The following is a 57,671-nucleotide window of genomic DNA, read 5'->3' on the forward strand; positions in this document are numbered from 1 at the left end:
TAATCGCTTAAACGAAATAAAATGAATAAATTAGAGATCAGTTGCAATCCGAAAAGTTAGTGAGTAAAACCCGCTACTTTTCATATACAAAACCGTTGTGGTGCATACGAGAAATGACAAATCCAATTAAAATATCGTTTTTGATTTTACTGATTTTGACTTGTTTTAACTGTCATAATTCAGAAAGGAAAACAATTGAAAAAATTGAAAAGAATTTTGGACTTTTTGAAAATGAAAACGACAGTATCGCAGTTGAATTAAAATTGACCGAATTTAAAAACTGGAATGACATACTCAAACGGACTGAACAAATCGTATGTAACGATAGTCTTCCAAAAATTACAATCGAAAATGACAGCACAATAAAAAGGGTTTATTTCAGAAATCCTTGTTGGGAGAATTTTGCTTGTATTTTAATCAAACAAAAGAATGTAATAGAAATACATAATGACACAATTAATAAACTAGACGAAAATTTTTATCCATTAGATAGTCTAATCAAGATATTAAAAAGAGACTTGGAAAATAATGGCAAAAACCCAAGATTAAGTGACAATCCTGAAAAACTTCTGATTTATCTATCATATGACCAAAACGGAATTAAAAAATTACCAAAAACTCTGGATAAATTAATAAAGTCATTTGAACTAGTAACAGACAGAAAAGATTTGAAAATATGGCTGAATGAAAAAATTAATATTCCGCCACCACCACCGCCACCGAAAGAACCAGATGAAATCGAATTAATTGAAGATGAAAAATAAGTACGACACCACAACAATGTATAACCGCAATTACGGCGGATTCGACTACGTCCGAATCCACTCGGAATTGCTAACGCCAGTTCTAAACCGAAAATTAACGCATATTAACCCGTAACTGACGGTTATACGAGACCGTTGTACAACATTTGCCAAGAAAACTGAAAAAGGGATGAAAATAAAATTAAACGAATCAGAAAACTCAATCGAAATCAAAGATGGACTAAAAAACCAATATCTGATTTTAAAAATTTTAATGATATTAAATTTAGCAAACGCAGTAATCCGAATATTTGGAAAACAAACAACTGAATATGGTTTTATTGAATATATCTGGATTGGATTGGGAATTATTTCGTTAGTTGTTCTTTTTATGTTTTTGTTTAAAATGTCAACCGCGGAAAACATTCCCGTTGAACAAATAAGTCGACTAGAAGAAAAAACTGTGTTTGGAAAGAAAAGGTTTGCACTGGAATTGAAAAACGGAAAGAAAAGGAATTTGGGAAATTTCAAAACTCAATCTGACTTGATTAAAGTTCGCGAACTTTTTAAAATAATTGGAATCGCAAACTGAATAAAAAAACGTTGTACAACAATGTATAACTGCAATTACGGCGGATTCGACTACGTCCGAATCCACTCGGAATTGCTAAAGTCTATGCTAAACCGAAAATTAACGCATATTAACCCGTAACTGACGGTTATACCGAACCGTTGTAACCAATTTGAGAAAAACCGAGTTCACATATAATCCAGAAGTAATTTTTGAATCTGATTTCAGCTCTGATTTGTTGAAATTTAACGGAATTGAAATCGGACAAAATTTGACTGAATTACCAACCGAACTAATTTCTGAATTTTATGACAAAGAAGATAAAAGTCAAAATGCGGATATTAAGAATGGTTGGATTTTGACAAGTAACGGAATTCAATACGTACTGAAAAATGGGATTGTGAAAATGATACGCGTTAAGGAAAACGGAATTACTAAACTGAACGGATTTGACAAAGTTTATGTGGAAAAACTGATTGGAAAACCGAATAAAATAAGTAATGATTCAATAACTTGGGTTTGGGACAATGTCGTTTATGCAAAAGTTCATCATTATAAAAAAAGAAAAACTAAAATTCACTTCTCAACCGAAAACGGAAAAGTATGTGAATTAGAAATTGAATAAAAAAACTGGTTACAACACCGTATATAAAAAATTGCTGGTGTTGTGCTAAAACAAAGGTCGTTGCATGTTTGCTACGTCTGAATTTCCTTCGGAAATTCCTCGCACGCAAACCCGCAACTTTCCATATACAAACACGTTGTGCGTCATTTGAGAAAACCGAAATGCTAAAGATATTTAAGCGAAATATTAAATCTGAATATCAGGAAAGATTAAAAAAATCGTTTCCGAAAGAATTGCATTCGGACTTGAATGAAGTTTTGAAAATTTTACCGTTCGAAAATAATCAAGTCAAATTATGTAATGGACAAACTCACAAAGTTGACAATCTGATTCACGAATCGGAATTGAATATTGATTTTGACAACGAAACTCTAATAATTCCCTACAGACTTTACTTTAACGAACCAAATCCAGAATTGGAAAAGTCTTTGACTAACAAACAAAAAGACATTTTAAATTGTATTTATTTGCGTCATCACAATGGTTATTTAAGAGAAAAACGACTGAATTTAATATCTGATAGTTCAGAAAAATGGACTGTTCCATTTATAATCCAATTAATTGGTGAATACGTTTATGAATTACTTCCAATAATTGACAAAAAAATAAACGAAAACACTTTGGATTATTACGCTAAATTTAGAGATGAAAACCCTAAATATTGGCAACAGACCGAAAGTAGAATGATAAGCTATTGGAATGAATATTATAGATACAAATTTCCGAAACTGAAAGAATATTTGGGATTTGAAATTGTTAACCGAATAAAAAAACGAACGCACAACAATGGCTATAAGTAATTGCTTGTTCTCGCCTACTTAAAAAAATCCTCGCAGATTTTCTATTCGGTTTTTTTTTGCTAAATTAATTGTTGAAACACGCAACGAAATCATACACAAACACGTTAACTTTAATGCTAGAGCAAGTTTGCAGAAATGGATAAAGTTAGTTTATTTTCGGTTTTTTTTGTATTTTAAAAAAGTAAAAACCGAAAAACTATATTGCCAAAATTCGAAAACACGCTGAATTGAATTATGCCTGACTTTTTAGCTGGTTTACGGAATCGATATCTGAATTGAAAACTCGGATTTTTACTCAATCGGAACTTAGCAAATTGCGAAATTAAAAATTTTTAAAACTATTATTATGGACAAAACAATTACAGAATTTTCTTTAGGCTTATTTACTTGGCAAGCTTTAATAATAATTTCCATTGGACTTTGGATTTTTTGCCTAATAGATATTTTAAGAAACCAATTTCAGAAAAACGACAAAGTAATTTGGGCTTTAGTTGTTATATTACTTCCATTTATAGGTTCACTTTTATATTTATTTATTGGAAAAAGTAAAAAATTAAAACTGAATTAATACCTTAAAAAAAACAAAAAAACACATAGCTAGCTCTAGCCTACTTGCAAAAATCCTCTCGGATATTCTATGCGGTTTGTATTTACTAAATTAGTTGCTAAACCAACGCAAAAAAGCATATAAAAAACCTTAGCGATAATTAACCTAAATATGAAAACAGTAAAACGAATTCTTAAATTCATCCTTATAATTATTGGAGCTTTGCTGGTATTTATCGCGGTGATGCTTCTAGTAGATAAACAAAGCACCAATTACTTAAATAGTAAAAATATTAAATCTGCTAATAATAATTCTTTCCTTATTACCAATGTTAATATAATTCCAATGAACCAAGACACTGTTTTAGTAAACAAAATGGTGTACATAAAAGATGGAATAATTCAAAAAATTGCAGATAGGATTGAAACAAATGGAGTTGAAACTCTTGATGCAAAAAACAAATATCTAACACCAGGTCTTATAGATATGCATGTTCATGTATGGGATAGATATGAACTTGGACTATATCTATCTAATGGAGTTACGGCAGTTCGAAATTTATGGGGTATGCCAATGCATCTAAGAATTAAAGAAGAAGTAAACAATAACGAAATTATTTCACCTATATTTTTTACAACAGGACCTAAACTTACAGGTCCAGAATTTATAGGAGATGATAACTTAAATCTAAACAGTCCACATGAAGCTAAAGAAAAAGTAATCTCGTTTAAAAAAAGAGGTTACGATTTTATCAAAACTTACTATGGATTGGATAAAGAAATCTTTGATGCCGTGATTGAACAGGCAAGAGTTTCTAACATTGATATTGTTGCTCATCCATCTCAAAAAGTACCATATTCGTATCATTTTAATTCACAAATAAAATCTATAGAACATGCAGAGGAAATAATTCAACAACCGCTAAACTACAACTTATTAGATACACTAAAATTAAAAGAAGTAGTTAACGATTTCTCAAAATCAAAACATAGTACTTTTAGTCCAACTTTAACAGTTTACAACAACATCTATCAAATGCTTATTGATGATAATATTTTAGAATTAGAACAACTTCAATTCATGAATCCGCTTATTAAAAGAATTGATAGTAAAGCACAATTTGACAGATGGCACAGCACTAAACTAAGAGATTCTTCAATTATTAAGGCTATAAAGAACCAGCATGATTTGCATATAAAAATCATTAAAAAATTACATAAAGAAGGTGTTACTTTTATTTGCGGAACAGATGCTGGAATAGGAGTAACAATTCCTGGGTTTTCAATTCATAAAGAACTAGCATTCTATAAAGAAGCTGGACTTTCTAATTATGAAGTACTTAAAACAGCTACAATAAATGCTTCAAAAACTCATTCTATTATGAACAATATGGGAACCATTGAAGTTGGCAAAATTGCGAACTTATTACTAACAGATAGCAATCCTTTGTTAGAATTATCTACATTAAAAAACCCATCAACCATTTTTATAAAGGGTAGAAAATTAAACAAAGATTCTCTTGAAAATTTTGAAGAAAAAGCTAGGAACCGGAAAAACTTAATAGCATCCGCTGTAAGATATTTAGAGCACTTGATATTTGAAAAATAAACCACCACTAACAACGTGAATATTAATTGAATTAGCATGTTCTTAATTGGAAAATTACTAGTAAATTTTCTATTAAGTTTTTACTTGCTAAATATATACAAGAAAAGAAAATACAATATTCATAGAGACAACACTAAAAAACCCGATTCATTTGAATCGGGTTTTTGTTTTTACTTTTTCATATATATTATTATCTAATCCTGCTCTAAAAGGCTTAACTCTTTAATTTTATTTGCATTTTTATTAATTTGAAAAATAGGTTTTAAAAAACCTGCTAATTGATTAAACTCTATTAAAAAAGCATCATGACCGTGAATAGACTTTATTTCATGAATGTTTACATTTTCTTTTATTAATTTTAAGTCTACAAATGTATCCCAGTTTTCTTCAGCTTTAAAAAACATATCTGAATTAATTGTTACTATGTGTATTGTAGCTTTAATTTTTGAAACCACTTCCTGTAATGTTCCTCGGTTTTTAGTAATATCAATAGTTCTTAAAACTTGATTCATAAACTTATATGCTTTAAGCTTAAAACGTTTATTTAAGGCATTACCATGATAGCTTAACCAATTCTCTACATTAAACTCATGAATGTTATATTTACTTCTGTTAAACTTTTTTGTTAACGATTCTGGCGTTCTATACAGAGTCATAGCATGCATTCTTGCGTCTTCTAATGGTTTTTTAGAATGATTTAAAATCGCATCTTGAATGTGACAATTTGCTATTAACCAATCTGTAGATTTCCAGTCTGTTGCCACAGGTATTAAATGCTCTATTAAATTTGGTTTTAAAGCTGCTAATTCCCATGCAATTCCTCCACCAACCGATCCTCCAATAACCGCGTATAGTTTATTTATATTTAACTTTTTTAAAGCTAAAGCAAAAAGTTTTGCAACATCTCTAGCTATAAAATCTCTATAATTTTCAATTATGTTTTCATGTTTACCATCAAACCCATTTCCAGGAATATTAAATGCTAGTACCGTAAATTGCGTTGTATCTATACATTTAAAATCACCAATTAAATCATTCCACCAGCCATTTTCTCCTGTTACTTTAGAGTTTCCTGTTAGCGCATGATTAACCATAACAATTGGTGCACTATGTAAAGGTTTACCAAAAACCTGGTAAGACAAGTTTACATTTACAGCCTTACCAGATTTAGTTACATAATTAAGAATTTTTATGTAGCTTAAATTTTCCATAACTAATTTTGCGATACATTATATTCTTTTTCTACAGCTATTTTTACAGGTGTTTTATTATACAAATTATCTCTTACCGGACATCTTTCTTCAACAATCTGTAACCATTTTGTTAAAGTTTCAATTGACGCATTGGTTTCTGGAATTAAATTAATTTCTATAAACTTAAAACCTGCTCTTTCATTATTAGAACTTCCTAAAAAACGATTAGGATTTAATTCTCCTGATACTTCAATTTTTAAATTATTTATTTTAAACCCTAATTCTTTTGCTACCAATTGCCCAACAACATTTATACAACCTGCAAATCCAGCTAAAATGTATTCTACAGGATTTGCATCGTCATCTGTACCACCTAAAGCTTCTGGCTCATCAACCACTAATGTAAATTGCCTGGTTTTACCAATAAATTTTGTTGCAGATGCACTTTCTCCAATAACACTAAATTTTAAATCACTCATAATTTCTTTTTTTTAAAGTGTTATTTTTTGTTTTACAACCGCAAACGCCTCTTTTAAATCGGCTTTTAAATCTTCAACATTTTCAATGCCCACAGAAAGTCTTATTAAATCTTTTGTTACACCAGTGCTTTCTTGAGCCTCATCGCTTAATTGTTGATGTGTAGTACTTGCAGGATGAATTATTAATGATTTTGTATCGCCTATGTTCGCTAAAAGAGAGAACAGTTTTGTGGTATCTGCAATTGTTTTTGCAGACTCGTAACCACCTTCTACTCCAAAAGTTACAATACCGCTTTGACCGTTTGGCAAGTATTTATCTGCTAAATTTTTATAGTCGCTTGTTTCTAAACCAGGATAATTTACCCAAGTAACTTCTTCTTGTTGCTTTAACCATTTTGCAAGTTCTAATGCATTTTGACTGTGTTTAGTTATTCGCAACTCTAATGTTTCTAATCCTTGAATAATTTGAAAGGCATTAAACGGGCTTAGCGCTCCTCCATAATCTCTTAATCCTTCAATTCTAATTTTTGCAATAAATGCCGCCTCTCCAATAGCTTCACTATATACTAAACCATGATAACCTGGTGATGGCTCTGTAAACTCTGGAAACTTACCATTAGTCCAATCAAAATTTCCAGCATCAATAACTACACCACCTAAAGATGTACCATTACCATTAATGTATTTTGTTAAAGAATGAATTACAATATTTGCACCGTATTCAATTGGGTTTAACAAATACGGCGTAGCTACAGTATTGTCTACAATTAAAGGCACTTTATGCGCTTTTGCGTGTTTAGAGATTGCTTCAATATCTAATACATCTAATTTAGGGTTTCCTAAAGATTCTACAAAAATTGCTCTTGTATTCTCTTGTGCTGCTGCTTCAAAATTTTCTGGATTTGAAGGATCTACAAACGTTGTTGTAATACCATGTCTTGGCAGCGTTACACTTAATAAATTATACGTTCCGCCATACAAACTACTAGAAGCAACAATATGATCTCCAGCTTTTAAAAGCGTTAACAAGGTTGTAGAAATAGCTGCTGTTCCAGATGCTGTTGCTACTGCAGCAATTCCTCCTTCTAAAGCTGCTAATCGCTGCTCTAACACATCATTTGTTGGGTTGTTTAATCTTGTGTAAATAAATCCTGGAACAGAAAGATTAAACCTTCCTGCCGCATCGTCTGAATCATCAAAAACATAAGCTGAAGATTGATAAATAGGAACTGCTCTTGTTCCTCCTGTTTGATTTACATCGTGTCCTGCGTGCAACGCTTTTGTTGCAAATTTTTGTGTACTCATTTTTCTAAGTTTTTTGAGTTAAATAAATTAAACCAAAAGTCAAATAAGCTTCGTTTGAAGCGTACTTAATAGAAAAATGTTAAAAAGAAAATGCTAATTGCAGATGGGCAATTAGTCTTTAGTTATCTATCCAATATTTCGATAAATGAATCGTAATATTAAGTAGAATTTAGCACCTTCTTAGTAAGTCTAAGGGTTGCTAAGGCTTCAGCGAGTCTATCTCTCCACCTTTCTTGATAACATTTCAGTAAGTGTTTTGAACTTTGTGAGTACAAATATTGCTTCACAAAAATTTAATATCCAAATTATTTCAGGTTTTTATTATTTTTTTATGAAATTCTTAAAATTAGAGATTGTTTTTTGCTAAATATTTATTTTTAATTACTTCGCCCACAGATTTGTTTTCAATTTTACTTTCTAACCAAGAAATTATATCTAAATATAAAAACGCGCGTCTTTCATATGGATGATCTTCAAAAGCCTGTAACGTTTTATGAAGTTCTCTAAAAGCATTTTTTAAATCATGAGGGTAAATATCTTGTAATCCTCTAATAAATTTTATCATTTCTTTTTGTACTTCATGTAAGTCATTCATTTTAATTAAAAACTTATAAGTACTACGTAGTAAAGTCTCTAAGTGATAATCTAAACCGGCTTCGTAATGTGCCACAAGGTTTAAAACACGAGAAAAACACAATAAGTCTTCTCGCATAGAAAGCGATTTATTAGAAATAATTTTATCTAAATAAAAAATACAATTTTTATTATTTCCTGCACCAAAATGCATACTCGCGAACTTGTAGTAGAATATCATTTTATGATGTGGATCTATTCTTTCTTCAAAAGTTATTAAACCCTTTTCAATTTCTGGAATAACCTCTAAACCAGCTTTAAAACTTCCGTCTATAAAATACTGATTGATATTGTGAAAGTTAACATAAAGAAAAATTAAACTAGACACATTTTCATCTTTCACAAATTTTTGATTTGTTACCGTAGCCTTAAAAGCATTTAGTTTTTTTAAAAATTTTGGCTTATTACTTATAAAAAAAAGCGACTCTAATAAGTAGTTATTTCCTTTTAAAAAAAATACAGGATTAAGGTTTATCATACTCGGGTTTTGATAAAACAAATCAACCCATTTAGATGCATATTTATAACAATTTAAAAAATCCTGAAGCAAAAAACTATACCACAAATGTGCCTTGTAAAACCATAATTTTTCTCTAAAACCTACTGTTGCTAAATTAATTTTTGGTAACCTATCATTAAAGTACTTAGTTACACGCAAACCTTCTTCTTGGTTTTTTACGTAACCTGTTTTTAAAATAATACTATATAATTGCAGCGAAAGATTAGAAAGTTTACTTGCAATTACATTTTGAGAACTTAAGTCTTTTGCTTGTAATGCAAGCTCATCTGCTCGAGAACTTATACTTCTGGTTATGTATTGAGATTCAATAATTTTTTCAAGCTCAACAATCTCAAAAGCCATATTTTTCTCTTCGTTAAGTATAGCTAATTCTTTGGCTTTATCTAATATTTTTAAACTCTGTTTATATAAACCCTTATGGTAAAGGATAGATGCAAAATCAAGCTGCTCTCGTATTTGAGAGCGAATGTTTTGATGCGAAGGACTTAATTTTAAACTAATTAAAATTTGCTTATATAAGTGTGCTTTTACATTAGCTAATTGCTGTTTTTTAACAATTCCGCTTTTAATTATTACAACCTCATCATAGGTTTTAGCTTTATCTAGAAGATTAAATAAATTTAAAAATTTAGAATCTGAGTTCACTCCAAGCCTTCCTACATAAAGCTTAAACTGTCTTTTTTCAGACTTTGTTAATGACTTTACCAGAGAAAATAAATTATCTTTTTGGTCTTTAGTTGTCAATTTAATTTTTTATTAAATTACTAATAATCAAGTATTTAAAACCTAAATTTTCGTTTGAACATCGTAATCTATAACAGAAACGCTAAGCCATTAAAAAATTCAAAATATAAATTCGTAAGACAATACTAAACTATATTTTGATAAATGTCAAATAACAACATTCAAATCTTTGATACAACACTTCGGGATGGAGAACAAGTTCCTGGCTGTAAATTAAACACAGAGCAAAAAGTAATTATTGCAAAACAGCTAGATTTACTTGGAGTAGATGTTATAGAAGCAGGATTTCCTGTGTCAAGTCCTGGTGATTTTAAATCTGTAGAAGAAATTTCGAAAATCGTAAAAAGTGCTACTGTTTGTGGTTTAACACGCTCTGTTGAAAATGACATAACTGTAGCTGCCCAAGCATTAAAATATGCAAAAAAACCAAGAATACATACAGGTATTGGCACATCAGACTCACATATAATTCACAAATTTAAATCTAACAAAGAAGCTATATTAAAACGTGCTTATGCTGCTGTAAAATATGCAAAATCTTTTGTTGAAGATGTAGAGTTTTATGCAGAAGACGCAGGACGAACAGATAATGATTATTTAGCAAAAGTATGTGAAGCTGCTATAAAAGCTGGAGCTACAGTTTTAAACATTCCAGACACAACTGGCTATTGTTTACCTAGCGAATATGGTGCTAAAATTAAATATTTAAAAGAAAATGTAAAAGGCATAGAAAAGGCTACTTTATCTTGCCATTGCCACAACGATTTAGGTTTAGCAACAGCAAATTCTATTGAAGGCGTAATTAATGGCGCCAGACAGATTGAATGCACAATTAACGGTATTGGAGAGCGCGCAGGCAATACTGCTTTAGAAGAAGTCGTCATGGTACTAAAACAGCACCCTTATTTAAATCTAGACACTAATATTAAAACCGAAATGCTTTATGGAATGAGCCAACTTGTTTCAGACAGCATGGGTATTTACACACAACCAAATAAAGCGATAGTTGGCGCAAATGCTTTTGCGCACAGTTCTGGAATACATCAAGATGGTGTGATTAAAAACCGTGAAACCTACGAAATTATTAACCCTAAAGACGTTGGTGTTACAGAATCTGCCATTGTTTTAACCGCAAGAAGCGGAAGAGCTGCACTTGCATACAGAGCTAAAAACGTAGGTTACGAACTTACAAAACTTCAACTGGACGATGTTTACGCCAGTTTTTTAGTTTTTGCTGATAAAAAGAAAGAAATAAACGATAATGATATTCATCAAATTATTGAAACTAGTAATGTCTACCAACAAATAATCTCTGCTTAAATGAAAAAAACACTATTCGACAAAGTCTGGGATGCACACGTTGTAGACACTATAAAAAATGGCCCACAAGTACTCTATATAGACAAACACTTAATACACGAAGTCACTAGTCCGCAAGCTTTTAATGAATTAGAAGATCGCGGAATTCCTGTTTTTAGACCAAAGCAAATTGTTGCTACTGCAGACCACAATACACCAACACAAAACCAAGACCAACCAATAAAAGACGAGCTCTCTAGAAAACAACTAGAACAACTCTCTATAAATTGCAAAAAAAATAATATTACATTATACCAATTAGGCCATAAATATAATGGCATTGTGCATGTTATGGCTCCAGAACTTGGTATAACCCAACCAGGAATGACAATGGTTTGTGGTGATAGCCATACCTCAACACACGGCGCTTTTGGTGCAATTGCCTTTGGCATTGGAACCAGCCAAGTTGCTCAAGTTTTTGCCAGCCAATGCTTACTACTTACCAAACCTAAAAGTCTACGTGTAAACGTAAACGGAAAACTTAAAAAAGGGGTTTTACCAAAAGATGTAATTCTGTATATAATTTCTAAACTAGGCACAAATTCTGGTACTGGATATTTTTGTGAGTATGCTGGTAATGTTTTTGAAGAAATGAGTATGGAAGGCAGAATGACCGTTTGCAATATGAGCATAGAAATGGGAGCGCGTGGCGGCATGATTGCTCCAGACGAGACTACTTTTAACTATGTAAAAGACAGACAATTTGCTCCTAAAGGCGAAGACTTTAATAAAAAAGTTGCCTATTGGAAAACACTACCAACAGATGAAGGTGCCACATTTGATAAAGAATACTCTTTTAATGCTGAAGACATTGAACCAATGATTACCTATGGTACTAATCCTGGAATGGGAATTAAAATTACAGAAAATATTCCTGTAGAAACCAACGCATCGTTTAAAAAATCTCTTGAATACATGAACTTTGAAGCAGGAGAAAGCCTAATAAACAAACCTATAAACTTTGTTTTTATTGGCAGTTGCACCAATTCTAGAATTGAAGATTTTAGAGTTGCCGCAAATTTTATAAAAGGAAAGCAAAAAGCTAAAAATGTTACTGCTTGGTTAGTACCTGGAAGCAAACAGGTGGAAACTCAAATTATTAACGAAGGTTTAAAAGCTGTTTTTGATGCTGCAGGATTTGAGCTTAGACAACCAGGTTGCTCTGCATGCTTAGCTATGAATGAAGATAAAATACCTCAAGGAGAATATTGTGTTTCTACATCTAACCGAAATTTTGAAGGCAGACAAGGTCAAGGTTCTAGAACCATTTTGGCGAGCCCATTAGTTGCAGCCGCAACTGCTGTAGAAGGAAAAATTATAGACATTACTAAACACCTTAATTAATATGGAAAAGTTTACAACACTACATTCTAAAGCAATTCCTTTACAGATTGAAAACGTAGATACAGATCAAATTATTCCTGCCCGTTTTTTAAAAGCGACAGATAAACAAGGTTTTGGTGATAATGTTTTTAGAGATTGGAGATACAACAAGGACAACACACTAAATATTGATTTTGCACTTAATAATCCTAATTATTCTGGCTCTATTTTAGTTGCCGGTGATAATTTTGGTTGCGGTTCGAGTAGAGAACACGCGGCTTGGGCTTTAACTGGCTATGGTTTTAAGGTGGTTGTTTCTAGCTTTTTTGCAGATATTTTTAAGGGCAACGCCCTAAATAACGGCTTACTTCCTGTTCAAGTTTCTAAAGCTTTTTTAAACACTTTATTTAAAAGTATTAAAAAAGATCCAAACATTAACATAATTGTGAATTTAGAAGCACAAACTATTGCTATTGAAAACACAGATCATGTAGCGCATTTTGAAATTAATAGTTATAAAAAAACCTGTTTAATTAATGGCTACGACGATATCGACTTTTTACTTAGTAAAAAAGCAAAAATTGAAGCTTTTGAAATTAGCCTTAATTAATAAATGCGTTAGTGATTGAACGGTTTGTTTGAGCTCCTTGAAAAGAGCGAGTAGTGAAAGCACGACCTTTAGGTAACGCCAAAAAAAAAATAAAATTTCTGCTTTGCCAGAAAAAAACAATAAGTATAAATTATAGGAAACTATTCCTGTTTAAGAAGTAATAAATATGAAATTAAATATCGCAGTTTTACCAGGAGATGGCATTGGCCCAGAGGTTACTCAAGAGGCAATAAAAGCGCTACAAGCTATTGCTCTAGAGTTTGACCACACGTTTTCGTTTGTTGAAGCTCCTGTTGGAGCAACCGCTATAGACCAAACAGGAAATCCTTTACCAGAAGAAACCTTAGATGTTTGCGAGGCTTCGCATGCCATATTATTTGGCGCTATTGGCGACCCTAAATACGATAACAATCCCGAGGCTAAAGTGAGACCAGAACAAGGGTTACTTCGTTTAAGAAAATCTTTAGGCTTATTTGCTAATATTAGACCTGTAAAGGCTTATGATGCGCTTATTGAAAAATCGCCTTTAAAAAAGGATATTATTCAAGGTACAGATATTAGTATTTATAGAGAGTTAACTGGTGGTATTTACTTTGGTGAAAAGCATTTAAGTGATGATGGTAATACTGCTTCAGATTTATGTTTATACACTAAAACCGAAATTGAACGTATTGCACATTTAGCCTTTAAAGCTGCAAAATCTAGAAAAAATAAAGTAACTTTAGTGGATAAAGCAAATGTTTTAGAAAGTTCAAGACTTTGGCGAAAAGTGGTAACAAATATCGCGAAACAATATCCTGATGTTTCTTTAGACTTTTTGTTTGTTGATAACGCAGCCATGCAAATGATTTTAAACCCTAATCAATTTGATGTTATTTTAACCGAAAATATGTTTGGAGATATTATTAGCGACGAAGCGAGTGTTATTGGTGGCTCTATTGGTTTACTTGCCTCTGCATCTGTTGGAGAAAAATATGCCATGTTTGAGCCTATTCATGGCTCTTATCCTCAAGCTACTGGAAAAAGCATAGCCAATCCAATAGCATCAATATTATCTGCCGCCATGTTACTAGAACATTTTAATTTACATGCTGAAGCCGAACTAATTAAACTTGCTGTAGAAAAATCTTTAAAATTAAATATTACTACACCAGACTTAAATAAAGACCATAACAATGTATCGACATCTAAGGTTGGCGATTTTATAGCCGATTTTATATCTAACCCTAACGACTCTAACCTTAATTTTCACAACATACATTTAGGTCAATCTACAATTATATAATATATGCCTACACAGCCTAAACTCACTCGATTTAAACAAACTGTATTGTCTAAATACCAAATATACAATAGTATATTCATGACCTTACCTTTTGATTCTATTTCTAAAACAGGCGTTTTATTACCGCTTTTTCATGAAACCTGTAAAAACGGTTTTGAGAACGGAGATAACCCAACCGCAATTGTTAATACCTTTTTTAAAAAATACCAAGCTAGAAGGTCTAAAGAGAGCCAGATTGATTTATTGTTTCGCTTTATTCAATATATAGAACGCCAAGTTGTATTATTTGATGCCATTGAAGATGCCGCTTTTCCTGTAGTTAACAACATGGATGGTATTGGTACTTTAAGAAGTTTAAAGGAAACTGCTACTTCTGAAAATAAATTAGAAAAACTACAACAATATTTAGAAGAATTTAAAGTAAGAATTGTTTTAACCGCGCATCCTACTCAATTTTATCCTGGTGCAGTTTTAGGTATTATAACAGATTTAACTGAAGCTGTAAAGGAAAACGACCTACTTACAATAAACGATTTATTAGCCCAACTTGGCAAAACACCTTTTTTTAAACACAAAAAACCAACTCCGTACGACGAAGCCGTTAGTTTAATATGGTATTTAGAAAATGTATTTTATAAATCGTTTGGTAGTATTTACGATTATATACAGCAAAACATTTTTGATGGTAAACATATTAATAACGATATTATTAATATTGGCTTTTGGCCTGGTGGAGATAGAGATGGAAATCCTTTTGTTACTCCAGAAATCACTTTAAATGTTGCAAACAGGTTACACGAAACCATTATTAAAAACTACTATAGAGATATACGTAAACTTAAAAGAAAACTAACGTTTAAAGATGTTGAAGAACGTGTTTTTAACTTAGAAACAGAGCTTTACAATATTATCTCACATGAAAAATCTACTTTAACATTAGAGCATTTTAGCTCAGAATTAGAAAACATAAAGCAAATTATAATTGATAAACATCAATCGCTTTATGCCGAAGAAATTAACAGCTTAATTAATAAAGTTCATCTCTTTGGCTTTCATTTTGCTAATTTAGATATAAGGCAAGATAGCAGAAAGCATAATCAATTTTTTAATAATATGGTTGATGCTTTACTTGAAAACAAAAGTGAAATATTTCCAAAAAATTACCATGATTTAAACGAAAAAGAACAAGTTAAAATACTCTCTAAAGTAAAAGGAAACATAGACCTTTCCTTAATAAAGGACGAAGAAACTTTAAAGGCTTTAAACACTATGAAAGCCATTAAAACCATTCAAAACACTAATGGCGAAAAAGCAGCAAACCGTTATATTATAAGTAACAACCAAACTACGTTAAACGTAATGCAATTATTTGCAATGTTAAAACTTGTTGCTTTTCAAGATGAGCTTACGGTAGATATCGGTCCGCTTTTTGAAACCATTACAGATTTAGAAAATGCTCCTGCTGTAATGGAAGCACTTTACACTAATCCAGAATATGCAGCACATTTAAAATCTAGAGGAAACAAACAAACTATAATGCTTGGGTTTAGCGATGGTACAAAAGATGGTGGATATCTTATGGCAAATTGGGCTATTTATAAAGCAAAAGAAAATCTTACTGCAATTTCTAGAAAGTATGATGTTACCGCCATTTTCTTTGACGGTCGTGGCGGTCCACCAGCTCGTGGCGGAGGAAAAACACATAATTTCTATGCGTCGTTAGGACCAACAATTGAAGATAAAGAAGTACAACTTACTATTCAAGGTCAAACTATTAGCTCTAATTTTGGAACATTGGATTCTTCTCAATACAATTTAGAACAACTAATAACTTCTGGTATTCATAATAGTTTTAGCGATAATGATTTAAGCATGCTTCCTGAAAACAGAGTCGTTATGGATGATATTGCAAACCTTAGTTACGAAGCTTATGTTGCGTTTAAAGCACATCCTAAATTCATTTCCTATTTAGAACACATGAGTACATTAAAGTATTATGCTAAAACAAATATAGGAAGTCGCCCATCTAAAAGAGGAAAAGCTAAAGGTTTAGTTTTTGAAGACTTAAGAGCTATACCGTTTGTAGGCTCATGGAGCCAATTAAAACAAAATGTTCCAGGATTTTTTGGTGTTGGTACTGCTTTAAAAAAATATGAAGATGCAGGAGAGTTTGATAAAGCTCAACGCTTATTTAAAACATCGGATTTCTTTAAAACATTAATTGAAAACAGTATGATGTCTTTATCGAAATCATTTTTCGATTTAACAAAATACATGGCCGAAGATCCAGAATATGGTGCTTTTTGGAAAGTTATTTATAATGAATACGAAACCACAAAACGACTTATATTAAAGCTTACAGGATATAAAGAATTAATGCAAGAAGAACCTGCCGGAAAAGCATCTATAGCTGTTAGAGAGTCTATTGTACTACCTTTATTAACGATACAGCAATATGCTTTAAAAAAGATTCAGGAACTTGAAACAGCAGAAGTTAAAGACGAAGAGCAAATTAAAATATTTGAAAAAATAGTAACACGCTCTTTATTTGGAAATATAAATGCAAGCCGAAATTCAGCTTAAAAATCACAAAAAGTTTATATTAAAAAACCTCGATACGTTATGTATCGAGGTTTTTTTCTAACTAACTAATTTAGCGAGCAATTACAATACTCACTAAATATTTTATATACTTTTAGTTATCTTAATGTTTTCTTTCCTTTTTCTTTGGTTCTAATTTTATAAGCTTCATCAATAGTGGAAATAAAAATTCTACCATCACCTATTGCTCCAGTAGAAGCAGACTCTAATATTGCTTTTATTGTTACAGCTTTAAAATCGTCGTTTACAATTATTGATAAGTAACATTTTTTACTGTTTTCTTTATTTGCTTCAGAAGAGATTAAATCTAACACATCTTGATTTTCATTATCAATACTAATCACATCCCAATGGGTAAAAAAGTTTACACCTACGCTTTGCAATGCTTCCTGAACAACTGAAAATTTTGATTTTCTAATAATAGCTTCTACTTTTTTCATTTCAACTTAAAATTAAAGACATTATAGTTCTTAAAACAAATGTCTTAAGAACTATAATATTTAGAGTTAATACACTACTAATCTATCCTCTATCTCTTTTTCCTGGATATGCTATTTCACCATGTTCAGACAAGTCTAAACCTACTCTTTCTTCTTCTTCAGTTACACGAAGTCCAATTGTAGATTTTAATATTTTAAAGACTATAAATGATAACACAATAGACCAAACAGCATAAGCTAAAACTCCAATAGCTTGAGAGCCTAATTGACTAGCGCCACCACCATTAAACAATCCTATTCCCGCATCACCATCTATTCCCCAAAGACCAATTACTAAGGTTCCCCAAGCACCAGCGACACCGTGTACAGAAACAGCTCCAATGGCATCATCAATTTTTAATTTTTTCTCTATAAATTCTATTGAAAAAACAACTATAATTCCTCCAATTAAACCTGCAAAGACAGCGCCAATTGCAGACATGTTTCCACATCCTGCAGTTATACTTACTAAACCAGCTAAAGCACCATTTAAGGTTTGAGGCAAATTAGGTTTACCGTACCAGATCCAGGTTGTAATTAAAGCACCCAACCCTCCAGCAGCAGCAGCTAAATTTGTAATTAAAACTACATTAGATGCTCCTATAGCATCTGCGCCACCCCAAGCAAGTTGAGATCCTCCGTTAAAACCAAACCAACCTAACCAAAGTACAAATACTCCTAAGGTCGCTAATATTTGATTGTGTCCTGGAATTGGCAACACTTTTCCATCTACATATTTTCCAATTCTTGGTCCTACCATATATGCAGCTACTAATGCTGCCCAACCACCAACTGAATGTACAATTGAAGATCCTGCAAAATCAATAAATTCTAATTCGGTTAACCAACCAGAACCTTGCCATTGCCAACCTCCAGCTATTGGATAAATTAAAGCAGTCATTACAACTGAAAATATTGCGTAAGTAGAATACTTTGTTCTTCCTGCTATGGCTCCAGAAACAATTGTTGCTGCTGTTGCCGCAAACATGGTTTGGAAAAATAAATCTGCACCTTCACCTTGCATTAATCCACTCCAGAAAAACCATCCGTTAGATGTGTCTCCATACATTAATGAGTAACCTACTAACCAATAGGTTAATGAACCTACACAAATATCTAGCAAGTTTTTCATGGCAATATTTGCTGCATTTTTAGAACGCGTCATTCCTGTTTCGACTAAAGTAAATCCTGCCTGCATAAAAAATACTAGAATCCCTGAAAGTAACATCCAGAGCATTCCTAAATCTCCATTTATTGCATTTACAGCATTTTCAACATCTTTTGTAGTAGCAGCTACAGTTTCTTGAACTGCTATAAAATTTGGTAAAATTGATAAAAAATTATCCATAATATGTAATTATTGTTAGTTTATAGTTAGTTATTATTTTATTAAAATTTATAAATGGCAGCAACAACAAAAGATCCTAAGCTTTTAGTCGCCATTAAATCGGTATCGATAAAAATATCTTCAGAGCCACTATCAAATCTAAATTCTGGTTTTATAATTAAATCTTCTACAGTATAACTTCCTGTTAATGTTACAGCAACAACACTTAAATCATCTTCTACAAATTCACTTTGCTCTTGAAAATACTCTCCTCTAAGACCTAATGAAAATGAGTCACTAAAACTATATTGCGGGTATAAGTCCGCACCATAAAATCCTTCTCCGTCATTATCTGCATAAGCAGCATTTATTCCTAAAAAGAAATTATCAGACACATCAAAACCTCCAGTATAATCTACTTCAAAACCTAAACCAGCATCGTCATACAAGAAGTTTAAATATTGACCACTATATCCTAGTTGTGCACCTACAGCGTAGCTTCCATTAGGATTAAACTCGGTAACATCTGTTTGGTTAAACACGCCAAGCATTAAGCTAAAATCTTCAGATAAAGTAAAATCTGCTTTTAAACCTGTGTGAGAAAACGGACCATTTGAAAACAGATATGATGTACTGTAATTAAAATTTCCAACTGGAGATATTACTTCGTAACCCAAATAAGTATTAAACTTTCCTAAGGTTAATTTTGTGTTTTCACTAATATTGTAAAAAGCAAAAAGCTGATTTAAAACTGTAGCACTTGCAGCTTCTCCTCGTGGCCCAAACACTAAATCTGCCACAGCTCCTACTTTTCCTTTTTCATAAGAGGCGATTATATTTCCCATTCCTAAAGAAAATCCTGCTGTATCTGCAAAAGATGTTCCTGGAGCAATATGGTTTTCATCATTGGGAGCAGTAAAATTAGTTCGATAGTAGGTATCTACGCTTCCTTCAAAAGCAAATTTTTTCTCTGATGAATTAGAATTTTCTTCTTGAGCTATTAAAGTTACAGATAGCAATAAAAGCAATAGGGTAAACAAATGTTTCATAAAAATGATATTTTGGTTAATAAACCCTTCAAATCTATGTTAAAAAATTGTTAACCCACAAATTAATAGGGTTGATATAGTCATTTTTACGATTATTTAAAATTTAACCCTATTTTTTTTAGGGTATAAAAATTAAAAATCGTTTTTTTATTAAATTCACACCTAATGAAATTAAATAAATACCAATAAATTTTAATTTTACTAAATATTTTATAATTTATTAAGAGTTTCGAAAACGTTTTCGTAAAATAAATTAAAATTTAATAAACTTTTCCTATTGCGATTTTCTTAAAAAATTAGCTAAATATTAATTTAAAAGAAATTTAAAATGAACAAAATCAGAATTCCTAAAAAGTGAACTTGCCGTTTTTTAAATTAGTTCTTAGCATGTATCTTGAGTAAAAATTAAGGCAAAAAAGCCTTTAAAATTTTACTTATTATGCTTAAAAAACAAGGACTTTATTTACCAGAATTTGAACACGATAATTGTGGTGCAGGATTTATTTGCAGTTTAACAGGAAAACGTTCTAATGACATTATACATAAAGCGCTTGAAATATTAGTAAAATTAGAGCATCGTGGTGCAGTAAGTTCTGATGGTATTACTGGTGACGGAGCAGGAATTCTTATAGACATCCCTCATAAATTTTTCAAGATTTTCTGTGAATTTGAACTACCGGAAGCTGGAGAATATGCTGTAAGCAACGTGTTTCTCCCTCAAAAGGAAAATCAACGTCGATTTTGTATCGAAGTTTTTGAGAAAGAAATAGAAAATCAAGGTCTTAAATTAATAGGCTGGAGAGACGTACCTATTAATAGTGAAGTTTTAGGTAAAGTAGCTAGAGAAACCGAACCTTTTGTTAAGCAAATATTTATAGGTAAAGCTAATAAAGAACAAACCGAAAGAGAATTTAATATAAAATTATATGCTGCGCGTAAAATTGCAGAACATACTATATACGACTCTAAACTATCAGAATCTAAGTATTTTTATCTTCCTAGTTTATCTACAAAAATCATCATTTTTAAAGGCTTATTAATGCCAGAACATATTAATGAGTATTATTTAGATTTATTCAATTCTGCTCTTGATACGCGTTTAGCACTAGTACACCAACGCTTTTCTACCAACACATTCCCTACTTGGGATTTAGCACAACCGTTTAGATACATCTGTCATAATGGTGAAATAAATACAGTAAGAGGTAATGTGTCTAGAATGTTTTCTCGCGAAGAAATCATGGAAAGCCCATTATTTGGTGACGATATTAAAAAGATTATACCAACCGTTTTAAAAGGAAAATCAGATTCTGCAACCTTAGATATGGTTGTCGAGTTATTATTAATGACTGGTCGTTCACTTCCTGAAGCTATGATGATGTTAGTTCCTGAAGCTTGGGAGAAAAACCCAAACATGTCTGACGCTAAAAAAGCATTTTACGAATACAATTCCTGCCTAATGGAACCTTGGGATGGACCAGCTTCCATACCTTTTACAGATGGTAATTTTATTGGTGCAGTTTTAGACCGAAACGGATTGCGTCCTTCACGCTACACAGTAACTAAACTCGGCAATGTTATTATGTCTTCAGAAACTGGAGTAGTAGACATTAAACCTGAAAATGTAGAATATCATGGTCGTTTAGAACCAGGAAAAATGTTTCTGGTAAACATGAATGAAGGCAGAATTGTTAACGACGAAGAAATAAAAGAAGAAATAGCCTCTAAACACCCTTACAGAAAATGGTTAAACGAAAACCTGATACATTTAAGAGACATTGAAGCCAAACAAGGACCTATTCAGTACGACGAAATAGACCTTAAAAAACGTGAGGTTATTTTCGGATATACACAAGAAGATTTCAACACTATTATTCGTCCTATGGCGCAATTAGCTAAAGAGCCAATTGGCTCCATGGGAAGTGATACGCCTATTGCAATCTTATCAGAAAAACCACAGTTAATTTACAACTATTTTAAGCAAATTTTTGCCCAAGTTACCAATCCACCTTTAGATGGTATTCGTGAAGAGTTAATTACAGACATCAGTTTAACCTTAGGAAGCGATGTTAATATTTTCGATATTAATGCTGACCATTGTAAAAAGCTAAAAATTCAGAATCCAGTAATCTCAAAACATGATTTAGACAAAATTAGAGATTACGATACCAATCCAGATTTCAAAGTCGAATCTATTTCCATGTTATACGAAGTAAACCGTGGACTAAACGAATTAGAAGTCGCTCTTGAAAACTTAGTAAACAAAGCGTCAAAAGCAATTGATAATGGAGCAAATATCATTATTCTTTCAGATAGATTTGTAAACGAAAATCATGCACCAATTCCAGCGCTTTTAGCTTGTTCTTATGTAAATCATGCGCTTCATAAATTAAAAAAACGTTCAAAAATCAGCTTAATTATTGAATCTGCAGAACCTCGTGAAGTTCATCATTTTGCCTTACTATTTGGTTATGGAGCAAGTGCTGTAAATCCTTATATAGTTAATGAGATTGTTCAGAAACAAATCGAAAACCAAGACGTCACAGATTTAGAATATTTAACTGCAATTAAAAATTATAATAAAGCGGTAGGAAAAGGCATTTTGAAGGTTATGAACAAAATCGGAATCTCAACCTTAAACTCTTACAGAGGATCTCAACTTTTTGAATGTATCGGAATAAAATCGTCTACAGTCGAAAAATATTTCCCAAATACAACCACTCGTATTCAAGGTATTGGCTTAAGAGAAATTGAACAAGAAATTGTAAAACGTCACAAAAAAGCATTCCATAAAAATATAGAGCCAACTATTGAAGTTGGAGGTGATTATAGATGGCGACGCGGACAAGAAAAACACATGTTCAACCCATTAACAGTTGCTAAACTTCAAGAATCGGTAAGAACCAATAAAGCCTCTACTTTTAAGGAGTATTCAGAGTTAGTAAACAACCAATCTAAAAGTTTAATGACCATTAGAGGTTTGTTTGAGTTTGATCAATTTGATCCTATTCCGTTAGATGAAGTAGAACCTTGGACAGAAATTGTAAAGCGTTTTAAAACAGGAGCCATGTCTTATGGTTCTATTAGTAAAGAAGCGCATGAAAATTTAGCTGTAGCCATGAATAGAATTGGAGGAAAATCTAATTCTGGTGAAGGTGGAGAAGATCAAGAACGTTTTTACAAAAGCTCTCAAGGTGATTGGAGAAACTCTGCAATAAAACAAGTGGCTTCTGGTCGTTTTGGTGTAACTTCAAATTATTTAACTAGTGCCAATGAAATTCAAATAAAAATAGCACAAGGTGCAAAACCTGGTGAAGGCGGACAATTACCTGGACCAAAAGTAAATCGTGAAATTGCAAAAACCAGAAACTCTACACCTTACGTAGGTTTAATTTCTCCACCACCACATCACGATATTTATTCTATTGAAGATTTATCGCAATTAATTTACGATGTAAAATGCGCTAATCGCGAAGCTAGAATCAATGTTAAATTAGTGTCAGAAGTTGGTGTTGGTACAGTTGCTGCAGGAGTTGCTAAAGCTAAAGCAGATGTTATTTTAGTGTCTGGTTTTGATGGTGGTACAGGAGCTTCTCCTTTAACATCTTTACGTCATGCAGGACTACCTTGGGAACTTGGTATTGCAGAAGCACAACAAACTTTAGTAATGAACGATCTTAGAAATCGTGTAGTTTTAGAATGTGACGGACAATTAAAAACGGGTCGTGATGTAGCTATTGCTTGTTTATTAGGAGCAGAAGAGTTTGGTTTTGCTACTGCGCCTTTAGTAGCATCTGGCTGTATCATGATGCGTGTTTGCCACTTAAACACCTGTCCTGTTGGAATTGCAACTCAAAATCCAGAACTACGTAAAAAGTTTAAAGGAAAACCAGAACACGTAGTAAACTACATGTATTTTGTAGCTCAAGAATTACGTGAAATCATGGCTAAATTAGGATTCAGAACCATAAATGAAATGGTTGGTCAATCTCAAAAACTAAATAGAAATAAAGCTATAGATCATTATAAATCTTCAGGAATTGACTTAACACCAATTCTTCACAAAGTAAAAGTTGGCGAAGATGTAAAACTATTCAACACCTATTGTCAAGACCACAATTTAAATGTGCATTTAGACTTCAAAATTGTTAAACAAGCACACCAAGCATTGTTCAGAAGACAAAAAACACATTTCGAATTACCCATAACAAATATTGACAGAGCAGTTGGTGCCATTGTTAGCAATGAAATCTCAAAAATTTATGGTGCAGATGGTCTACCAGAAGACACTATTGATATTGATTTTCATGGTTCTGCAGGACAAAGTTTTGGAGCATTTGCAACCAAAGGACTAAAATTTACAGTTCACGGAAACACCAATGACTACTTAGGAAAAGGTTTATCTGGAGGGAAATTAATTATTAAAGTGCCTGAAAAATGCACCATAGTTCCAGAAGATAATATCATCACTGGAAACGTAACATTATATGGAGCAACCTCTGGTGAAGTATATATTAACGGAAAAGCTGGAGAGCGTTTTTGCGTTAGAAACTCTGGTGCAAAAGCAGTTGTAGAAGGTATTGGTGATCATGGTTGCGAATATATGACTGGTGGTGTTGCTGTAATTCTTGGCGCTGTAGGTAGAAACTTTGGTGCAGGAATGAGTGGTGGAGTTGCTTATGTTTTTGATGAAAAAGAAACCTTTAAGCAACACTGTAATTCAGACGATTTAAATATTGATCCAGTTGAAAACGTTAAAGATCAATTACAACTAGAACAGCTTATTGAAAATCACTCCCTTGCAACTGGAAGTCCTTTAGCAAGACGCATTTTAGATAACTGGAAAAACTACCTTCCAAAATTCAAAAAAGTATTACCAGAAGAATATAGACAAGCATTATTAAGATTAGAACAAGAAGAATTAGAATTAGCGTAAATTATGGGAAAGACAACAGGATTTTTAGAGTTTAAGCGCCAAGACGAAAGTTATATTGAGCCTAAAAAACGAATTGAAAACTATAACGAATTTACGGTTCCTCTAAAAGAAGAAAAGTTAAAAGATCAAGGTGCACGTTGTATGGATTGCGGCATTCCGTTTTGTCATAGTGGTTGCCCACTTGGTAATTTAATTCCAGATTTTAACGACAAAGTTTACAAAGGAAAATGGAAAGAAGCTGCCGAAATTTTACATAAAACCAATAATTTCCCAGAGTTTACAGGAAGATTATGTCCGGCGCCTTGTGAAGAAGCATGTGTTTTAGGTATCAATGAAGACCCAGTAACTATTGAAAATATTGAAAAAAATATTGTTGAACAAGCTTTCGCTGAAGGCTGGATTACTGCACAACCACCAAAAGTTAGAACCGAAAAAACAGTTGCTGTTATAGGTTCTGGACCTGCTGGTCTAGCTGCTGCACAACAATTAAATCGTGCAGGACACACAGTTACTGTTTTTGAACGCGATGAAAAAGTGGGTGGCTTATTACGTTACGGAATTCCAGATTTTAAAATGGAAAAACATGTTATTGACAGACGTATTGCTGTTTTAGAAGAAGAAGGAATCACTTTTAAAACCAATGCACATGTTGGTGTAAACATAGACGCAAACCAACTTAAAAACGATTTTGACGCAGTAGTTTTATGTGGTGGAGCAACGGTAAGAAGAAGCATTCCTATTCCTGGAGCTGATTTAAAAGGTGTGACTCAAGCAATGGATTTCTTAAAGTTAAACAATCAATATGTAGATGGCTTAGTAGAGTTTAAAGACATTATTTCTGCAAAAGGAAAAGACGTCATTGTAATTGGTGGTGGAGACACAGGAAGTGATTGTATTGGAACCTCTAATCGTCATGGAGCAACTTCGGTTACCAATTTTGAAATTTTAAGTAAACCAACCGAAGGTCGTCCTGCACATCAACCTTGGCCGTATTGGCCTATGAAGCTAAAAACAACCTCATCACATCAAGAAGGTGTAGAACGTTTTTTTAGTATTTCTACTAAAGAATTTTTAGGAAATAAAGAAGGCAATTTAACAGGATTAAAAACCGTTGAAGTCGAATGGGTTTTTAAAGCTGGTGAAAGACCGCAACTTAAAGAAGTAGAAGGCACTGAAAAAGAATGGAAATGCGACTTAGCACTATTAGCACTTGGTTTTACAGGAGCTGAAAAAACCTTAGCAGATCAATTTGGATTAAACATGGATTTTAGAACCAATATTGAAGCATCTACCAAAGATTACAAAACGAACATTCCTGGTGTTTTTGCTGCTGGAGATATGCGTCGTGGACAATCTTTAATTGTTTGGGCAATTTCTGAAGGAAGACAAGCTGCTTATCACATTGACACGTATTTAATGGGAGAATCTTGCTTACCATTAAAAGACGATAGTGATTTGCCAAGAGTATAAATAATTCCTGCACAGACAGGAATCTTATAAAGTAAAAAAGCACCTTGAGGAAGGTGCTTTTTTTATTTCTTAACTAAATGCTTATTCAGGAAACTTTCTTCGTATTTCCTCTAAACACAAATTACCAATACTACCAACATGTGTATGTTTCTTAGAAGTATCTGGCGTATACGTTCCGTTTTCTACTTCTCCTCCAATTTTTTGATACGCTTCTCTAAAAGGCATACCTTCCACTACTAAAGTATTAATATTATCTACCGTAAATAAGTATTGGTATTTCGCATCGTTCAAGTCTATTTCTTTTACAATGACTTGCTGAATCGCATAATTAAAAATGTCTAACAAATCTTTTACATCTTCAATAGCAGCAATTATATTTTCCTTTAGCAACTGAAAATCCCTATGGTAACCACTTGGTAAATTATTAGTGATTAATACCATTTCATGATGTAAGGCTTGAATTTTATTTGCTTTCCCTCTAATCAATTCAAACACATCCGGATTCTTTTTATGTGGCATAATGCTACTTCCTGTTGTTAATTCATCTGGAAAGGCAATAAAGCCAAAATTCTGACTATTATACACACAAATATCCATTGCAAAACGCGCTAAGGTATTACAAACACTTCCTAACGCTAAAGCAATAGTACGCTCACTTTTTCCTCTACTCATTTGTGCAGCAACGACGTTATATTTTAAGGTTGAAAAGTTTAATTCTTTGGCAGTTAATTCTCTATCGATAGGAAAAGAACTACCATATCCAGCAGCGGAACCTAACGGATTTTGATCAACCGTTTTTAAAGCTGCTTTTAACAAATATACATCATCAATTAAAACCTCTGCATAGGCAGAAAACCACAAACCGAAAGAAGAAGGCATTGCGACTTGTAAATGTGTATAGCCTGGAAGTAAAGCTTCTTTATGTGTTTCCGCTAAACCTAACAACGTATTGAAAAAGACTTCAGTCTTATCTTTAATCAGCCTTAGGCTGTCTTTATAATATAACTGAAGTGCAACTAAAACCTGATCGTTTCTTGAACGTGCTGTGTGGATTTTTTTCCCAACGTCTCCTAAGGTTTTTGTTAGTTCATATTCAATTTTAGAATGGACATCTTCAAAAGAAGCTTCTATAATAAACGTTCCGTTTTCTATGGTTTCAGCAATTGCATTTAAACCACTTTTTAATTCCTTCAATTCTTCTGAAGAAATGATTCCAATGGATTCTAACATGATTGCATGTGCTAAGGATGCTTGCACGTCGTATTTTGCAATGTGTAAGTCAATCTCTCTATCGTTTCCAACAGTAAATTGTTCTATTTTTTTATCGATACTAATTCCTTTGTCCCAGAGTTTCATAATTTAATTTTTTATTGTTATTGCGAGGAAGAATAACGAAGCAATCTGTTCCTTAATCATGAGATTGCTTCACTATGTTCGCAATGACGTTTCTCTTTTTTTACAACACTTTTTCTAATAATTCTATATAAATTCTAATACCTTCTTCAATTTCATTTACATAAATAAATTCATCAGCACTATGTGATCTCGTGCTATCGCCTGGCCCTAACTTTAAAGATGGACAACTCAAAACTGCTTGATCTGACAAAGTAGGTGAACCATAGGTGCTTCTTCCTATTTCTATTCCTGCAATAACCAATGGATGATCTATTGGTATAGATGACGAATTTAGTTTTGTGCTTCTCGGAGCGATACTATCACAAGGTGCTTCTTTTTGCAAAATAGCTACAATGTCTTGATTTGAATATTTATCGTTTACACGAACATCTACTACCAATTTTACCTCTGCTGGCACTGCATTATGTTGCTTACCAGCATTAATTTGTGTGACAGTTAGTTTTACATCTCCTAAAGCTTCAGACGTTTTATCGAATTTGTGATTTTTAAACCATTCTAAAACGGAAATCGAATTATAAATGGCATTATTGTTATTTGGATGTGCTGCATGACTTGGCGTTCCTTTTACAATTGCATCAAACACAACTAAGCCTTTTTCGGCAACTGCTAAATTCATTAATGTTGGTTCTCCAACAATAGCGACGTCTACCTTTGGAATCACACTTAGCATACTATTTAAACCGTTTTCTCCACTACTTTCTTCTTCAGCTGAAGCCACAATTACTAAATTATACTTTAAATTTTCTTGATTGTAGAAATATGCAAAAGTCGCTAATAAACTCACCAAACAACCACCTGCATCATTACTACCCAAACCATATAATTTACCATCTTCTACAATGGCTTTAAAAGGATCTTTGGTGTAGCCATTATTAGGTTTTACTGTGTCGTGATGCGAATTTAATAACAAGGTTGGCTTGCTATCGTCAAAATGTTTATTGGTTGCCCAAACGTTATGTTTGGTCCTTTTGAAAGGAATATTTTGATTGGTAAACCATTGCTCAATATGCGCAGCAGTTGGGCCTTCCTCAGAAGAAAACGACTGCGTTTCTATTAATTGTTTTAACAATGCAATTGCTCTTGTTGTAAGTTTTTCTATCATTTTGTAATGGTTGTGTGTTTATTATTTACGTTAAAAAGCATGCTAGATTTACCAATACAAACTTTTTGAACCTTATGATGTATAGCGTGAAAACAGTTATTTAATTTAGGAAGCATGCCTTCAAAAATTACTTTATTTTCCACTAATGTTTTATAGGTAGCTGTGTTGATATTTTCTATTACAGAATCGTCGTCTTCTACATTTTCTAAAACACCATTTTTCTCGAAACAATAATATAGTTCTGTTTTAAAAATAGATGCAAAACCTATTGCTAATTCGGAAGCAATCGTATCTGCATTGGTATTTAATAATTGCCCGTTTTTATCATGAGTAATGGCGCAAAACACAGGTGTAATTTCATTATTTAAAAGAATTTCTAAGGTTTCAGTATTTACCTTTTTGACGTCTCCAGCAAATCCATAATCGATAGGTTTTGATGGTCTTAAATCCGAAACTATCGTGTTGCCATCCGCTCCAGAAAAACCAATTGCATTGCAATTATTGGCTTGTAATTGAGCCACTATGTTTTTATTGATTTTTCCAGCATAGACCATCGTGATAATATCTAAAGTATCTGCATCTGTAATACGTCTTCCATCCACCATTTTAACCTCAACTTTCATTTGTTGCGCTAATTTAGTTGCTAGTTTTCCGCCTCCATGAACTAATAATTTTGGTTCTTTTATTGTTGCAAAATCTTTTAGAAACTGCTGTAAAGCTTCATCATTATCGATGATATTTCCTCCTATTTTTATGACTTTTAGTGTTTTCATATTTCATTGTTGTCATTACGAGGAATTTATGACGAAGTAATCTGTTTCAATTTAAAAGATTGCTTCAATCGTAACTCTTTCGTAATGACGATTATAATTTTTCCAATATCTGCTTCAACACAATTTGCGCTGAAAATGTCCTGTTATTGGCTTGTTGCATTACCACAGATTGTTCGCTATCTAAAACTGCATCTTCTACAATTACATTTCTTCTAACAGGTAAACAATGCATGAATTTTGCAGCTCCAAGTTTGGTCTTGGTCATCATCCAGTTTTCATCTTGACTTAATATTTTTCCATAATCTTTATAGCTACTCCAGTTTTTCACATACACAAAATCTACATCCTTTAAAGCTTCTTCTTGGTTTAGATTTACTGGTGTGTTTTTAACGACATCTTTATTTAGTTCATACCCTTCGGGATGCGTAATAATTAAATCAACATCCATATTTTGCATCATTTCTACAAACGAATTTGCAACTGCCTGTGGCAATGCTTTAGGGTGTGGCGCCCAAGACAAAACGACTTTAGGCTTTGCTTTTTCTGTTAATTCGGTAATGGTAATTGCATCTGCTAATGCTTGTAAAGGATGTGCTGTAGCACTTTCCATATTCACAATTGGAACTGTTGCATATTTTATGAAACTATTCATTACAAACTCACTTTCATCTTTTTTCTTATCGGTTAAACTAGGAAAAGCTCTAACCGCAATCACATCTGCATACTGCGAAATAATTGCTGCAGCTTCTTTTATATGTTCTGAAGTATTTGCATTCATGATGGTACCATCTTCAAACTCTAGATTCCAAGCGTCATTTACGTTTAAAACCATAACGTTCATACCCAGGTTTTTTGCTGCTTTTTCTGTGCTTAGCCTTGTTCTTAAACTGGCATTAAAGAAAAGCATGACTAAGGTTTTATTTTTTCCTAATTCCTGAAACTCAAAAGGATTCTTTTTCAATAAAATGGCCTCCTTAATGGTTTCCTGAAGATTAGATATATCTTTTATATTGGTGTATTTTTTCATGTTTACTTCCTGCGAAAACAGGAATCTTTTTTAATTAATTTAGTTCGTTTTTTAAAGCTTCAAAAAAAACATCAATATGTTCTTTTTTAATGGTTAAAGGCGGAAGAATCCGTAATAAATTTGGATTTTTAGCACTTCCTGTAAATATCTTATGTTCAAAAATTAACTTTTTACGAAGGTCTGCTATTGGAAAATCAAACTCCAACCCTAACATTAATCCACGACCTTTTATATTTTTTATTTCTGAAATGGTTTCAGCTTTTTCCATAAAATAAGCAGACATCTCTTTAGCATTTTGCATTAAGTTTTCTTCTTCAATCACTTCTAAAACAGTAGAAGAGGCAACACAAGCTAGATGGTTTCCACCAAAAGTGGTTCCTAATAAACCAAAAGACGCTGTAATATTAGGATGAATTAAAATACCTCCAATCGGAAAGCCATTTCCCATTCCTTTTGCAATTGAAATAATGTCTGGAGTGATGTTATATTTTTGAAAAGCGAAAAAATCTCCAGTTCTACCAAAACCAGACTGCACCTCATCTGCAATAAAACATACATTGTATTTTTTACACAAGGCATCAACGCCTTCGTAAAATTCTGCAGTACTTTCATCTAAACCACCAACACCTTGAATACATTCTATAATTACTGCACAAACATCGTTATTAGCTAGTGCTTTTTCCACACCTTCTAAGTCACCTAATTCTAGAATTTCTACTTCTTGCTGGGCATTAATTGGTGCAATAATTTTTGCATTATCTGTTGCAGCAACTGCAGCAGATGTACGACCATGAAAACCGTTTTTAAAAGCTAAAACTTTTTTCTTTTTAGTATGAAAGGAGGATAATTTTAAAGCATTCTCATTCGCTTCTGCTCCAGAATTACACAAAAACAATGTATAATCTATACAGCCTGAAAAAGCGACTATTTTTTTAGCCAAAGCGACTTGTAAGGGATTCTGAATCGAGTTACTATAAAATCCTATTTTAGAAACTTGCTCTGAGATAGCAGACACATATTTTGGATGCGAATGTCCAATAGAAATCACAGCATGTCCACCATACAAATCTAAATACTTGGTATTGTTTTCATCAAAAACAAAGACATCTTCTGCCTTTACAGGAGTGATATCAAACAAAGGATAGACGTTAAACAAACTCATATCTGTTCTTTTTTAATATTATTAATTTTATTAAACGATGCAATCATTCCTTGAATTAAAGACGAGCTCAACCCTTTATGTTCCATTTCATTTAAACCTTCAATCGTACAACCTTTTGGTGTGGTAACTCTGTCAATTTCTTCTTCAGGATGGTTTCCATTGGTAATCAACAAACTTGCAGCTCCTTCACTGGTATACATGGCTAATTCTTGTGCTTCTTTGGCATCAAAACCTAACTGAATTGCTGCTTGTGTTGTTGCTCTAATTAATCGCATCCAAAAGGCAACACCACTTGCGCAAACTACTGTTGCTGCTTGCATTTGACTTTCCGGAATACTCAACGAATGTCCTAAACGGTTAAAAATAGCTTCAGCAATTTTAATGCGTTTCGCTCCTTGCTCATTACTACACAAACACGTCATAGATTTACCAACAGCAATCGCTGTGTTTGGCATCGCACGAATGATAAATTTATCCGAACCAACTTGCGCTTCAATCTTAGGAATTAGAAAACCTGTAATAGTCGAAATCAAGACGTGTTTCTCTGTTAATTCCGGCTTAATGTCATTCAATATTTGCTCAAAATGTGCTGGTTGCACTGCAAAAATGATGATATCAGATTGCCTTACAGCCTCAATATTATCCGTTGTTAAATGCACATTTTTATAACCTTCAAACTCTTGAATTTCTTCTAAGTTACGTTTAGTTAAATACAAACTTGTAATGGCATTATTAGTAATTAAACCTTTTGCTATAGATTTCCCTAAATTCCCTGTTCCTATAATTGCTATTTTCATGTACTATCTTTTTTTGTCATTACGAAGGAAGTATGACTGAAGTAACCTCTTTAAACAGATTGCTTCGTTCCTCGCAATGACAGTGTGTTAAAAATAAGTTGCTTTCAGTTTTAAACCTTCCGTTTCTTCAAAACCATACATTAAATTCATGTTTTGCACCGCTGCTCCAGAAGCTCCTTTTAATAAATTATCAATGGTACTTGTGATTAATAATTTATTGCCATGTTTTTCAAGACTAATTATACACTTATTGGTATTTACCACTTGTTTTAAAAAGATACTTTCATCTGAAATTACTGTAAATACAGCATCTTTATAATACGCTTTGTACATTGCTTTTGCTTCTTCAACTGTACCATCAAACTTTGTGTATGTTGTAGCAAAAATTCCTCTAGAAAAATCGCCTCTATTTGGCATAAAGTTGATTTCGGAATTAAAGTCGCTCTGCAACTGTTTTACTGTCTGATTAATTTCACCTAAATGCTGATGATTAAATGCTTTGTAATGCGAAAAATTATTATCTCTCCACGTAAAATGCGTTGTGGCAGACAAGGAGGTTCCTGCTCCAGTTGCTCCAGTTACTGCATTTATATGCACATCATTAGTAAGCAAGCTATTTGCAGCTAAAGGCAAAATTGCTAATTGTAATGCTGTTGCAAAACAACCAGGATTTGCAATGTAATTGGCTGTTTTAATCGCTTCTTTATCTAATTCTGCTAAACCATATACAAATTCTTTTCCTTGAAAATTCTTATTTGCAAGCAATCTAAAATCGTTACTTAAATCTATAATTTTAGTAGTATCTGAAAAGGTATTTTTTTCTAAAAAAGCAGTGGAATTTCCATGACCTAAACACAAGAAAAGCAGATCAATTTCTGAATTAATCGTATTCGAAAATTCTAACTCAGTTGTACCAATTAAATCTTGATGTACTTGATATACTTTATTTCCTGCATTAGATGTACTATAAATAAAATTAATATTTGCTTTTGGATGATTTAACAACAACCTAATTAATTCTCCTGCTGTGTAACCAGCACCTCCAATGATTCCTACTTGTATCATAATTCTGAATTTACTTGTTGATAAATTTTATTCTGATTTCCAATAATCTTAATAAATCCTTTGGCGTCATCTGCTGTCCAAGCTTTATTTTCTTCACCATAGGTACTAAATGCACTAGACATTAAATCGTGATCTGAAACAATACCATCTAAAGAAAAATGATAAGGCTTTAAAGTGACCACAACATTACCAGACACCATTTTTTGTGAGCTTTGTAAAAAAGCTTCCGTATCACGCATTACAGGATCTAAGTACTGTCCTTCATGCAAATGCATTCCGTAAAAACTAGACAGATACTCTTTATGTTGTAATTGCCATTTTGTAAGCGTATGTTTTTCTAATAAATGATGTGCCTTTATGGTGATTAAAGCTGCAGCAGCTTCAAAACCAACTCTTCCTTTGGTACCAACAATAGTATCTCCAACATGAATATCTCTTCCAATAGCATATGCAGAAGCAATAGTGTTTAGGTTTTCAATATTGACTTCTGGTGCATTTTCTTGTCCGTTTAAAGCAACAAACTCCCCGTTTTTAAAGGTTAATGTCACTTTTTCTTCGCCTTCTTTTTCTAATGGAGAAGGATAGGCTTCGCTTGGCAAAGGTTTTTCAGACTTTAAAGTTTCTACACCACCAACACTAGTTCCCCAAAGTCCTTTGTTCACAGAATATTTAGATTTTTCCCAAGACATATCAACACCTTCAGATTTTAGATAATCTATCTCTTCTTCTCTAGTCAGTTTTTGATCTCTAATAGGTGTTATAATTTTAATACCAGGAGCCAAAGTTTGAAAAATCATATCAAAACGTACCTGATCGTTTCCTGCTCCTGTACTTCCATGCGCGATATACTCTGCATCAATACTTTTAGCATATTCTATAATTTCTATGGCTTGGATAATACGTTCTGCACTTACTGATAAAGGATACGTACTATTTTTCAATACATTCCCGAAGATTAAATACTTGACTACTTTAGTATAAAAAGTAGCAACTGCATCAATGTTTTTATACGTAGAAACACCCATTTTATAGGCATTACTTTCTATTTTCTTAATCTCTTCCGCAGTGAAACCTCCTGTATTTACACTTACTGCATGTACATCATAATCTTTAGATAAACTTACTGCGCAATACGATGTATCTAAACCTCCACTATATGCTATAACTAATTTTTTATTACTCATTTTTATCTTTTTTTAGAAATCTTGTTTGCTTAATGCTTTTTAATCTGGTCCACACTTTTTTATCGTATTTGTGTTCTTCAACAGGCTTAGCCTCTTTTGATGGGTCATACAACATGCCTGTACATAAGCACATTGTTTGCTCTGTTCTGGTTAAAACGTCAAAATTCTTACAGGTTTGGCAACCGTTCCAAAAGGTTTGATCTTTAGTTAATTCTGAAAACGTAACAGGCTTATACCCTAAATCACTATTCATTTTCATAACAGCCAATCCTGTAGTTATACTAAATACTTTAGCATTTGGATACTTGGTCCTAGAATGGTCGAAAATGACTTTCTTTATTTTTTTTGCAAGTCCTAAATTTCTAAAATCAGGATGTACAATTAAGCCAGAGTTGGCAACAAACTTACCATGACTCCATTTTTCGATATAGCAAAAACCTGCAAATTTTTCGCCATCTAAAGCGATTACCGCATTACCATTTTCCATTTTGGTAATTATATATTCTGGTTTACGTTTTGCAATACCTGTTCCTCTAACTTGAGCAGCGTCTGCAATAGTTTGGCAAATAATATCTGCGTAAACACTATGTGACTTATCAGCAATAACAATTTTCATTGTAATTGATTTATATAATTAAAAAATATTGATTTTGTTTTTTTGAGATTCCTGACTTTGCAGGAATAGAGAACCGGACTCACCTAAGTTCTAAAATAGACGTACACCCTTAAGGGCGTCGACGTAAAATGGGACGCACAACAATCCTGTTATTATTTCTAATAACTGTATTTGGAAAAGTAAATATTTGTGATGTGTGGTTCAATGTTAAAAAATAAAAAACGGTTAACTAAAGTGCTTTTAAAGTAGGAGCATTAGCGACGTCGTCTGCGCGCAGGCAAACTTGAGGGTCTTTCGTTTTTATTTTGTGTTTTTAACATGGTGTAAAACTAGGCATTAAATTAATACGACACTGTTTTTTATTTCTTTTTTAGTGAATTTTTATGAATTCGTTAAAAAAAGCAACTCAAAATTATTTAATAATCAACTGAAAACCAGATTTCTAAAAATATTAGTTATCAATTAGACTAAAAATTGAAACAAATCGGGCTTATCATTTAAATAATCTCCAAAAAAATTATTCAATTTCATCTTAGTAATTAAAGGTTCTAAATCCTGTGGTGATTTCAACTCTAAACCAACCACAGCAACATCATTTTCGCGGTTTACTTTTTTTGTGTATTCAAAATGCGTAATATCATCTGATGGTCCTAAAATATCTACAACAAATTCACGTAAAGCACCTGCGCGCTGTGGAAACTTAACAATAAAATAGTGTTTTAAATTGGCATGCAATAACGCTCGTTCTTTAATTTCTGGAGTACGCGTGATATCGTTATTGCTACCGCTTACAAGGCAAATTACATTTTTACCTTTTATTTCTTCTTTGTACTGATCTAAAGCAGCAATACTTAGTGCTCCTGCAGGTTCTACAACAACAGCGTCTATGTTGTATAATTCTAAAATGGTTTGACAAACTTTGCCTTCGTCTACCGTAATCATAGCACTTAAATTTTGCTGACAAATTGCAAAGTTTAAATCACCAACACGTTTTACTGCTGCGCCATCAACAAAGTTTTCGATATTTTTTAATTCGGTGTTTTGTTTTCGTCTTAAAGACGTAGACATAGATGGTGCTCCAGTAGGTTCTACTCCTATTATTTTTGTGTTTGGAGATAATAATTTGAACACTGAAGACAATCCTGCAGACAATCCGCCACCACCAACAGGAACAAATACATAATGGATTGGATGCTGCGCTTGATCTATAATTTCTAGTCCAACGGTTGCTTGACCTTCAATAACTTTTTCGTCATTAAAAGGATGAATAAATGTTTTGTTTAATGCTTCACTTTGTTGCATTGCTGCATGATAAGCATCATCAAAAGTATCGCCAATTAATACGACTTCAATATACTCTTCGCCAAACATTTTTACCTGTTCCACCTTTTGATTAGGTGTTGGAGAAGGCATAAAAATAGTGCCTTTTATTTTTAATAATTTACACGATAACGCCACACCTTGTGCATGATTTCCTGCACTTGCACATACAATTCCGTTTTCAATTTCTATTTGACTTAAAGACGACATTTTATTGTAAGCGCCTCTAATTTTATAGGAACGTACTTGCTGTAAATCCTCACGTTTAAATAGGATATTAGCGTCGAATTGCTTAGAGTAATTTCTGTTAGACATTAAAGGAGTTACAGAGGCAACTCCTTTTAATTTTTCTGCAGCAGCCTCAACAGATGCTAATGTTGGCTTGTATATTGTTGTGGTGTTTTCCATGTTTTATGAGATCCCGAAATTAATTCAGGATGACAATAGATTTAAGCTAAAACTGATTCTTCTGATTTTACATCAGATTTTATAATTTTCATTGCGGTCATTGCTGCTCTTAATCGCTTACCAACCGTTTCGATTGGATGATTTCTAATCGCATCGTTTACTGCAATTAATTCTACATTGTCCACTCCTGTTGATGCTGAAAATGGTTTGCCAATAATATCTGTATCTACGGTTTTCATGAAATCGGTTAATAAAGGTTTGCAAGCATGATCAAATAAATAGCAACCATATTCTGCAGTGTCTGAAATGACTCTGTTCATTTCAAATAATTTCTTTCTAGCAATTGTATTGGCAATTAGTGGTAATTCGTGAAGTGATTCGTAATACGCAGAATCTTCAATAATTCCTGCACTTACCATGGTTTCGTAAGCTAGCTCAACACCAGATTTTACAAATGCTACTAGTAATGTTCCATGATCAAAATATTCTTGTTCAGAAATATGATCTGTTGTTAACGTTGTTTTTTCGAATGCAGTTTCACCTGTTTCTGCTCTCCATTTTAAAAGGTTTACATCATCATTTGCCCAATCTTCCATCATGGTTTTTGAGAAGTGACCTGAGATAATATCGTCCATATGTTTCTCGAATAAAGGACGCATGATATCTTTTAATTCTTCAGACAATTGGAATGCTTTAATTTTTGCTGGATTAGATAAACGATCCATCATGTTTGTAATTCCTCCGTGTTTTAGGGCTTCAGTAATGGTTTCCCAACCAAACTGAATTAATTTTGCAGCATAACCTGGCTCAATACCTTCGGCTACCATTTTATCAAACGATAAAATTGCACCTGTTTGTAACAAACCACATAATATGGTTTGCTCACCCATTAAATCACTTTTAACCTCAGCCACAAAAGACGATTCTAAAACACCTGCACGATGACCTCCAGTTGCAGCTGCATAAGCTTTTGCTTGAGCCCAACCTTTATTTTCTGGATCATTTTCTGGGTGTACAGCAATTAATGTTGGCACACCAAAACCACGTTTATATTCTTCACGCACTTCGGTTCCTGGACATTTTGGAGCAACCATAATTACAGTAATATCTTCTCTTATTTTAGTGCCTTCTTCAACAATATTAAATCCGTGAGAATAACTTAGCGTAGCACCTTTTTTCATTAAAGGCATTACTGCTTTTACAACGTTTGTGTGTTGCTTGTCTGGTGTTAAGTTTAATACTAAATCTGCTGTAGGAATTAAATCGTCATAAGTACCTACATTAAATTCGTTATCGGTAGCATTTTTATAAGAAGTACGCTTCTCATCGATAGCTTCTTGCCTTAATGCATATGAAATATCTAAACCTGAATCACGCATGTTTAGTCCTTGATTTAAGCCTTGTGCACCACAACCAATAATTACAATTTTTTTGCCTTTTAATGCATTAACACCATCTTCAAACTCTGAAGCATCCATGAATCTACATTTACCTAATTGATCTAATTGGTTTCTTAATGATAATGTGTTGAAATAATTTGACATTGTCTTATATTTTAATTGTTGGTTATGCTTGAAAAGCTTCTAGCATTGTTGATATTTTCATTTCGTCTTTAGTAACAGCAATACGTCCTGAGCGCGTAAATTGCATGATTCCAAAAGCACTTAATTCTCTATATATTAATTCTATTTCTTCTTTACGTCCAGATTTTTCTATTACAAAAAAGTCACGATTTACAGTTACAATTCTAGCATTACTTTCTTTAATAATATTTTGAATTTGTCGTTCTTCAAACAATAAATCAGACTTCATCTTAAAGATGCAAGACTCTTGATAAATAGTACCTTCATCTGTATGAAAGTAAGCCTTAATAACTTCGACTTGTTTTTCAATTTGACCAATTATTTTTTTCATTTGGTCTTCCGTTACAATTACAACTATGGTAAATTTTGAAACACCTTCAATTTCTGAAACCGAAGAATTTATACTTTCAATATTTATATGTCTACGTTGAAATATTGCCGAAATACGATTTAATAATCCTATATTATTTTCGGTGTAAACCGAAACAGTGTATATGTTTTTTTCTGCTTCCATATTATTCTAATCTTACGTCTGAAACTGATGCACCTGTTGGTATCATTGGAAACACATTGTCTTCCTTTTCTACACAAACTTCTAAAAAGTATGGTCCATCTGTGTTTATCATTTTAGCGACTGCTTCCTTTAAATCTTCACGCTTAGTTACTTTTTCAGCTTCTATAAAATAGCCTTTTGCAATGGCTACAAAATCTGGATTGGTCATTTCTGTAGACGCATAACGTTTATCAAAAAATAGTTGTTGCCATTGGCGAACCATACCTAAAAACTCGTTGTTTAAAACCACAATTTTTACAGGTACTTTTTGCTGAAAAATGGTGCCCAATTCTTGAATAGTCATTTGATAACCACCATCACCAGAAATTGATATAACTTCTCGATTTGGAGCAGCCATTTTTGCTCCAATTGCAGCAGGTAAACCAAAGCCCATTGTGCCTAATCCACCAGACGTTATATTACTTCTTGTTTTATTAAAATTAGCATAACGACAGGCTATCATTTGATGTTGACCAACGTCTGTTACAATTGCTGCATCACCTTTAGTTTGCGAATTAATTTCTTTTAAAACTTCACCCATTGTTAAACCTTCTTTTGTAGGATGAATGTCATTTTTTATTACTTTTTCATATTCAATAGCATATAAATCCTTAAAATTTTGATGCCATTCTGGATATGATTTTTCATCTAAAAGCGGAAGTAAGGCAGCTAAACTTTCTTTTGCATCACCTAAAACTGCCACATCTGTTTTAACGTTTTTATCAATTTCGGCTGGATCAATTTCAAAATGAATCACTTTTGCCTGTTTAGCGTATGTAGATAAATTTCCGGTTACACGATCATCGAAACGCATGCCAATTGCAATTAAAAGGTCGCACTCATTAGTCAACACATTTGGCGCATAATTACCATGCATACCAACCATACCAATATTTAAAGGATGAGATGTTGGTATTGCTCCTGCACCTAAAATGGTCCAAGCAGATGGGATTCCTGCTTTTTCAACAACCGCTTTAAATTCGGTTTCAGCCTGACCTAATGATACACCTTGTCCCCAAACAATCATTGGTTTTTTAGCCTCATTAATTAATTTTGCAGCAGCTTCAACCTCATTATGATTTAACTTTGGAATCGCGTTATAACTTCTAACTCCTTTACATTTTTTGTATTTAAAATCGAATTCTTCAAACTGAGCATCTTTTGTAATATCAATTAAAACAGGACCTGGACGCCCACTTTTAGCGATATAAAAGGCTTTAGCCATAACTTCCGGAATCTCTGACGCTTTTGTTATTTGACAATTCCACTTTGTAACTGGTGTAGAAATACCAACAATATCTGTTTCCTGAAACGCATCACTACCTAATAAGTGCGAAGCGACCTGACCTGTAATACAAACCATTGGTGTACTATCTATTTGTGCATCTGCAATACCCGTTATTAAATTGGTTGCTCCTGGACCTGACGTTGCAATTGCGACACCAACTTTACCAGAAATACGTGCGTAACCTTGAGCCGAATGTGTTGCACCTTGCTCGTGACGTGTTAACACATGATGAATTTTATCTTGGTACTTATAAAGCTCATCATATACTGGCATAATTGCTCCTCCAGGATATCCGTAAAGAACATCTACACCTTCTGCTAACAAACATTTTATAATGGCCTCACTACCAGAGATACGCTCTGTAATTTGCGTTTTGTTTGTTTCTTTTTTTAAAGTTTTTGTATCCATATTAATCTGATTTGGATAATTATTTTTTGTTTAAAACTCGTCAGTTACACAACCCTTTGAAGCAGATGATACGGTTTTAGCATATTTGTATAACACACCACGTTTAAACTTTAAATCTGGTGCTTGCCATTCCTGTCTTCTTTTTTGCAATTCTTCTTCTGTAACTTCTAAAACAATGGAGTTTGTTTCGGCATCAATGGTAATCATATCGCCATCTTTTACTAAAGCTATATTACCACCTTCTTGAGCTTCTGGAGTAATGTGCCCAACTACGAAACCGTGCGTTCCTCCAGAGAAACGACCATCTGTAATTAATGCCACATCTTTACCTAAACCTGCTCCCATAATTGCAGCAGTTGGTTTTAGCATTTCTGGCATTCCTGGTCCTCCTTTTGGACCTTCATAACGAATGACGACAACATCTCCTTTTTCAACTAATCCATCACGAATACCATCATTTGCAGCATATTCGCCTTCAAACACTTTTGCTTTACCAATAAACTTTAAACCTTCTTTTCCTGTAATTTTAGCAACAGAACCTTCCGTAGCAAGATTACCATAAAGCATTCTTAAATGACCTGATATTTTTATTGGTTCTTCAATTGGTTTTATTACATCTTGACCTTCAGTTAAATCTTCAACATCCAATAAATTCTCTGCAATTGTTTTTCCTGTAACAGTTAAACAATCGCCATGAATTAATCCTTTTTTCAATAAATATTTTAGAACCGCAGGAATTCCGCCAACAGCGTGAACATCTTCCATTAGGTATTTTCCGCTAGGCTTTAAGTCAGCTAAAAACGGTGTATTATCGCTTATATCCTGAAAATCTTTTAAAGTGAAATCGATATCTGCTGCTCTTGCAATTGCTAAAAAGTGAAGTACCGCATTTGTAGAACCACCTAAAATAGTAACTAATCGTACTGCGTTTTCTAGAGATTTACGCGTAATAATATCTGAAGGTTTAATATCCTTTTCTAATAACACACGCATGGCTTCTCCAGCTTTAACAGACTCTTCTTTTTTAGCATCACTTAATGCTGGGTTAGACGAGTTAAATGGTAAAGTCATCCCTAAAGCTTCAATAGCTGAAGCCATAGTATTTGCAGTATACATACCACCACAAGCTCCTGCTCCCGGACATGCTTTTTCAACTATATTTTGATATTCTGTTTCTTCCATGGTTCCAGCAACTTTGCTTCCCCAAGCTTCAAAAGCAGATACGACATCTAATTTTTTTCCGTTATGGCAACCAGAATCAATGGTGCCACCATACACTAAAATACTTGGACGATTTAGTCTAATCATTGCCATTAATGCTCCTGGCATATTTTTATCACAACCTACTACTGTAATTAAACCATCATAACTCATAGCTTGTACTACGGTTTCCATAGAATCTGCAATAATATCTCGAGAAGGTAAAGAGTAGCGCATTCCAGGAGTTCCCATAGAAATACCATCACTTACTCCAATAGTATTGAAAATAAGCCCAACAATAGCTTCGTTTTTAGTTCCTTTTTTAGCCAATTTAGCCAAATCATTAAGGTGCATGTTGCATGGGTTACCTTCGTATCCTGTACTTGCAATACCAATAATAGGTTTAAAAAAATCTTCTTTTGTTAGCCCAATTGCATGCAACATGGCTTGTGCTGCTGGTTGGGTTGGATCTTGAGTAACGGTTTTACTGTATTTGTTTAATTCCATTGACTGGTCAAATTCTATTTAAATATTAATCTAAATTAGAAATTTGACATTGGGAAGAATTTAATAATCTATAATAGAGACTAAATTCAGAAAAGAATAAGCGTTTTTAAATATCTGTTTTTCAGAGTGTTAACTTTTATTGTTTCTGATGTTCAAACGTTAAAAAGAAGTGTAAAAAGTTTACGAACAATATCTTAATAATAGAAAATTTGAATGAAAAAATTGATTAGATATTTGCTGCACCTAATCTTTTCTTTAACAAAACTTTAGCCTTAATATAATTATATATTCACTATACTAATATATTAAAATTATAAATTTGTTCTCTTTATAAATTCAAATTTGGAAGCCTCGAAAACTAATAATAAAATAAAAACTAAAAAGTACCGCATTCTTAAAATAATGGGTAAAACATTTTTAGTTATTCTTACCCTATTAATTTTATTAATTCTATTTATACGCAGCCCTTTTGGTCAAGATATAATTGTAAATAAAGTAACAAATTTTGTTTCCAATAAAACGAATACCATAGTTGAAGTAGAAAAGTTATTTATCACTTTTGATGGTGATATTAAACTTGACGGTTTATACCTTGAGGATAAAACCGGAGACACACTAGTATATTCTAAATCACTAGAAGCCAATATACCGCTATGGAAAATGATAAACGGTGAAGCAATTGGTATTGATGCTTTAGACTGGAATGGTTTACGTGCTAATGTTATAAGAAAAGATACTGTAAACGGCTTTAATTTTCAGTTTTTAATAGATGCTTTTGCAACTACCCAAGCAACTGTAGACACAACAACTACAAGTCCTTTAAATATTGTTTTAGGCGATTTAAATTTTAGAAATTTTGATGTTGTTTATACAGATGCTGTTGCTGGAATTGATAGTCGATTCGATTTTAAAAAAATGAAATTAGATGTTAATACCATTGATTTAAAAACAATGGCATTTAATATCGCTGATGCAGAATTAAAAGACGCTAAAATTAAATTCTTTCAAAGTGAAGTTGCAAGCGACCCTAATACAGAAGCAACTCCTTTACCAAAAATAGTTGCCGATAAATTAAGCTTAACAAATGTAGTCGCAAATTATAAATCGCAAGCAGATGATATTACAGCAAATATTAATATTGGTAATTTTTATACTGAAATTCCCAATGCAGATTTATCAAACAACAGGATAGCGATAAACACATTAGATTTAAAAAATTCGAATATTCAAATTCATACTAAAACAGAAGAGAATATTGTTAAAGATGAAGCAAATCAAGATTTAAATAATTTTATCTGGCCCAATTTAGAACTTAATTTAGGTAATATAAATTTAGAAAATAATGCTTTGGGTTATTTTGTGAATAACACAAAGCCAAGCGTAAATAAATTTAACCCAAATGCAATTGCTTTAAACAACTTAAATTTAAAAGCTAATACAATTACGCTAAAAGATAAAAATGGAAATTTAAATATTGAGACTTTCAATTTTAATGAAACCTCAGGATTAAATTTAAAGAATTTAGCATTTCAATTTAACATTTCGGACCAAAAACTTAATATTGAAAATCTAAAGCTTCTTTTAAACGACAATGCCATTGCAGGAGATTTAGAATTAAATTACAATTCTATTTCATCTTTATTAACTTCACCAGAAACGTCTAAAATAACTTTAAATCTACCAGACTTTAAAATTAGCTTAGATGAAGTTTTTAAATTTCAGCCAGAATTAAAATCAAATACTTACTTACAAACACTAAGTAAAAAACAAATTCAAGGTTCAATAAATACAACTGGATATTTATCAAACATTAAATTAAATAATGCCTTTATTAATTGGGGAAATAGCACAAGAATTTCAGCTAATGGAACAATACAAAACATAACCAATCCAGATAATCTTAAATTAAATATTCCATCATTTTCTGCCGAAACAATAAAATCTGATTTAACTCAATTTATAGATGAAAAATCTTTAAGCGTTTCGATGCCTCAGGATATAAAAATTGCAGGAACAGTTAATGGTGGTTTAGATAATATATCTACAAATTCTAAAATTTCAACCTCTCAAGGAATAGCAACAATAAATGGTAATTTTAAAAACAAAAATACCATAGCTTTTGATGCTAACGTAGCAATAACAGATTATAAATTAAGTGAATTACTACAAAACGAAACCCTAGGAAATTTAACTTTAAACCTAGAAACTAAAGGTAGTGGCAAATCTATAAACACTTTAAATGCCAATATTGAAGCTATTGTTTCAAGTTTTGGTTATAATAATTATGCTATTAAAGATTTAAAATTAAACGGAAACATTAAAGATGGGAAAGGCAATATACTATCTAAATATAGAGATGACAATATTAATTTAAACCTGGATGCTTTAGTTGTTTTAGATTCTATTGCTCCAGAAGCAAAAATTAATCTTGACCTTATTGGCGCTAATTTACAAGGCTTAGGCTTAATAGACAGAGATGTAAGAACGGGTTTAAAACTTAAAGCTAATTTTAAAGGAAACAGTGAAAAATATAAGTTTGATGCTAATATTGAAGATGGCGTAGTTGTTTACGATAGAAAAACTTACTTATTAGGCGGCATTGACGCTTCTGGCTTTGTAAGAAACGACACAACATCGGTTAAATTTAAAAACAAGTTAGTAGATTTAGATTTACAATCTAATACAGACCCACAAACGTTTTCTAAAGCTTTACAAAAACATATAAATAGCTATTTCTACAGAGATATTGTTGTTAAAGACTCTTTAGCAAAACCTGTTAATATGACACTTAAAGGTCACATTGCACAATCTCCACTTTTAAACGATGTATTATTAGTAAATGTAAAAGATTTAGATACGGTTTCTATTGCTGTAGATTTTAAGCAGGCAGAACGTAAACTAGTTGCAGGTATTACTGCACCGCATATAAATTATAGCGGCTATGAATTAGACAGTTTAGCATTTAATATGAATACAAATAAAACCGACTTAAATTTCGATTTTGGTTTTAATGCCTTTAAAGCCGGACCAATAGACATACAGCGAACAAAAATTTCTGGTGATCAAAAAAACAACGAAATGCTGCTTACAATAACAGCATATAACAAAGATGAAAAGCTAATAAATGTGCTCTCGCAAATTACAGGAAACAGAGACGAACTTACATTTAAAGTACTACAAGACAACCTTACTTTTAACCAAGAACCATGGCTAGTTCCTGCAAACAACAAAATGGTTTATACAGGCAACAGCCTTAATTTCACCAATTTTAAAATTAGTAATGGCAATCAATCTGTAGAATTAACAGATAGCTTACAAAACATCACAAAAGAACACGTAGCTATAGACTTTAAACGTTTTAATCTGGCCGATTTTTTAAGTTACTTTAATACAGAATCTAAACTAGCTTCTGGAACAATAAATGGTGATTTTATTTTAGAAGAACCTTTTAAAGACACAGGAATTTTAGCCGATTTAGAAATTAATACACTTGAAATTTTAAAAGCAAATTTAGGAACACTTGCTATTACAGGAAGATCTCTTGGCGGAAACAATTACGCATTTAATTCAACACTTAAAGGTGGTGATATAGATTTAGATTTAGTTGGCGATTATGGTGCAAATAAAACTGGAGCTAATCTAGATTTACGCTTAGACATTAATGCCTTTAAAATGCAAGCTTTAGAAAAATTCTCTCAAGGCTATCTAAAAAATACTAGTGGTGATTTTTCTGGTAATTTTAAATTAAGCGGCACAAGCACAAACCCTATCTATCAAGGTAAGCTAGATTTTAATGCCGCTAAGTTTAACATTGCTATGTTTAATGCCGCATTTACTTTAGAAAATGAAACTTTAAGCGCCAATAACAAAGGCATTACTCTATCTAATTTCACAATTAAAGATGATAACAATAACAACCTTATAGTTTCTGGAGATATTGGTACAGAAACATTTATTAACCCAACTTTTAATTTAGAAATTGACGCCAAAGACTTTCAGTTTTTAAATGCTTCTAAAGAAGACAACGACTTTTTATATGGCACTGCAAGTTTTGATGCAGATGCGAAGCTAACCGGCGACTTACAAATACCTAAATTAAGTGCTAACGCGACAATTAACTCTAATACAGATGTTACTTATGTTATGCCTTCTGCAACAGTAAACATAGAAAAACGCGATGGTGTTGTAGTGTTTGTAAATAGAGAAAATCCAGATGCTATTTTAACGCAAACCGAAGAAAAAACAGCAACTATTAAAGGTTTCGATATTAAAACATTTTTAAAAGTTGGAGATAAAGCAACAGTCACAATAATTATAGACGAAGATACTGGAGACTATTTTAAAGTTTCTGGCCATGGTGATTTTGATTTTACAATGAAACCAAACGGACGCATGAACCTTGTTGGAACTTACAATGTAGATGCTGGCCTGTATGAAATGAATTTATACAACATAGTTAATCGTAAATTCGAGTTAGCACCAAGTAGTAAAGTGACTTGGTCTGGTGATCCATTTGATGCCAAATTAGATGTAAGAGCAATTTATAATTTAAAAGCTTCGGCTTCGCCTTTAATGGCACCACAACTTTCTGGCGCAGACCCATCAGTTAGAAGTAAATACCGTCAAGTTTTACCTTTTTATGTCTATTTAAATATCGATGGCGAATTACTTCAACCTAAAATATCTTTTAAATTAGATATGCCAGAAGACGAACAAGGCGCTATTAGTGGTCAAGTTTATGGTCGTGTACAACAAGTTAATCAACAAGAAGGCGAATTAAATCGTCAGGTATTTTCATTATTAGTATTAAATCGTTTCTATCCAGAACCAGGAAGCGATGGTAGTACCGGAGGTTTTGCAACAGTAGCTAGAGACAATTTAAACGATGCCGTTTCAGACCAATTAAATGTATTTTCAAACAAACTTTTAGGTGACTCTGGTTTCGAACTCGATTTTGGTTTAGATAGTTTTACAGATTACCAAGGCGATACACCACAAGACAGAACACAACTAAATGTAGCTGCTCAAAAACGCCTATTTGACGATCGTTTAGTAGTACGTGTTGGTAGTGAAGTAGATTTACAAGGCAGTAGCTCTACAGGAGAATCTACACCTTTAATTGGAAACGTAAGTCTAGAATATTTACTCACAAAAAACGGACGCTATAAATTAAAAGGATTTAGACGAAATGAATTTGAAAACGTTATCGACGGACAAACAATAGTTAGTGGTATTGGTCTTATTTTTACTCAAGAATTTAATAAATTTAGCGAACTATGGGAAGCTATACTTTACAATGAAACTAAAGCCGAAAAGCTTGAAAGAGATCGTTTAAAAAAAGAACAAAAATTAAAAGACAAAGAAAAAATAGATCCTGAAAACGAAGATATAAACAAAAATTAGTGATTAAAAAAAACACATATAAAACAGCCATAAAACTCAACAGCTTACTTGCTATAATAACTTTTATATTTATAGCACAGTCCTGTGCTGTAAAAAAATACATTCCGGAAGGCGAACTACTATACACAGGTGCTAAAATTGAAATAAAAGCAGATAGTTTAGTAGAAAATCCCGAAGATTTAAAACCAGTTCTAGAGGCAACTCTTAGCCCAGAACCAAACTCTAAATTTTTAGGGCTAAGACCCGGTTTGCATTATTACTATAAAATGCAACAAGAAAACCCAGGCTTTTTAAACCGTTGGTTATTTAAACAATTTGGAGAAGAACCCGTTTATCAAAGTGATGTAGAATCTTTTCAAGTAGAAGATGTTTTAGTAAATAAATTAGAAAACAATGGCTTTTTTTATAGCCGTGCAACTTCAAGTTTTACCGAAGACAAAAAAAATAAAGAAGCTCACATAACCTATTCTGTTACCGTACCAACACCATATAAAATTGAAACGTACCAAGTAGACTCCTTAGCTTCTCCTTTATATGAAGAATTAAAAAGCACCGCAGAAAACTCTAATTTTAAAAAAGGTATTCGTTTTGATTTAGAAAGTATGAAACTAGAAAGACAACGATTAGATGCCACACTTAAAAGCAAAGGCTACTATAATTTTAATCCAGACTTTTTAATTTTTGAAGCAGATAGTAATAGGTACGACAATAAGCGTATTGATTTATTTTTAAAACTTAAAAACAATGTTCCCGAAAAAGCAATTATTCCATATAAGTTAGGTAAAGTAAATATTTATCCTGATTACGAGTTGCCTAAAGACTCTAAGGTTTATGACAGTGAACGCTACAATAATAAAACCTACATACAAGACCCTAAGTTTTTTCGTCCAGATCGTTTAGATCCTTTTATTACATTAAGCGAAGGACAACTTTACAATCCTCAAACCTCAAAAAATACAGCAAGAAGACTTTCTACAATTGGCGCTTATAAATTTGTGAATATTCAGTACAAAGAAACAGATTCTATAGCAGATAATGGTATAGGTGTTTTAGAAACAAACATTTATTTATCACCATTAAATAAAAGAGCTGTTCGTGCAGAAATTCAAGCAGTAACAAAATCTAATAGTTTTGCTGGTCCTGCATTAATACTAACATATAGCAACAGAAATTTGTTTCAAGGTGGAGAAACATTAAACATTAGCACCAAGGCAGCATACGAAACGCAAATTGCAAGTGGCAACCAAGCAGGATTAAGCAGTTTAGAACTAGGTTTTGAAACCGAACTTATTTTTCCGCGTGTATTATTTCCTATTAAAATTAGCGATAATTATTTTGAGTATTCCATACCTAAAACAAAAACATCACTTGGATTCGATTATTTAAACCGAAGCCAATTATACACACTACTATCTGCAAAAGCAAGATTTGGTTACGTTTGGGATGCCAATAAATATGTAACACATGTTATTAACCCTATTTCTACAAACTACACAAAACTCTCTAATACTACAGATGAGTTTCAAACTATTTTAAACGATAATCCTTTTTTAGAGCGTAGTTTTGACCAAGAATTTATATCTGGACTAACGTATTCTTTTACTTATAACGAATTAGTTAATAACACTAAAACACATCAAATTTATGCTAACTTTAATTTTGACGTTGCAGGAAACTCTATTAGCCTTTTAGGTAAAGAAAAAGAAACAGGAGAAGCAAAACAGTTTCTTGGTTTAGAGTATGCACAATATGCCAAAGCAGATGTCGATTTTAGATATCATTTTAATTTTGGTAAAGAACAAAAAATAGCCACTCGCCTATTTGCTGGTTATGGCTTAGCTTATGGAAATTCAGATGTATTACCATTTACAAAGCAATACTATTCTGGAGGTCCATACAGTGTAAGAGCTTTTAGAATTCAATCACTTGGACCAGGTACTTATAACGAGTTAGGCACAGAAAACGGAACCTTTTTCGACCAAACAGGTAATATAAGATTAGAGGCAAATGTAGAATACCGCTTTCCTATATTTAGTTATTTTAAAGGTGCCGTATTTGCCGATGCCGGTAATGTTTGGAATTCTGAAGAAAATCCTGCACTACCAGGAGGAAAATTTTCAAGTGATTTTTTAAGTGAATTAGGAATGGGTGCTGGCGTAGGTTTACGTGTCGATGTTCAAGGTTTTGTAATTAGATTTGATTTAGCGGCACCATTTCATGATCCTTCATTAGACGAAAGGGAACGTTTTAACTTTGAAATAGACGAACCTATATTAAATTTTGCAATTGGATACCCTTTTTAAAGGTTTTTAAATATTTTTTTAGTATTTTTTTGAGCTATATAAGTAATAAATAGCGCAATAGTAATATTTTATGATTCCTTTAATATAAAATTGATTTCTATTTTTTACTTTTAACAAATTAAATTTTAACACATATGGAAACCCTACTAGTTGAAGCTCAAGAATTTGAGGATATGAAAATGAGTCACATGTCTACTAGCGATCGCGTAGAAGCATCAAGAAAAGCAAAAACAATTATTTTAGGTTTAAACGAATTCTACAAAAAAACTAAAGATTCTAGCATCATGGATGTTATGAAACGCGTTACAGAAAAAAAGAAAAAGATTGAAAAACGTCTTAACGGAAGACCTACAGTTTAATGAAATTATAAATTTTTGTATAATGGGTTTAGTATTGCTTTGCAGTATTAAATCCATTATTTTTTTTTAAATAAATGAATAAAAAGAAAAAACCAGATAATATTGTTTTTAATGAAGAGACACAACAATACGATGCCTCTTTAAAACCTTATGCAACAAATGTTGGTGCGCCAGCTATTACTGCAACAGAGAATATTACTTGGAAAAATAAAAATATATTAAAAGCCAATAAACAAATTGAAGCTAAATATCTTGAACTACAAGCAGAGTACAAGAAAATGATGCAAGAACTAGAATACAATAATCTAGTATATAACGCTAAATTTAATTTCGAACCAATTATTGGTAATACTTACCATTTATATAGAGACAAAAAAAAACAACCTTTTTTATCTATAATCCCACCAAACGAATGTAATTTCGATTTTATTGGTAGCTTTTATTTGAATTCCGAATTAATCTGGAAAAAAACAAATAATACAAAAGCTATAAATTAAATACTAAAATAAATCTTTCACCTGTTAAGAAATCTATTTACTTCCGACTATAAATTCTAGAGTTATATCTTAGCATAAATTCAAACTACAATGAGTAAAACATATTACGATCCTGCAGACCTTAGAAAATTTGGAAAAATTAGCGAATGGAATCAGGAGTTAGGTGACAAATTCTTTGATTACTACGGTAAAGTTTTTGAAGAAGGTTCACTAACTGCAAGAGAAAAATCTTTAATTGCATTAGCAGTAGCACACACAGAGCAATGTCCATATTGTATAGACGCCTATACAAAAGATGGCTTGCAACGTGGTATTACAAAAGAAGAAATGATGGAAGCACTACATGTTGGAGCAGCTATAAAAAGTGGAGCAACTTTAGTTCATGGTGTTCAAATGATGAATAAAGTGAACAAATTAGAAATGTAATTTAAGCAAGCATTTATATTTTACTATATAATAAAGTACATTTAAAGATTACAGAAGTAATTGTAAATCAACTTTAAATTTTATAATCTTTAAATTCCTCAAAATCCACAAAACTAATCACAGTAATTTTACGTAAACATTACAGTAAAACTAAATAATGGGTAAACTAAAAACACAATCGCTACAAAAAAGAGATAGTGATTTAGCAAATAGTAATAGACAATTAGAAATTTTATCTAATGGTATTTTTGGTAGTGGAGAATTACCAACTTTTAAAACTAAAATTGCTGAAACCAATCAATTTCCTTTAAAAGCAAAAAAACTTGAAATCCTTCAAATAAATGTTGGGTATATGTGTAATCAAGTTTGTGAGCATTGCCACGTAGACGCAGGACCAGACAGAAAAGAAATAATGACGCGTGAAACTATGCAACAAATTCTAGATGTTATAAAAGTCACTGGTGCACATACTTTAGATTTAACTGGTGGCGCTCCAGAAATGAACCCAAATTTTAGATGGTTTGTTGAAGAAGCTGCAAAAGTTGGTGTTAAAGATTTTATTGTACGCTCTAACTTAACCATTATTAGAGCCAATAAAAAATATTACGATTTACCAGATTTCTTTAAAAAACACAACATTCATGTTGTATCCTCTATGCCACACTGGACCAGAGGAAAAACAGATAAGCAACGTGGTGAAGGTGTTTTTGACATGTCTATTAAAGCCTTGCAAGAATTAAACGATCGTGGATATGGCATGCCAGATAGCGACTTAAAACTAGACTTAGTTTACAACCCTAATGGCGCCTATTTACCAGGAGATCAAGCAACCATGGAAAAGGACTTTAAAAAAGCCTTAATGGAAGATTTTGGTATTAGTTTTCATAATTTATTTGCCATAACTAATTTACCAATTTCTCGCTTTTTAGATTATTTAATTGCTAGTGAAAACTACGAAGATTATATGTATGCTTTAGTAGAAGCTTATAATCCTGCTGCTGTAGAAAATGTAATGTGTACAAACACTTTATCTGTAAGTTGGGATGGTTATTTATTTGACTGTGATTTTAACCAAATGTTAGACTTACCAGTTAATAGTAAAGCAAAACATATTAGTGAATATAAAGAAGAATTATTAGAAGGTAGAAACATTGTTATCTCACAACATTGCTACGGTTGTACTGCTGGTGCAGGAAGTAGTTGTCAAGGTGTTGTAGCATAAATTAAATCCACTTTTTTTTGTAATTACGAAAACAATAAATGAGGCAAAAAACAGCAATATTAATATTTGCAAATTCTGCAAAAGCTGAAGGTTTAAATAAACCTTTTAAAAAGTCTACTGTCTTATTTAACGCTTTAAATTCTCAAATTAAAAATAAAGTAAAACAAACCAATTTACCATATTTTATAATTACAGAAAAAGAGCAAATTGGCGATACTTTTGGATCTCGTTTTACAAACGCCATACAATTTGTTTTTAATAAAGGATTCGATAATATTATTACCGTAGGTAATGATACGCCACATTTACAAAAAAAACATATACTAGAAGCTAATAGAAAACTTAAAAGCAATAATAATAGCTTGGTTTTAGGTCCATCTCAAGATGGTGGTTTCTATTTAATGGCAATAAAAAAATCTTTATTCAATTCTAAAGATTTTTTAAATCTACCATGGCAAACTGCTTCGTTAAATAATAGAATATTAAAATTAATAGGGCTTAAAAAAGTTAAAATCTCATTATTAGAGAGTTTAATAGATATTGACTCTACTAAGGATGCGAGTACTATTTTAAATAGTTTTAGAAATCTGCCTGTATTAATAAAAAATATTTTATTTCAAATTATTGCTTCAGCTAAAACTATAGCAAATTTTCAGTTTCAGTTTTTTAAAACAATAAAAAACACATCAAATTACAATAAAGGCTCACCGTTTATATTTTCAACATAAAATAAGAAACACTACCAAAACTGTTTCTAAAACAAACTAATTTGAAAATATAAACTAATTAAATGAAACACATTTACATATGTGCCTTGCTACTAATTTCAAGTTTTAGCTTTGCACAAACTACAATTACGGGTACTGTTACCAGTGCTAACAGTGGAGAAACTCTACCGTTTGTAAATATTATTACAGCAAACAATCAAGGAACAATCACTAACGAAAATGGAAAATATTCTATTATTGTTGACGATAATACAAACTTAATTCAATTCTCTTTTTTAGGTTATAAAACACAAGTTATACCTATTGAAAACAAAACAATAATTAATGTTGAACTTGAAGAAGATGCCTCGGCATTAGACGAAGTTGTTATTACAGCATTAGGTCTAGAACGTGAAAGAAAAGAATTAGGCTACGTTGTACAATCACTAAAATCTGAAGGTATAAATGAAGTTAAGTCTGTTAATTTTTTAGATAATTTAGCTGGAAAACTAGCTGGTGTAACAGTATCTCAAGGCGCTACAGGTGTTGGTTCTTCTTCTAAAATCACCATTCGTGGTGAAGCTTCATTTTCTAACAACAATCCATTATTTGTTGTAGATGGCATACCTATAAATAACAATACTGTATTTAATTTTACAAATGAAGCCGCTGCAGGTTTTCAAGAAATAGATTTTGGAAATGGTGCTATGGAAGTTAATGCAGACGATATTGAAGAAGTTTCGGTTTTAAAAGGACCAAGTGCTGCCGCACTGTATGGTACAAGAGCTTCAAATGGTGTAATTGTTATTACTACTAAAGACGGTAAAAAAACTAAAGGTTTAGGCATTAGCATAAATTCATCATTATTTATAGACACGGCATTTAGACTGCCAGATTTTCAAAACTCATACGGTCAAGGTAACTCTGGTATGTTTGAGTTTGTAGATGGTCTTGGCGGAGGCACAAATGATAACATAAGCTATTCTTGGGGTCCAAGGTTAGATGCAGGAATATTTGTTCCTCAATTTGATAGTCCTGTACTTTTAGAAAACGGAAACATTGTTCGTGGTGGTGATACTGCATTATATAATGGTGCAATGATTACTCCAACCGAATTTAAATCAAACCCTGACAACCTTAAAGATTTTTACGAAACTGGTGTTACTACCATAAATAATATTGCTATTGCAAATGGTTTTGAAAATGGTGATTATAGGTTGTCTTTTACAGATTTAAGAAGCGAATCTATAATTCCAGGTGTTAATTTAGATAGACAAACTGTTGCTGTAAAATTAAATTTTCAACCTACAGAAAAAACAACCTTTTCATCATCTATTGCTTATACTAATTCAAGTAGTGACAATAGACCTTCAAATGGTTATGGTAGTGAAAACGTAAACTACTCTCTTGTTGCTTGGGGACCGCGAAGCTTAAATATTAATAACCTAAAAAATTATTGGCAACCTGGACTAGAAAATGTACAACAATACTCGTTTAATTATACTTTTTTCGATAATCCATACTTTATTTTATACGAAAATCGAAACGCTTTTAACCGTGATCGTGTATTTGGAAACATTGCTTTAAAACACAATTTCACTAACAATTTAAGCTTGCAAGTAAGAACCGGCATGGACTACTCTAGTGAAAAAAGAGAACTGCGTCGTGCTTTTTCAAGCAACCGCTTTAAAAATGGTGCTTACGCAGAGCATGATGTTAACTACAGAGAGATTAACACAGACTTTTTACTAAATTATAATACATTTTTTGGCGATTTTAAAATAGATGTTTCTTTAGGTGGTAACCGCTTAGACCAAACTGCATCTACAAAACAAACACAAACAGTTAATTTAGCACAACCAGGTATATTTAGTTTAAATAATGCCGCATCACCAATAGAAGTGTTTCAATACAAATCTAAAAAACGAATTAACTCATTATATGGTATTGCTAAATTTGGCTACAAAGATTATTTGTTTTTAGATATTACTGGCCGTAACGATTGGTCTAGTGCATTAGCAACACCTTTTTCGGCAAATCAAACTTCATTTTTCTATCCTTCGGTTTCAGCAAGTTTTATTTTATCTAATGTAACCATGTTACCAGAAAGCATTTCATTTGTAAAACTAAGAGCGAGTGTTGCACAAGTTGGTAACGATACTGGCGCTTACCAAACTTCTGGTGCATTTGTATCACAAACGCCGTTTAATAGCGAACCTACATTTAGTAATCAAAACTTTATACCAAATAGTAATTTAAAACCAGAAAGCACAACGTCTTACGAGTTTGGTGCAGATTTACGCTTTTTAAACGATAGGTTTAGAATTGACTTTACATATTATAATGCAATTACTAAAGATCAAATAATTTCTTTACCAATTCCTATTTCTTCTGGTTATGCTCAACAAGTTGTAAATGGTGGTAAAGTAACCTCTAAAGGTGTAGAAATTATTGCCGGATTAACACCTATTAAAAGCAATAACTTCACTTGGAATACAACGTTTAATTTCGCTACAAATACAGCTACTATTACAGAGTTACCTCAGGCAGATGGCCGTTTAACTTTAGCTTATAGCAGGATTTACGATTCTCAAAACCAAACCGTTTGGTTTCAAGTTGAAGAAGGCGGACGTATTGGTGATTTTTATGGTACAGGTTATTTAAAAAATGAAAATGGAGATTTTATAATAGATGATAACGGAAACTATATTGCAGATAACAACTTACAAAAACTAGGTAATTACAACCCAGACTTTACCTTAGGATGGAATAACGATTTTAAATATAAAAATTGGACCGCTAGTTTTTTATTCGATTGGAGACAAGGCGGCGAATTAGTTTCTAGAACAAGTGCTTTAGGTAATGTTGGTGGCCAATTAGCCGAAACAGAATACAGACCTGAAGAAGGTATTATTGCGCAAGGTGTTACCCAAACCGGAGAACCTAATACTGTCGCTATTTCTGCCGAAAGTTATTACAGACAATTTTACGATAGAAATCATGAAGAAAATAATGTATATGATGCTTCATACTTAAAATTACGTCAATTTTCAATTGGTTATGGTTTTAAACTAAGCGATGGCTTTTTAGGGTTAAAAGAAGGTGGCACCATAGATTTATCTTTAATAGGAAGAAACCTTTTTGTAATAACAGAAAATCCACATTTTGACCCAGAACAATTGGCTGTACAAGGCAATGGTTTTATTAGTGGTGTTGAAGATATGAGCTATGCAACTTCACGTAGTTTTGGATTAAAAGCTAGTTTAAATTTTTAAAATAATTTTCGGGTAAAACGAAAAACTAAAATTCACAATAATGAAAAACACATTATATATATTCAGTCTTTTTATACTTGCTTTTACAACAAGCTGTACAAAAGATTTCGAAGACATAAATACCAATCCCAATGCTCCAAACACTGTACAACCTAGTTTATTATTACGTCAAGTAATATATAATTTTGGAGACGAAATGAGCTATGAAGGTTTTGTAGCTGGCGATTTATTATCACAACATAGAACGGCTTTAGATTTTAATTTATTTGATCGTCATGCCTTAAAATCACCTCAATTAGGTGGAAATCCTTGGCCAATTTTTTATACCAACTTAAGAGATAATGAGATTATTTTAAACCAATCAAGAAGCATTTCTACATTTCAAGTTTACGAAGGTCCTGCATTAATTTTAAAAGCATACATGGCTGCAGGATTAACAGATTTGTTTGGAGATGTGCCATATTTTGAAGCGTTTAACGGTATTAATGGTACAGTAACACCGGTTTACGATAGCCAAGAGTCTATTTACACAGAAGATAATGGTATCCTACAAAATTTAGATAATGGTATTGCTGCAATACAAAACTATTCTCAAAACATTCCTTTAGAAGGCGACATATTATTTAATGGCGATTTAAATGCGTGGGTGAAATTTGCAAATGCATTAAAGATTAAAGCTTTACTTAGAATTTCAGATAAAATAGACGTAGCTACAGAAATGCAAACCATAGTAAGTGAAGGAAACTATATAACCACTAATGATGAAAATGCTGTTTTTAACTTCACAAATTCAGATCCTAACAGCTTCCGTTTAGCACAATTACGAATTGGAGACTTTAATAATTTTGTGTTATCTGAAACTA

The 57,671-nt window shown here is 32.4% G+C and carries 43 protein-coding genes and 1 riboswitch (1 of these 44 running past the window's edge); of the genes, 22 read left to right on the top strand and 21 right to left on the bottom strand.

What is annotated here, in order from left to right; translation table 11 throughout:
- Positions 1–113: 113 nt before the first annotated feature.
- The 6 genes from BM549_RS03695 (at position 114) to BM549_RS03720 (ending at position 4,894) form a co-directional block, all read left to right on the top strand.
- A complete protein-coding gene (locus BM549_RS03695; RefSeq protein ID WP_290469027.1) occupies positions 114–764 on the top strand; it encodes a hypothetical protein in 651 nt (216 codons plus the stop codon).
- 169 nt (positions 765–933) lie between these two features.
- Positions 934–1,335, top strand: a complete 402-nt coding sequence (locus tag BM549_RS03700; RefSeq protein WP_290469028.1) for a hypothetical protein — start codon at positions 934–936, stop codon at positions 1,333–1,335.
- A 151-nt stretch (positions 1,336–1,486) separates the two neighbouring features.
- Complete coding sequence (locus tag BM549_RS03705; RefSeq protein WP_290469029.1) at positions 1,487–1,939, top strand: hypothetical protein; 453 nt, start codon at positions 1,487–1,489, stop codon at positions 1,937–1,939.
- Between the two features lie 161 nt (positions 1,940–2,100).
- A complete protein-coding gene (locus BM549_RS03710; protein ID WP_290469030.1) occupies positions 2,101–2,739 on the top strand; it encodes a hypothetical protein in 639 nt (212 codons plus the stop codon).
- Between the two features lie 346 nt (positions 2,740–3,085).
- The gene (locus tag BM549_RS03715) at positions 3,086–3,307 is read left to right on the top strand and encodes a PLD nuclease N-terminal domain-containing protein (RefSeq protein ID WP_290469031.1); all 222 of its coding nucleotides are present in this window, start codon (positions 3,086–3,088) and stop codon (positions 3,305–3,307) included.
- 150 nt (positions 3,308–3,457) lie between these two features.
- On the top strand, positions 3,458–4,894 hold the full coding sequence (locus tag BM549_RS03720) for an amidohydrolase family protein (RefSeq protein WP_290469032.1): 1,437 nt from the start codon (positions 3,458–3,460) through the stop codon (positions 4,892–4,894).
- 194 nt (positions 4,895–5,088) lie between these two features.
- Here BM549_RS03720 and BM549_RS03725 read toward each other — a convergent pair whose 3' ends face one another.
- The 4 genes from BM549_RS03725 to BM549_RS03740 all read right to left on the bottom strand — a co-directional run bounded on the left by BM549_RS03725 (position 5,089) and on the right by BM549_RS03740 (position 9,768).
- The gene (locus tag BM549_RS03725) at positions 5,089–6,105 is read right to left on the bottom strand and encodes an alpha/beta fold hydrolase (RefSeq protein WP_290469033.1); all 1,017 of its coding nucleotides are present in this window, start codon (positions 6,103–6,105) and stop codon (positions 5,089–5,091) included.
- A 2-nt stretch (positions 6,106–6,107) separates the two neighbouring features.
- Positions 6,108–6,566: an OsmC family protein gene (locus BM549_RS03730; RefSeq protein WP_290469034.1), complete on the bottom strand. Its 459-nt coding sequence runs from the start codon at positions 6,564–6,566 to the stop codon at positions 6,108–6,110.
- Positions 6,567–6,578: 12 nt separating this feature from the next.
- Entirely contained in the window at positions 6,579–7,871 is a 1,293-nt protein-coding gene (locus tag BM549_RS03735) for an O-acetylhomoserine aminocarboxypropyltransferase/cysteine synthase family protein (protein WP_290469035.1), read from the bottom strand.
- A gap of 119 nt (positions 7,872–7,990) precedes the next feature.
- Positions 7,991–8,114, bottom strand: a riboswitch (SAM riboswitch).
- 103 nt (positions 8,115–8,217) lie between these two features.
- On the bottom strand, positions 8,218–9,768 hold the full coding sequence (locus tag BM549_RS03740; protein WP_290469036.1) for a hypothetical protein: 1,551 nt from the start codon (positions 9,766–9,768) through the stop codon (positions 8,218–8,220).
- A gap of 144 nt (positions 9,769–9,912) precedes the next feature.
- Between BM549_RS03740 and BM549_RS03745 the strand changes: the two genes are divergently transcribed.
- The 5 genes from BM549_RS03745 (at position 9,913) to BM549_RS03765 (ending at position 16,928) form a co-directional block, all read left to right on the top strand.
- Positions 9,913–11,088, top strand: coding sequence for a 2-isopropylmalate synthase (locus BM549_RS03745; RefSeq protein WP_290469037.1), 1,176 nt, complete (start codon positions 9,913–9,915; stop codon positions 11,086–11,088).
- Positions 11,089–12,471: a 3-isopropylmalate dehydratase large subunit gene (gene leuC / locus BM549_RS03750; protein WP_290469038.1), complete on the top strand. Its 1,383-nt coding sequence runs from the start codon at positions 11,089–11,091 to the stop codon at positions 12,469–12,471.
- Between the two features lies 1 nt (position 12,472).
- Positions 12,473–13,060, top strand: coding sequence for a 3-isopropylmalate dehydratase small subunit (gene leuD, locus BM549_RS03755; RefSeq protein ID WP_290469039.1), 588 nt, complete (start codon positions 12,473–12,475; stop codon positions 13,058–13,060).
- Positions 13,061–13,226: 166 nt separating this feature from the next.
- Positions 13,227–14,345 carry a 3-isopropylmalate dehydrogenase gene (leuB, locus tag BM549_RS03760; protein WP_290469040.1) on the top strand — a complete coding sequence of 373 codons (1,119 nt, stop codon included), beginning with the start codon at positions 13,227–13,229 and terminating at the stop codon, positions 14,343–14,345.
- 3 nt (positions 14,346–14,348) lie between these two features.
- On the top strand, positions 14,349–16,928 hold the full coding sequence (locus BM549_RS03765) for a phosphoenolpyruvate carboxylase (RefSeq protein ID WP_290469041.1): 2,580 nt from the start codon (positions 14,349–14,351) through the stop codon (positions 16,926–16,928).
- Positions 16,929–17,044: 116 nt separating this feature from the next.
- Here BM549_RS03765 and BM549_RS03770 read toward each other — a convergent pair whose 3' ends face one another.
- The 3 genes from BM549_RS03770 to BM549_RS03780 form a co-directional block, all read right to left on the bottom strand.
- On the bottom strand, positions 17,045–17,386 hold the full coding sequence (locus tag BM549_RS03770; RefSeq protein WP_013869230.1) for a P-II family nitrogen regulator: 342 nt from the start codon (positions 17,384–17,386) through the stop codon (positions 17,045–17,047).
- A gap of 82 nt (positions 17,387–17,468) precedes the next feature.
- A complete protein-coding gene (locus tag BM549_RS03775; protein ID WP_290469042.1) occupies positions 17,469–18,773 on the bottom strand; it encodes an ammonium transporter in 1,305 nt (434 codons plus the stop codon).
- Positions 18,774–18,814: 41 nt separating this feature from the next.
- Positions 18,815–19,801, bottom strand: coding sequence for an outer membrane beta-barrel protein (locus tag BM549_RS03780; RefSeq protein WP_290469043.1), 987 nt, complete (start codon positions 19,799–19,801; stop codon positions 18,815–18,817).
- A 439-nt stretch (positions 19,802–20,240) separates the two neighbouring features.
- On the opposite strand from BM549_RS03780, the gene gltB reads away from it, so the two are divergent.
- Positions 20,241–24,737: a glutamate synthase large subunit gene (gene gltB, locus BM549_RS03785; RefSeq protein WP_290469044.1), complete on the top strand. Its 4,497-nt coding sequence runs from the start codon at positions 20,241–20,243 to the stop codon at positions 24,735–24,737.
- 3 nt (positions 24,738–24,740) lie between these two features.
- Complete coding sequence (locus BM549_RS03790) at positions 24,741–26,207, top strand: glutamate synthase subunit beta (protein ID WP_290469045.1); 1,467 nt, start codon at positions 24,741–24,743, stop codon at positions 26,205–26,207.
- Between the two features lie 81 nt (positions 26,208–26,288).
- Here the strand turns inward: BM549_RS03790 and argH are convergent, their stop codons facing one another.
- The 14 genes from argH to ilvD form a co-directional block, all read right to left on the bottom strand.
- Positions 26,289–27,563, bottom strand: a complete 1,275-nt coding sequence (gene argH, locus BM549_RS03795) for an argininosuccinate lyase (RefSeq protein WP_290469046.1) — start codon at positions 27,561–27,563, stop codon at positions 26,289–26,291.
- 100 nt (positions 27,564–27,663) lie between these two features.
- Positions 27,664–28,725 (bottom strand): M20 family metallo-hydrolase, encoded by a 1,062-nt coding sequence (locus BM549_RS03800; protein ID WP_290469047.1) that lies wholly within the window; start codon positions 28,723–28,725, stop codon positions 27,664–27,666.
- Positions 28,722–29,498 (bottom strand): acetylglutamate kinase, encoded by a 777-nt coding sequence (argB, locus tag BM549_RS03805; protein WP_290469048.1) that lies wholly within the window; start codon positions 29,496–29,498, stop codon positions 28,722–28,724. Before argB ends, BM549_RS03800 begins: the two co-directional genes overlap by 4 nt.
- Positions 29,499–29,589: 91 nt before the next feature.
- A complete protein-coding gene (locus BM549_RS03810; RefSeq protein WP_290469049.1) occupies positions 29,590–30,525 on the bottom strand; it encodes an acetylornithine carbamoyltransferase in 936 nt (311 codons plus the stop codon).
- Positions 30,526–30,559: 34 nt separating this feature from the next.
- Positions 30,560–31,687: an aminotransferase class III-fold pyridoxal phosphate-dependent enzyme gene (locus BM549_RS03815; RefSeq protein ID WP_290469050.1), complete on the bottom strand. Its 1,128-nt coding sequence runs from the start codon at positions 31,685–31,687 to the stop codon at positions 30,560–30,562.
- Positions 31,684–32,484, bottom strand: a complete 801-nt coding sequence (proC, locus tag BM549_RS03820; RefSeq protein WP_290469051.1) for a pyrroline-5-carboxylate reductase — start codon at positions 32,482–32,484, stop codon at positions 31,684–31,686. The genes BM549_RS03815 and proC overlap by 4 nt, the downstream gene beginning before the upstream one ends.
- An 87-nt stretch (positions 32,485–32,571) precedes the next feature.
- Positions 32,572–33,549 (bottom strand): N-acetyl-gamma-glutamyl-phosphate reductase, encoded by a 978-nt coding sequence (gene argC, locus BM549_RS03825; RefSeq protein WP_290469052.1) that lies wholly within the window; start codon positions 33,547–33,549, stop codon positions 32,572–32,574.
- A complete protein-coding gene (locus tag BM549_RS03830) occupies positions 33,546–34,733 on the bottom strand; it encodes an argininosuccinate synthase domain-containing protein (protein WP_290469053.1) in 1,188 nt (395 codons plus the stop codon). The genes argC and BM549_RS03830 overlap by 4 nt, the downstream gene beginning before the upstream one ends.
- Positions 34,726–35,349, bottom strand: coding sequence for a GNAT family N-acetyltransferase (locus tag BM549_RS03835; protein ID WP_290469054.1), 624 nt, complete (start codon positions 35,347–35,349; stop codon positions 34,726–34,728). The genes BM549_RS03830 and BM549_RS03835 overlap by 8 nt, the downstream gene beginning before the upstream one ends.
- 462 nt (positions 35,350–35,811) lie before the next feature.
- The gene (ilvA, locus tag BM549_RS03840) at positions 35,812–37,077 is read right to left on the bottom strand and encodes a threonine ammonia-lyase (protein ID WP_290469055.1); all 1,266 of its coding nucleotides are present in this window, start codon (positions 37,075–37,077) and stop codon (positions 35,812–35,814) included.
- A gap of 41 nt (positions 37,078–37,118) precedes the next feature.
- Complete coding sequence (ilvC, locus tag BM549_RS03845; protein ID WP_290469056.1) at positions 37,119–38,621, bottom strand: ketol-acid reductoisomerase; 1,503 nt, start codon at positions 38,619–38,621, stop codon at positions 37,119–37,121.
- A 22-nt stretch (positions 38,622–38,643) separates the two neighbouring features.
- On the bottom strand, positions 38,644–39,174 hold the full coding sequence (ilvN, locus tag BM549_RS03850; protein WP_290469057.1) for an acetolactate synthase small subunit: 531 nt from the start codon (positions 39,172–39,174) through the stop codon (positions 38,644–38,646).
- Position 39,175: 1 nt separating this feature from the next.
- Positions 39,176–40,909 (bottom strand): biosynthetic-type acetolactate synthase large subunit, encoded by a 1,734-nt coding sequence (ilvB, locus tag BM549_RS03855; protein ID WP_290469058.1) that lies wholly within the window; start codon positions 40,907–40,909, stop codon positions 39,176–39,178.
- Positions 40,910–40,939: 30 nt separating this feature from the next.
- On the bottom strand, positions 40,940–42,616 hold the full coding sequence (gene ilvD / locus BM549_RS03860; protein WP_290469059.1) for a dihydroxy-acid dehydratase: 1,677 nt from the start codon (positions 42,614–42,616) through the stop codon (positions 40,940–40,942).
- 402 nt (positions 42,617–43,018) lie between these two features.
- Here ilvD and BM549_RS03865 point away from each other — a divergent pair, with 402 nt between their 5' ends.
- The 9 genes from BM549_RS03865 to BM549_RS03905 form a co-directional block, all read left to right on the top strand.
- Positions 43,019–48,019, top strand: coding sequence for a translocation/assembly module TamB domain-containing protein (locus tag BM549_RS03865; protein WP_290469060.1), 5,001 nt, complete (start codon positions 43,019–43,021; stop codon positions 48,017–48,019).
- Positions 48,019–50,322, top strand: coding sequence for a BamA/TamA family outer membrane protein (locus BM549_RS03870; RefSeq protein ID WP_290469061.1), 2,304 nt, complete (start codon positions 48,019–48,021; stop codon positions 50,320–50,322). Before BM549_RS03865 ends, BM549_RS03870 begins: the two co-directional genes overlap by 1 nt.
- 134 nt (positions 50,323–50,456) lie before the next feature.
- Complete coding sequence (locus BM549_RS03875; RefSeq protein ID WP_290469062.1) at positions 50,457–50,681, top strand: hypothetical protein; 225 nt, start codon at positions 50,457–50,459, stop codon at positions 50,679–50,681.
- Positions 50,682–50,755: 74 nt separating this feature from the next.
- Positions 50,756–51,178 (top strand): DUF2452 domain-containing protein, encoded by a 423-nt coding sequence (locus BM549_RS03880; protein WP_290469063.1) that lies wholly within the window; start codon positions 50,756–50,758, stop codon positions 51,176–51,178.
- Between the two features lie 90 nt (positions 51,179–51,268).
- Entirely contained in the window at positions 51,269–51,604 is a 336-nt protein-coding gene (locus BM549_RS03885) for an arsenosugar biosynthesis-associated peroxidase-like protein (protein WP_013869253.1), read from the top strand.
- Between the two features lie 157 nt (positions 51,605–51,761).
- Complete coding sequence (arsS, locus tag BM549_RS03890; RefSeq protein ID WP_290469064.1) at positions 51,762–52,826, top strand: arsenosugar biosynthesis radical SAM (seleno)protein ArsS; 1,065 nt, start codon at positions 51,762–51,764, stop codon at positions 52,824–52,826.
- A 38-nt stretch (positions 52,827–52,864) separates the two neighbouring features.
- Positions 52,865–53,554: a DUF2064 domain-containing protein gene (locus BM549_RS03895; RefSeq protein WP_290469065.1), complete on the top strand. Its 690-nt coding sequence runs from the start codon at positions 52,865–52,867 to the stop codon at positions 53,552–53,554.
- A gap of 62 nt (positions 53,555–53,616) precedes the next feature.
- Entirely contained in the window at positions 53,617–56,808 is a 3,192-nt protein-coding gene (locus tag BM549_RS03900) for a SusC/RagA family TonB-linked outer membrane protein (RefSeq protein WP_290469066.1), read from the top strand.
- A gap of 40 nt (positions 56,809–56,848) precedes the next feature.
- A protein-coding gene (locus BM549_RS03905; RefSeq protein ID WP_290469067.1) for a SusD/RagB family nutrient-binding outer membrane lipoprotein crosses the window boundary here: on the top strand, positions 56,849–57,671 show its 5' portion. 623 nt of this gene lie beyond the right edge of the window; only the first 823 of its 1,446 coding nucleotides appear in the window; it begins with the start codon at positions 56,849–56,851; its stop codon lies beyond the right edge, outside the window.

The sequence above is a fragment of the Lacinutrix sp. MedPE-SW genome, from assembly GCF_001874145.1.
Taxonomy (GTDB): domain Bacteria; phylum Bacteroidota; class Bacteroidia; order Flavobacteriales; family Flavobacteriaceae; genus Lacinutrix.

Excerpts from the sequence above, each read along its gene's own strand:
- BM549_RS03695 (WP_290469027.1), top strand. The coding sequence starts at position 114 with ATGACAAATCCAATTAAAATATCGTTTTTGATTTTACTGATTTTGACT.
- BM549_RS03700 (WP_290469028.1), top strand. The coding sequence starts at position 934 with ATGAAAATAAAATTAAACGAATCAGAAAACTCAATCGAAATCAAAGAT.
- BM549_RS03710 (WP_290469030.1), top strand. The coding sequence starts at position 2,101 with ATGCTAAAGATATTTAAGCGAAATATTAAATCTGAATATCAGGAAAGA.
- BM549_RS03715 (WP_290469031.1), top strand. The coding sequence starts at position 3,086 with ATGGACAAAACAATTACAGAATTTTCTTTAGGCTTATTTACTTGGCAA.
- BM549_RS03720 (WP_290469032.1), top strand. The coding sequence starts at position 3,458 with ATGAAAACAGTAAAACGAATTCTTAAATTCATCCTTATAATTATTGGA.
- BM549_RS03725 (WP_290469033.1), bottom strand. The coding sequence starts at position 6,105 with ATGGAAAATTTAAGCTACATAAAAATTCTTAATTATGTAACTAAATCT.
- BM549_RS03730 (WP_290469034.1), bottom strand. The coding sequence starts at position 6,566 with ATGAGTGATTTAAAATTTAGTGTTATTGGAGAAAGTGCATCTGCAACA.
- BM549_RS03735 (WP_290469035.1), bottom strand. The coding sequence starts at position 7,871 with ATGAGTACACAAAAATTTGCAACAAAAGCGTTGCACGCAGGACACGAT.
- BM549_RS03745 (WP_290469037.1), top strand. The coding sequence starts at position 9,913 with ATGTCAAATAACAACATTCAAATCTTTGATACAACACTTCGGGATGGA.
- leuC (WP_290469038.1), top strand. The coding sequence starts at position 11,089 with ATGAAAAAAACACTATTCGACAAAGTCTGGGATGCACACGTTGTAGAC.
- leuD (WP_290469039.1), top strand. The coding sequence starts at position 12,473 with ATGGAAAAGTTTACAACACTACATTCTAAAGCAATTCCTTTACAGATT.
- leuB (WP_290469040.1), top strand. The coding sequence starts at position 13,227 with ATGAAATTAAATATCGCAGTTTTACCAGGAGATGGCATTGGCCCAGAG.
- BM549_RS03765 (WP_290469041.1), top strand. The coding sequence starts at position 14,349 with ATGCCTACACAGCCTAAACTCACTCGATTTAAACAAACTGTATTGTCT.
- BM549_RS03770 (WP_013869230.1), bottom strand. The coding sequence starts at position 17,386 with ATGAAAAAAGTAGAAGCTATTATTAGAAAATCAAAATTTTCAGTTGTT.
- BM549_RS03775 (WP_290469042.1), bottom strand. The coding sequence starts at position 18,773 with ATGGATAATTTTTTATCAATTTTACCAAATTTTATAGCAGTTCAAGAA.
- BM549_RS03780 (WP_290469043.1), bottom strand. The coding sequence starts at position 19,801 with ATGAAACATTTGTTTACCCTATTGCTTTTATTGCTATCTGTAACTTTA.
- gltB (WP_290469044.1), top strand. The coding sequence starts at position 20,241 with ATGCTTAAAAAACAAGGACTTTATTTACCAGAATTTGAACACGATAAT.
- BM549_RS03790 (WP_290469045.1), top strand. The coding sequence starts at position 24,741 with ATGGGAAAGACAACAGGATTTTTAGAGTTTAAGCGCCAAGACGAAAGT.
- argH (WP_290469046.1), bottom strand. The coding sequence starts at position 27,563 with ATGAAACTCTGGGACAAAGGAATTAGTATCGATAAAAAAATAGAACAA.
- BM549_RS03800 (WP_290469047.1), bottom strand. The coding sequence starts at position 28,725 with ATGATAGAAAAACTTACAACAAGAGCAATTGCATTGTTAAAACAATTA.
- argB (WP_290469048.1), bottom strand. The coding sequence starts at position 29,498 with ATGAAAACACTAAAAGTCATAAAAATAGGAGGAAATATCATCGATAAT.
- BM549_RS03810 (WP_290469049.1), bottom strand. The coding sequence starts at position 30,525 with ATGAAAAAATACACCAATATAAAAGATATATCTAATCTTCAGGAAACC.
- BM549_RS03815 (WP_290469050.1), bottom strand. The coding sequence starts at position 31,687 with ATGAGTTTGTTTAACGTCTATCCTTTGTTTGATATCACTCCTGTAAAG.
- proC (WP_290469051.1), bottom strand. The coding sequence starts at position 32,484 with ATGAAAATAGCAATTATAGGAACAGGGAATTTAGGGAAATCTATAGCA.
- argC (WP_290469052.1), bottom strand. The coding sequence starts at position 33,549 with ATGATACAAGTAGGAATCATTGGAGGTGCTGGTTACACAGCAGGAGAA.
- BM549_RS03830 (WP_290469053.1), bottom strand. The coding sequence starts at position 34,733 with ATGAGTAATAAAAAATTAGTTATAGCATATAGTGGAGGTTTAGATACA.
- BM549_RS03835 (WP_290469054.1), bottom strand. The coding sequence starts at position 35,349 with ATGAAAATTGTTATTGCTGATAAGTCACATAGTGTTTACGCAGATATT.
- ilvA (WP_290469055.1), bottom strand. The coding sequence starts at position 37,077 with ATGGAAAACACCACAACAATATACAAGCCAACATTAGCATCTGTTGAG.
- ilvC (WP_290469056.1), bottom strand. The coding sequence starts at position 38,621 with ATGTCAAATTATTTCAACACATTATCATTAAGAAACCAATTAGATCAA.
- ilvN (WP_290469057.1), bottom strand. The coding sequence starts at position 39,174 with ATGGAAGCAGAAAAAAACATATACACTGTTTCGGTTTACACCGAAAAT.
- ilvB (WP_290469058.1), bottom strand. The coding sequence starts at position 40,909 with ATGGATACAAAAACTTTAAAAAAAGAAACAAACAAAACGCAAATTACA.
- ilvD (WP_290469059.1), bottom strand. The coding sequence starts at position 42,616 with ATGGAATTAAACAAATACAGTAAAACCGTTACTCAAGATCCAACCCAA.
- BM549_RS03865 (WP_290469060.1), top strand. The coding sequence starts at position 43,019 with ATGGGTAAAACATTTTTAGTTATTCTTACCCTATTAATTTTATTAATT.
- BM549_RS03875 (WP_290469062.1), top strand. The coding sequence starts at position 50,457 with ATGGAAACCCTACTAGTTGAAGCTCAAGAATTTGAGGATATGAAAATG.
- BM549_RS03880 (WP_290469063.1), top strand. The coding sequence starts at position 50,756 with ATGAATAAAAAGAAAAAACCAGATAATATTGTTTTTAATGAAGAGACA.
- BM549_RS03885 (WP_013869253.1), top strand. The coding sequence starts at position 51,269 with ATGAGTAAAACATATTACGATCCTGCAGACCTTAGAAAATTTGGAAAA.
- arsS (WP_290469064.1), top strand. The coding sequence starts at position 51,762 with ATGGGTAAACTAAAAACACAATCGCTACAAAAAAGAGATAGTGATTTA.
- BM549_RS03895 (WP_290469065.1), top strand. The coding sequence starts at position 52,865 with ATGAGGCAAAAAACAGCAATATTAATATTTGCAAATTCTGCAAAAGCT.
- BM549_RS03900 (WP_290469066.1), top strand. The coding sequence starts at position 53,617 with ATGAAACACATTTACATATGTGCCTTGCTACTAATTTCAAGTTTTAGC.